Genomic DNA, 57,671 nt, shown 5'->3' on the forward strand with positions numbered 1-57,671 from the left:
TTCTTGGTACAGACTCTCATATATGTTATTCTATAGGTGAATTTGAAAATGCAGAGAAAGTTTTAAAATCAATAGATTTCCCAGATGAATTGGTCATAAATTATCATGAAGATGAAATTATAGAGTTTTTTGATATAAATTTTTAGAATCGTGGGAGTGAAAAAATTTGAGTAAAAATAAGTTTATCTATATGAATTATTATGACAATGGCTATTTTAAAAAAGGAATGGTTATATATATGCTTTTAGCACTTGTAATTTTAGCTACAATTTTTATATATTCAACCAAAATCTTATATCTTTTATGTATAGTAATAGCAGTTTTTCTTTTTAAACAAGGACGTGATTTTTTTAATAAATATGAGGGAAAAGTGTATCTTACTCTTGATAATCATTCAATATTAATAAATAATCAATGTATATTCAGTATAAAATCCCAAAAAAATCAAAAGTTTAACTATAAAATAATAGAAAAAATAGAAGTGGTAAAAAAAGTATTAAATATATATACAGATGATTCTAATTATAAAATAAGATTGAGTGCACTGAGCTTTGAAGATGAAAAAAAATTATTAAATATCATAGACGAAAAGTTGAAAAAATTTAAGGGATAACACTATACTGTTTTCAATAGTTAGCATGGTTTATAAAATTACTTGTTAAAAATAAAAAATAAAAAAATATAGATATTTATTTTTTTTGTGTTGACAATATATTTTAATGTGTATATAATAACTATTAAATCAAAATATTTAGAAAATTTAAATGATTAAAAAAGCGATGAATAGAAGCAGTAAGAACAATGAAACTTTCAGAGAGCTAAAGTATGGTGTGATTTAGTAGTTGATAGTTCTGAACTTGTCTAGGAGCTGTTTCCTAAGATTTATGTCTTAGGATAATCGGAGTAATTCCACGTTATAGGAAATATAGTCATTATAATTATTTATGTTGGCTATTACTAAGAGAGCTTTTTAGAAAGCTAAATAGAGTGGTACCGCGAGCAAAACCTCGTCTCTAATTTTACTAGAGATGGGGTTATTTTTATTCTAATGATAAAATTAATATTTATTCTTATGAATTAAATGGGGTAGGATTGCGTCGATATAAGGTATACTGGATACAAAAAACATAAAAGGGGGAAATAACATGAAATATGGAAAGTATAAAAAGTATGGAAAAATGCAAATAGAAAATCGTAAATGGCCAGACAAAGAGATATTTAAGGCTCCAATTTGGTGTAGTGTTGATTTAAGGGATGGAAATCAATCACTACCAACACCTATGAGTGTAGATGAAAAAGTCAGAATGTTCAAAATGCTTTTAGATACAGGATTTAAGGAAATAGAAGTGGGATTTCCATCAGCATCAAATACAGAGTACACATTCTTAAGAAAATTAATAGATGAGAATATGATTCCAGATGATGTAACTATACAAGTTCTTACACAATCCAGAGCTCATCTTATAGAAAAAACATTTGAATCAATAAGAGGGTGTAAGAAAGCAATTATACATTTATATAATTCTACATCAGTTCTTCAAAGAGAAGTAGTCTTTAATATGAGTAAGCAAGAAATAATAGATATAGCAGTTGAAGGGGCAAAATTGTTCAATGAAGAGATAAAAAAATATCCAGAGACAGAGTTTACTTTTGAATATTCACCAGAAAGTTTTACAGGAACAGAAATGGATTATGCACTTGAAATATGTGAGGCAGTGATAGATATCTGGAAGCCAACTCCACAAAAGAAAGTGATAATAAATCTTCCATCAACAGTGGAAATGGCAACACCAAATGTATATGCAGACCAAATAGAATGGTTTTGTGAAAATGTAAGTTGTAGAGATTCTATCATATTAAGTTTGCATACTCATAATGATAGAGGGACTTGTACAGCAGCAAGTGAACTTGGATTATTAGCTGGGGCAGATAGACTTGAGGGTACCTTATTTGGAAATGGTGAAAGAACTGGGAATATGGATATAGTGAATGTCGGACTTAATCTTTATACACAAGGAATAGACCCAGAGTTAGATTTTAGCAATATTGATAAGATAAGAGAAATATATGAGGGATGTACAAAACTTGTAGTCCATGATAGACATCCATATGCAGGGAATCTTGTACATTGTGCTTTTTCTGGTTCTCATCAAGATGCTATTAGAAAAGGCATGATAGCAATGAAAAACAGAGCTAATGATTACTGGGAAGTTCCATATTTACCAATAGACCCTCATGATATAGGAAGAGAATACAAAGAGATTATTAGAATAAATAGCCAATCCGGAAAAGGAGGAGCTATTTATATAATGGAAACAGATTATGGATTTATGATACCTAAGAATATGCATTCTGATTTTGGAAATGTAGTAAAAATGGAATCTGATAGAATAGGGGAAGAGCTTAGCAGTGAAGCAATATTTAACTTATTTAAGAAGGAATATATTGATGTTGAGAGTCCTTATAAAGTTAAAAAATATAAAATAAAATCAATGGATGAACTAAACTATGAAAATGATGATTCTAATGATACTAATATGATTGAGATGACCGCAAGAGTAACTTACATGGGAAATGAACAAAGAATTGTTGGTATAGGAAATGGACCTGTAGATTCATTTAATAATGCATTAAAAGAATGTGGCATGAAAGATTACAAATTCAGATACTATTGGGAGCATGCATTAGAAGAAGGCTCACATTCAAGAGGTGTCGCTTATGTAGGGATAGAACACAATGATAAAGTCTATTTTGGTGTAAGTATATCAGAAAATATAAATACAGCAGCTATTAATGCACTTATGAACGCGATAAATAAAAGTTATATTGAGGAGGAAGTAAAAGATGGGGATGACTATGACACAGAAAATCTTAGCAAAACATGCTAATTTAAATGAGGTTAAGAAAGGGCAGCTAATTGAAGCAGATTTAGATATAGTTTTAGGAAATGATATAACATCACCAGTAGCCATTAGAGAGTTCGAAAAATTAGGTATTGAAGATGTTTATGATAAGACTAAAGTAGTAATGGTCTTAGACCACTTTGCACCTAACAAAGATATAAAAAGTGCAGAGCAATGTAAGTTTACAAGAAGTTTCGCGAAGTCAAAAGGCGTTATAAATTTCTTTGATGTAGGAGAGATGGGAATAGAACATGTTCTTCTTCCTGAAAAAGGGATAGTAACAGCTGGAGATGTAATTATAGGTGCAGATTCCCATACTTGCACATATGGAGCCTTAGGAGCATTTTCCACTGGAGTAGGCTCAACTGACATGGGAGCAGGTATGGCTACAGGAAAATGTTGGTTTAAGGTACCTGGAGCAATAAAATTTATATTGAAGAATAAACCAAATAAATGGATAAGTGGTAAAGATGTAATACTTCATATAATAGGTAAGATAGGAGTTGATGGTGCACTTTATAAGTCAATGGAGTTTTGCGGAGATGGAGTAAAGTATTTATCTATGGATGATAGATTTACTATTTGTAATATGGCAATAGAAGCAGGTGCTAAAAATGGAATTTTTTCAGTAGATGATAAAACTATGGAATATATAAATTCACATAAGTGTACAACAATAACGAAAGATGTAAGTGTATATGAAGCAGATGAAGATGCTGTTTATGATGAAGTATATGAAATTGATTTAGCTGAATTAAGAGAGACAGTAGCTTTTCCTCATCTTCCTGAAAACACTAAAACAGTAGATGAGATTGATAAAGATATAAAGATAGACCAAGTTGTAATCGGTTCTTGTACAAATGGAAGAATATCAGACCTTGAAGTAGCGGCTGAAATCATGAAAGGTAAAAAAGTAGCAGATGGAGTCAGAGTAATGATATTCCCTGGAACTCAACAAGTATATCTTGAAGCTATAGAAAGAGGTTATATCACTACATTTATAGAGGCAGGAGCAGCAGTTTCCACTCCAACTTGTGGACCTTGTTTAGGAGGTCACATGGGAATACTTGCATCAGGAGAAAAATCAATTTCAACAACAAATAGGAACTTTGTAGGAAGAATGGGGCATGTTGATTCAGAAGTATATCTTTCAAGCCCAGCTGTAGCAGCAGCATCAGCTATAACTGGTAAAATATCAAAACCATCAGAGATAATTTAAAGGAGGTAAAGTTTATGATTGCTAATGGAAGTGTTTTTAAATTCGGAGATAATATAGATACAGATGTAATAATACCAGCTAGATATTTAAATATAGCTGATTATAAAGAATTAGCTATGCATTGTATGGAGGATATTGATGATAAATTTGTTTCTAAGGTAAAAAAAGGAGACATTATAGTTGCCACTAAAAACTTTGGTTGTGGTTCATCAAGAGAACATGCTCCAATTGTAATAAAAGAAAGTGGAGTATCCTGTGTAATTGCTTCTACTTTTGCTAGAATATTCTTTAGAAACTCTATAAATATAGGGCTTCCTATACTTGAATGTGAAGAGGCTGCTAACAATATAGAAGAAGGAGATAATATAGAAGTAGATTTTTCTACAGGTGTCATAAAAAATATAACAAAAGGAAAAGAGTATAAGGCAGAACCATTTCCTGAGTTTATGCAAAATATTATACTAAATGAAGGCTTAATCAATTCAATAAAAGTAAACAGGGGGTAGTGGGTTATGAATTATAATATAGCAGTCATAAAAGGTGATGGTGTTGGACCAGAAATAATAGAAGAAGGTATAAAGGTTCTAAATAAAATTTGCTTTAAATTTAACCATAGATTCGATTGTGAATATGTATTAGCTGGAGGATGTGCTATAGATGAAACTGGAGAGGCCTTACCAAATAAAACTGTTGAAGTTTGTCGAAAAAGTGAGGCTGTATTACTTGGTGCTGTTGGAGGTCCAAAGTGGGATAAATGTAAGGGTGATATAAGACCAGAAGCAGGTCTTTTAAAGTTAAGAGAGTCATTGGGATTATTTGCTAACTTAAGACCAGCTACAATGTATGAAAGTATAAAAGAAGCTTCACCACTTAGAGCAGATATAGTTGAGAAAGGCATTGATTTTATTGTTGTGAGAGAGTTAACAGGGGGCATTTATTTTGGAGAACGTGGAAGAAAAATTATTGATGGCATTGAAAATGCTTATGATGTAGAGACATATAACGAGAATGAAATAAGAAGAATTGGAAAAAGAGCTTTTGAAATAGCTAGAGATAGAAAAGGAAAACTTATAAGTGTGGATAAGGCAAATGTGCTTGAGAGTTCAAGACTATGGAGAAGTATAATGGAAGAACTAGCTAAAGAGTTTGAGGATGTAGAGTTATCTCATATGTATGTTGATAATGCTGCGATGCAAGTTGTAAGAGACCCTAGTCAGTTTGACGTAATAGTAACTAATAATATATTTGGAGATATAATATCTGATGAAGCATCCATGATTACAGGTTCTATAGGTATGTTACCATCAGCATCACTTAGAGAAGATAGTTTTGGTATGTATGAGCCAATACATGGAAGTGCACCTGATATAGCAGGAAAAAATATTGTAAACCCAATTGCAACTATTCTATCTGTAAGCATGATGCTAAGACATAGTTTTAATTTAGAAGAGGAAGCTAAGTGTATTGAAGATGCTGTGCAAAGTGTACTTAATAAAGGCTATAGAACTAGTGATATTTATAATGGTATGGGAACTGTTGTAGGAACTAAGGAAATGGGCGAATTAATAGTAAATGAAATTTAGAATTATAATTTAATTTATATAATACAGATTGAATGTATGATTTGGGAAATTAGTAAAAAATCTGTTTTAATATAGTTTATTTTTAGAGCACAATATGGTTTTGAGTAATTTTAATTACATAAAACCATATTGTGTTTTTTTAGAAAGTAATACATAAGATTAAAGTCATCATATCGAAATAGTCTATTTTTAGTATTAGAAGTTTGCAGGTATTTAATTAATATTATATAATATATTTTAGAATTATTTAATATTAAGCAACTATCAATGTAGGTTAGGAGATGGATTTTTTGGCAAAGTATAAGGTTTTAAAGAAGCAAAATAGTAGCAAATCTTGTTTAGTTTGTGGAACACAAAATGAACTAGGACTTAAAGCAGATTTTTATGAACTTGAAAATGGAGAACTTGTATCAATTTGTAATACAAAAGATTGGCATCAGAGTTATCCAGGAAGAGTACATGGAGGTATGTCTGCTGCAATATTGGATGAGACTATTGGAAGAGCTGTAAGTATAAATGATGACCAAATTTGGGGAGTGACAGTATCTTTAGAATTGAAATATAAAAAGCCAGTGCCAACGGATGCGACTATAAAAGTTGTTGGAAGAATAACTAAAGAAAATAGGAAATTGTTTGAAGGTACAGGTGAAATCATTCTACCAAATGGAGATGTAGCAGTGACAGCAACTGGAAAATATATGAAAATGCCTATTGGTCAAATTTCAGAAGGTGACTTTTCTGATGAAGAATGGTTTTTTGAAGAATCAAAAGAAAATGTAGAATATATTGAACTTTAATTAAAAAAAGTTTATATCTAAAAAACATAAAATTAAAAAATTCTATAAAAAATATAAAATAAAAATAAATTAGCTATACTAAAAAGATTTCTCTTAATAGCATTAAATTTACATATCAAAAAAATTAATTTACATAGCTAAAAAGTCTATTTTTTTTGAGAGTATATTTCAGAATATTCAGACTTGTGATGATGTGCAAAATGAATGATTTCATAAAATATATAATAAAAATTATATATAAAAAATAAATTTTATGTTGACATAGTTAATTCAGCTTGATATTATAGTTATTAAAAATAAGGACAGTAAAAACGCTATCCATATTACAAACTAAAAAAGGGGGGAATTATAATGAGTAAGAAATTATTTATTCCTGGTCCTATTGATGTTAAAGAAGAAGTCTTGCAAAAGATGGCTACACCAATGATAGGACATAGAGGAAAAGATGCATCTGTACTCCAAAAGAGTATAAGTGAAAAAATGCAAAAACTATTCTATACAAACAACACGATACTTTTATCCACGTCATCCGGAACTGGTTTAATGGAAGGCTCCATTCGTTCCTGTACATCCAAAAAGGCAGCAGTATTTTCCTGTGGATCCTTTGGTGATAGATGGTACAAAATGGCAGTGGCTAATAATGTCCCAGCGGATATATTTAAAGTTGAATTAGGAGAGGCAACAACACCAGAAATGGTTGATAAGGTGCTTTCTACTGGAGAATACGATTTAATAACTGTAACTCACAATGAAACTTCAACTGGAATAAGAAACCCAATAGAAGAAATTGGAGAAGTTGTTAAAAAGTATAAAGATGTGGTCTACTGTGTAGACACTGTAAGTTCAGCCGGTGGAATAAAAGTCGAGGTTGATAAGATTGGAATAGATATTTGTATAACATCAGTACAAAAAGCACTGGGATTACCACCAGGAATGTCTATTTGCACATTTTCTCAAAAAGCAATCGATAGAGCTAAGCAAGTACCTTTTAGAGGAGTATATCTTGATTTGTTAGCAATGTATGAATACTTAATCAAGAAAAACTACCAATACCCTTCAACACCATCTCTTTCTCACATGTTCGCTTTAGATTTCCAATTAGATAATATATTAGATGAAGGCTTAGATAACAGGTTTAACAGACATGAAGACATGGCAAACTTAGTTAGAAACTGGGCTAAAAAACACTTCCAAATTTTTACCAATGAAAATCACTTATCCAATACACTTACTGTTATAGAAAATACTCAAGGTATTAGTGTATCAAATTTAAATTCAAAATTACAAGAACGAGGATTCCAGATAGCAAATGGCTATGGCGATTTAAAAGAAAAAACTTTTAGAATTTCACATATGGGTGACTATACTGTCGAAGATGTACAAGAATTACTAGATAATATTGATGATATATTAGGTTTTAATAAATAATATTATAAAATTATGTATTTTTAATAGAAATTTATAATATATAGTAGAATATATTTTATAAAAATTACATATTAAATTTTTAACAAAGAATAGGGAAATTTGATATGACTTTAATAAAAAAATATTTTGAAAATTATATAAACAGAAAGTTAAACTAAATAAAGTGTTTTATGGATAAAAATACTTTAAAAAATAAAAATTGGGAAAATTAAGTGAATAAAAATTGGAGGAGTTTGTTATGTATAATATATTAATTACTGATGGAATAGAGAAAGAAGCAGCGAGAAAATTGAGAGAGTTAAATTTTAATGTGATAGAGCAGTTTTATGAAAAAGATGTTTTAGGAGATAAACTTAAAGATGTTGATGTACTTGTAGTACGTTCAGCTACTAAAGTTACTAAGGATGTAATAGATAAAGCATTAGAGGGCAAAAAATTGAAGTTAATAGTAAGAGGTGGAGTAGGATTAGATAACATAGATGTTAAATATGCAGAAGCTAATGGCATAAAAGTTATGAATACTCCAAATGCAAGTAGTATATCTGTTGCAGAGCTTACAATAGGTCAATTATTTGTACTTGCAAGATTCATAAATACTGCAAATGTAACTATGAGAGATGGAAAATGGGAGAAGAAAAAATATAAAGGTACAGAAATTAATGGAAAGACACTTGGACTTATCGGTTTTGGAAGAATTGCAAAAGAAGTTGCAAAGAGAGCCGAACTATTAGGTATGGATGTCATATATACTGACATAATGGGTGAAGCACAAGGCTTTAACAAATATAGATTCTGTGATATGGAAGAAGTTTTAGAAAAGGCAGATTTCTTATCTTTACACATACCATTTGATAAGAATAAGGGGGCAGTAATAACTGAAAAAGAAATAAACAAGATGAAAGATGGTGCTTATTTAATAAACTGTGCAAGAGGCGGTTTAGTTGATGAGAAAGATTTACTAAAAGCATTAGATGAAGGTAAATTATCAGCAGCTGCTATAGATGTTTATGAACAAGAACCTACATTAAATCTAGACTTAGTAAATCATCCAAGAGTTTCTCCTACACCTCATATTGGGGCATCTACAGTAGAAGCTCAAGAAAGAATAGGAGAAGAAATAGTAAATGTGATTCAAGATTTCTTTCTTGACTTTAATAATCTAATAGAGGTAGCATTATAAAATATTTATATAATTAGGGGGAAATGAGTAATGGCAACTATTAAACCATTTAAGGCGATTAGACCAAATAAATATATAGTAGATAAAGTAGCAGCACTTCCTTACGATGTTATGAACAGTAAAGAAGCTAGAAAAATTGCAGAAGGGAATCCATATTCATTTTTGCATATAGATAAATCAGAAATTGATTTAGATGAAGATATAGATTTATATGATGAAAAAGTTTATTTAAAAGCGCGAGAAAATTTAGATGAATTTCGACAACAAGAAATTCTAGTAAAAGATGATAAAGAGTGTATATATATATATAAACAAATCATGGATGGTAGAGCTCAAGTTGGTATAGTAGCATGCATATCAGTTGATGAAAGCTTAAATGGAACAATAAAAAAACATGAATACACTCGACCAGAAAAGGAAATTGATAGAACTAAGCATATAAAATACTGTGATGCTAATACGGGAACTATACTTGTAACTTATAAACATCAAAGATTGATAGATGATATAATCAATGATTTTATGGATAATAATGACCCTTTATACGATTTTGTAACAGATGACAAGATAGAGCATACAGTATGGAAGATTGAGAATGATGATATAATATGTAATTTAGTAGATGAATTTGGGAAATTAGATTATCTATATATTGCAGATGGTCATCATAGGACAGCTTCAGCAGAAAATGTAGCAAAAGAAATGAGAGCTAAAAATCCAAACTATACTGGAAAAGAAGAATTTAATTATTTTATAGCTATGATTGCACCAGATGAGAACCTAATGGTTTTGGATTATAATAGAGTTATCAAAGACTTAAATGGTTTAAGTGAGGAAGAATTTATAAATAAAATAAAAGAAAATTTTGAGCTAGAAGAAATAGAAGGAAAAGAAAAATATAAACCTGACAAAAAAGGAACTTTCGGGATGTATCTAGGCAATAAATGGTACAAAATGGAGGCTAATAAGAATTTATTAGAAATAGAAGACCCTGTTGATTCATTAGATATTTCTATATTACAAGACTATGTTATTGATGCTATTTTAGGAATCGAGAATCCTAGAGTAGATAAAAGAATTGACTTTATTGGTGGTATAAGAGGTCTTGAAGAATTAGAAAAAAGAGTTAATGAAGATATGAAGATAGCTTTTGCAATGTATCCAACTAGTATTGAGGATTTGATAAGAGTAGCAGATGCAGGCAAGATAATGCCAGCAAAATCAACATGGTTTGAACCTAAAGTAAGATGTGGGCTATTTCTACATGAAATAAATGAATAATTAAACAAGGGCTAAAAAGTGAGATTTACACTTTTTAGCCCTTGTTTTTGTTCAAAGTTATATATGATATATAAACACTAGAAGATAATATTTTTAATAATAGTTACCTTTTTTTAGAAAATGGATAATTTTAATATATAGATAGTAGTATTCTATGTTATAATTTAGAATGAAAATTTATGTTTTATAATAATAAATTATATTTTCACACTTATAAAAATGAAAAAATAAAAGGACATTATAATGTTATGCTAGAATTATTATCCGATAATACATATTATTTTTTTTGTATGAAATTAAGGGGATAGTAATTAATTAGAAAAGGAATGAATAATAATGAATATATTACATTATCAGTTTTGATAAATTAAAAATAGAGTTAGAGTTCTTAATATTTATTAAGAGTAAAGTATGAACCAAGGTTTTATAAATAAATCTGAAAGTATGTTGTTTAATTCTAATATAGGAAGAAATAAAATATTTATTAAAAAATCTTAAAAATAGGAATGAATGCAAATGTTTGCAAAATGAATAAAGAATACTCGGTTTTAGTTAAATATTTTTTCTATTTTAAGATAATTTCCTACTGAAGAATTAAATAACATAATTATATAATGAGGATGTGAGTATGATTAACAGACTAAAGCCAAGAATATTAGGTATTAGTATCTTGTTTATTATTATAATTATTTTAACGGGTGGTGCTATTTTTAAGTTCAAGTTTAAATTAGATAATAAGTTAAAGGAAACCACACATACATATTTGTCCGAGTTTACAGAACATAATATAATTAATCTCAAGACAAAACTTAGTGGTCAATTTGACATGCTTGAATCTATTGCTAATTTTATTGGAAATTTGAACAATATAAATGATGAAATGGTAATTGATTTAATGGATTCTAGTGTAAATCGAAGTTCTTTAACTAGTATGACTGTTTCTAGATTGGATGGAAAAAGTTATTCTAATGATGGAATCATCAGTAATATTCAAGATAGAGATTACTTTAAAAAAGCTAAGAATGGGGAAAGGAATATATCAGAGCCTTTAAAATCTAGTATCGATAAAAAAGAAATAATAGTTTTATCAGCACCCATTTATAAAAGTGGGAAAATAGTGGGTGTTTTAAGTGGAATTTATGATTCAACAAAGTTAAATGAATTATTAGGATTATCAGCATTTGATGAAAAGGCAGATGTTTTTGTTGCAAAAAAAAATGGAGATATAATTGCTCAAAGTACAAATAGTAAAATGATATCCTGTATATTTAAACTTTTCAACAAAGATAATTGTAATGAAGTAGATTGTATAAAAACCATAAAAGAAAATATGAAAAATGATAAATCGGGATATTCTAATTATAATTTAGATAATGAGAAATTTATGCTAAATTATCGACCACTTGGGATTAATGATTGGTATGTTTTTTCTGTTGTACCAAATGAAATAGTGTCTATTCAGTCAGAAAATATATCTTATGATGTATATATATTCGCATTGGAAATACTACTAGTTATATTGATTTTCATAGTATACATAGCCTACATTATAAATAATAATACTAGGGTCATTATAAACGAAAAAGAAAAGTTTAAAGCACTTACAGATAATATACTAGGAGGTGTTAAAAACTGTCTGAAAGATGAATATATGACTATGTCATATGTAAGTCAAGGGTTTCTAGAACTTACAGGTTACTCTGATGAAGATTTAAATAGAATATTTAAAAATAAATTTAAAGATATGATTTACAAAGAAGATATAGACAAGTTTAATCGTACTATCCTAAATCAGTTAGAAAAACAAGATAAAATTGAAGTTGAATATAGAATTGTAAAAAAAGATGGAAGTATAATTTGGATTTTAGAGAGAAGTAAATCTATAAAGGATAACAAAGGAAATGAGTGTATTCAGGGAGTTTTAACTGATATAACAGAACTTAAAAAGACACAAGAAGAGCTAAATTCAAAACGATTTGAAATAGAAGCTATTAATAATAATATTGTTGGTGGTATAGTTATAACTGAGATAAATGATGATTTTGACAGTATATATTTAAATGAAGGATATTTAAATATGATTGGATATACACGTAAACAACTGAAAGACGAACTAAATAATAAATTAATAAAACTGATTTTTAAAGATGATAGAAGAGGACTTATTGATAGTATTAATGAACAACTCAAAATAAGTGATACATTTGCGAGTGAACAAAGAATAGAGAAAAGGGATGGAACTATTATATGGATTTTATTAAAAGGTAGAAAAATAGTTTATGAAGATGGGAAATCTGTATTATGTAGTGTTATTGTAGATATTACTTCTGCTAAACTATTAGAACAACAGCTTAAAAAAAGTGAAGAACGTCATGAGATTATTATAAAACAGACTCAAAATATCATAGTAGAATGGGATATAGAAAAAGACCAAATGAATATTTCACCAAACTGGTATAATAAGTTTGGCTATGACCCTATAACCGAAAATGCAACAAAAAATCTAATTAAATCAGTAGATATATATCAGGATGATATGGATAAATTTATTTCATTAATTAAACTTACTTCAGAAGGTAGTGAATATGAAGAGTGTGAAATTAGACTTAGAATTAGGGATACTACTTATGCCTGGTTTAGCATAAAGGCAACAACACTTTTTGATGATAATGGAATGCCTTATAAGGTTGTAGGGAGTTTGACTGATATTGATGAGGTAAAGCGAGAAGCTGAAAAATTGAAAGAAAGGGCAGAAAAAGACCCTTTGACAGACTTATATAATAAAAAAGCATCTCAATCGCTTATAGAAGAGTACATAACATTAGATAAAAAAAGAAAAGGTGCTTTAATGATTATTGATATTGATGATTTTAAAGGAATAAATGACAATTTAGGGCATTTATATGGGGATGCTGTGTTAAGTGAAATTGCAAGTGATTTAATTAATTTATTTAGGGCATCTGATATAGTAGGAAGAATTGGTGGAGACGAGTTTATTGTTTTTATGAAAGACGTTTCTGAAATAAGAGATATTATAAATAAAGCTGAAGAATTGGTTAAAGCCTTTGAAAGGTCTTTTGTAGGGGCAGGAAACAATTATAAGATATCCTTAAGTGTAGGGATTGCTAGATTTCCACAAGATGGTCTGGACTATATGCAGTTATTTAGACGTGCAGACATAGCTCTTTATTCAGCTAAAGGAAAAGGTAAAAATTGTTATACATTATATGATAAAAGAATTGATAAAGCACAATATATAACTAATACAAGAAATACGTATGAAAATGTCAATATAGATAGGACTTTTAAAGAACATATAACAAACTATATATTTGATATACTATATGAATCAAACGATATAGAAATGGCAGTAAACTTAATTCTAGATATTGTAGGTAGGCATTTTAATGTAAGTCGTGTCTATATATTTGAAAACTCAGATGATAATTTAGCTTGTAAGAATACATTTGAATGGTGCAATGAGGGGATAAGTTCAGAAATTGATAACCTTAAAAATATTTATTATGATGATTTAGGCAATTATCTTTTAAACTTTAATGCAGATGGATTATTTTATTGTAATGATATTGATAGTTTGGGTAGTGATGAGAAAAAAATACTTAAGCCACAAGATATACGTTCAATATTACAATGCAAAATTTTGGAGGGTGATGAATTTAGAGGTTTTGTAGGTTTTGATGAATGTTCATATAATCGTATGTGGACTAGTGATGAAGTAAATACACTAACCTTTATATCTAAAACACTTAGTATGTTTTTATTAAAAATGCGTATACAAAACAAGCTAGAAGAGTCTTTAAAGATTCAAAAGTCTGTAATGGACAATATGGATATATGGGCGTATGTTGTTGATAGAAATACTTATGAATTGTTATTTATAAATAAAAAAATGCTTGAGTCAGCACCAAATACTCATATAGGGGATTTATGTTATAAGGCAATCTTAAACAATCAAAACAAACCTTGTAAAAAATGTCCTATGAGGCATTTAAAAGATAGCAGTGATACTTGTAAATCATTTATGCGTAATAAAAAATTTGATATAAATGCAAATATAACTACAACTACTCTGAAATGGTTTGATGGCAAAGATGCATGCTTAATATTTGGGAATGAAGTAAGTAGTTTTGAGCCTGAAGAAAATGTTTAAAATATAGTATTATGAATTTACTTAAAATCACAATTTAAATTTATTAGACTTAAAATGTCTATATAAATTATTTAAGTTGTGGTTTTAAGTATTTTTTGTGATATAATTAAGCGTTAAGAACAAAATAAAAAGATACTTTTGTATGAAAAATATTTGTTAAATATATATTGAGCAGGTGATAATATGGAAAATAAGTTTTTACCAATAAGTAAACAAGACATGATAGATAGAGGATGGGAAGAATTAGATTTTGTTCTAGTTACAGGAGACGCATATGTAGACCATCATAGTTTTGGGACAGCAATAATATCTAGGGTTTTAGAGAATGCTGGATATAAGGTTGGAATAATAGCACAACCAGATTGGAAGACTACAGACGACTTTATGAGGTTAGGAAAGCCTAGACTTGGGTTCTTAGTTAATGCAGGAAATATGGATTCAATGGTTAACCATTATTCTGTTAGTAAAAAACACAGAGATAAAGATATGTATTCTCCAGGTGGAAAAATGGGTTATAGACCAGATAGAGCGACTATAGTTTATTGCAATAAAATAAGAGAAGCATATAGCGATGTTGCAATAATCATAGGTGGTATTGAGGCCAGTTTAAGAAGATTTGCACACTATGATTATTGGAGTGATAAGGTTAGAAAATCTATGTTAATAGATAGTGGTGCTGATTTATTAGTTTATGGTATGAGTGAAAAGCAGATTGTAGAGGTGGCCAATGCACTTAATGATGGATATGACCCAAAATATATTAGACATATTGATGGGACATGTTATGTTGCAGACACTTTGGATGAAATATATGATAAATATATATTAATTCCATCATATAAAGAAATATGTGAAGACAAAATGAAATATGTAGAGGCTTTTAAAATTCAATATGATGAGCAAGACCCATTTAGAGGAAATGTAATTGTTCAACCTCAAGGAAGTAAGTATTTAGTACAGAATAAGCCAGAAAAGCCTCTTAGCAGAGAAGAGTTAGATGAAGTATATGGTTTACCATATCAAAAAACATACCATCCTGTATATGAAAAATTTGGTGGTATACCAGCGATAGAAGAAGTTAAATTTAGTATAGTAAGCTCAAGAGGATGTTTTGGAAGTTGTTCATTTTGTGCAATAACATTTCATCAAGGGAGAGCAGTTCAAAGTAGAAGTGAAAAATCAATTATTGATGAAGCAATAGGAATAACAAATTTAGATGATTTTAAAGGATATATACATGATGTTGGGGGGCCAACAGCTAATTTTAGAAGGCCAGCATGTAATAAACAAATTACTAAAGGTGCTTGTAAAAATAGACAATGTCTATCACCATCACCATGTAAAAATTTAGATGCAGACCATAGTGAGTATCTACATTTACTTAGAGCAGTAAGAAAATTACCTAAAATAAAAAAAGTATTTGTGCGTTCTGGTATCAGATATGATTATGTAATGGCAGATAAAAACAATAAGTTCCTTAGAGAATTGATAGAGCATCATGTAAGTGGTCAATTGAAGGTAGCACCAGAGCATATATCAGAAGAAGTTTTAAAATATATGCAAAAACCAGCAGGAAAAACTTATGATAAGTTTAGACAGAAGTTTTTTGCTATAAATGAAGAATTGGGTAAAAAGCAATATTTAATACCATACTTAATGTCTAGCCATCCTGGTTCAACATTAAATAGTGCTATAGAGTTAGCTGAGTATTTAAGGGATACTCATTATCAACCAGAGCAGGTTCAAGACTTTTATCCTACGCCTGGAACTCTATCTACGACAATGTTTTATACAGGTATAGACCCACTTACAATGCAGCCAGTTTATGTACCTAAAGCAAAACGTGACAAGGCAATGCAAAGGGCTTTATTACAGTATAGAGCACCTAGAAATTATGAATTAGTATATTCTGCATTAGTAGAAGCTGGGAGAGAAGACTTAATTGGTTTTGGGCATAGATGTTTGATAAAGCCAAGAGATGAGAAGCCTTATTTTAATAGAAATAATTCTAAGAAAAATACATCTAAAGGTGTAAATAAAAATAAAAGAGCCAATACAAATAACAAAACTAATAAGAATCAACAAAAAAGTTCAACTAAGAAAAAGAAAAGATATTAGAAGATAATATAAATAAAAAGATTTAAATAAGAAGGATAATTCGATAAATTAACAGAAATTAATATAAATAAATATAATTATTTTATAAGATGTTAGCTTTGGGAGGAAAAGATGAAAAAGTATATTTCTATAATATTATTAGTAGTATTCGGTGTGACTTTTTTGGTAGGATGTTCATCAGAGCAAAGTAAATCTCCAAAAAAAGAGTTATCAGTTGTTAAAGAAGTAAAAGTAGCTGTTCCAGATGGATTACCAGCAGTAGCAATAGCTAAACTTGCAAATGAAAATCCAGAAATTAAAGAGGGATATGAAACAGAGTATAGTATTGAGAAGACACCAGAGGCAATCTCTACGAGAGTGATGAAAAAAGATGTAGATATAGCTATAGTTCCATCAAATATGGCTGCAATAGCATATAATAAAACTTCATCATATAATATCGTTGGTACTGTAGGAATGGGTTCACTTTATTTAGTATCAACAGAAAATATAAAAGACTATTCTGATTTGCTTGGTAAAGAAGTTGGATGTACAGGTAAAGGGCTTACTCCAGATATAACTATGAAGAGTATTTTATTGCAAAAGGGTATAAGTTCTTCAGATATAAAGTTCAATTATGTGAATTCAGCAAGTGAATTAGTACCATTATTGGCTACTGGTAAAATTACAACAGGTATTGTTCCAGAACCTGCACTTAGTGCTTTGATGTCTAAAAATCCAGATATAAAAATCATAAAAAGTTTAAATGACTCATGGAAGGAAATGAGTATCTCAAAAGGGGGCTATCCACAATCTACATTAATTGTAAAATCTGAGTTCTTAAGAGATAATAAAGATTTTGTTGATTCTTTTGTAGGTCAATTATCAAATAGTATAGATTGGGCAAATAAAAATCCTGAAGAATTAGGTGCATATTCTGAAAAAATAAAAATATCTACTGAATCAAAGATAATAGGAAAAGCTCTTGAAAGAGCTAATTTAAAATATATTCCAGTTAAAGATATGCTTGAAGACTACAAAAACTACTATGATAAATTGGCTGATTTTGATGATAAGACATTAGGAGGCAAAGTACCTGATGAAGCAATATACTCTGTTGAAAAATAAAAAAAATAAAGAACAATTTATAGATAAATTAGAGGTAACACTTTCTTGTGTTATCCTCTTATTTTTATGGCAAATTATTGCTTTGAAAATTGATAATGATATCTTTTTGCCAACAGTAGTTCAAGTATTTAATAGTATTAAAGAAATCATACTTAATTCTAATTTCTATATAGACATACTTTATTCTATGGGAAGATGTTTTTTTAGTTTTTTATTTGCTATGGTTTTTGCTATTATATTGTCAATAATGTCCTATTTAAGTAGATTTTTTAGAAACTTATTAAAACCAATTAATGCTTTAGCACGTTCAATACCAACTATGATATTGGTAGTACTTGCACTTATTTGGTTTGAAAAAGATAGCACGCCTTTTATAGTTGGATTTGCTATAGTTTTTCCTATATTATATGATAACGTTTTAGGTGCTATATTTAATATAGATAAGAATCTATTAGAAATGGCAAGTGTATATAAAATAAGATTTATAGATAAGGTACTAAAAATTTATTTGCCAGCTATAAAATTTCAAATTATATCTATACTAGTGTCAACATTTTCTTTGAGCTTGAAAGTTGCTATAGCAGGAGAGGTCTATAGTCAACCTACATATGGTATTGGAACTATGATACAGACTGAAAAAATTAATTTTAATACATCTGGAATATTTGCATGGATAATTATCGTTCTATTAATTTCTGCCATTTTACAAATAACTCAAAAGTTTTTAGCAAGGAGAGCTTTTTTATGGAAAAGATAAAGTTGAGTATTGAAAATATAAATAAAAGGTATGACAATCGTATTATATTTGAAAATTTTAATATTGATTTTTATGTTAATGAGGTTAACTGTATTCTTGGAAAATCTGGCTGTGGAAAAACTACACTTTTGAACATAATAAGTGGAATTATTAAAAATGATACTGACAATCTAAGTATCAAAGAAGAATTGAATAGAGTAGAAAATAAATTAGAAGCTAGTTATATATTTCAAGATGATAGACTTATAGACTGGTTAACAGTAGAAGAAAATATAAAGATAGTCGTAAATAGATACTATAATAAGGTTCAACTAAATAAAATTTGTGATGAGTATTTAGAATTAGTTGGAATTAGCGAATATAAAAAGTTCTATCCACAAATGCTTAGTGGTGGTCTTAGACAAAGAGTAAACATTGCCAGAGCGTTTATATACCCATCAAAAAATATTATAATGGATGAACCTTTTAAATCTATTGATGTAAAGAATACACAAATTATAATGGATAATTTTAAAAAGATACTAAAAAAAGAAAAGAGAACTGTATTATTTGTAACTCATAATATAGAGGAAGCATTATTTTTAGCAGATAGAATATTCATTTTAGGAGATTCTCCAATTAGAATAAAAAAAATATTAAAAAATTCTAATGAATTGGAAAAAAATGAAGTCTTGAAGTTGATATAGAGTTATAATAATATTGTCATTTTAAAATATACTTATTTAAAATCTATAAGGCTGCGTTAAAATAGTACAGAATATTCGAAAAGATGTGTAATGTTCGTATTTTATAAAAGGGAAGTGAATGTATGGTTAAGACTAATGCTATGAGAATATTAGATTCAAATAAGATTGATTATAAAGTAATGTCTTATGAAGTGAAAAGTGAACATGTAGATGGTGTTGAGGTAGCACATGATATAGGAAGAGATGTAAATGAAGTGTATAAGACTCTAGTAACTCAAGGAGTTAGTAAGAATATATATGTATATGTAATACCAGTACATGAAAATTTGGACCTAAAAAAGGCCGCAAAGGTAGCTAAAGAGAAAAGTGTGGAGATGATTCATGTAAAAGATATAAATAAGTTTACAGGATACATTAGAGGAGGATGTTCTCCTATAGGTATGAAAAAGCTTTATAGAACTTTTGTAAATGAAAGTGCAAAAAATCTGGAGACGATTATTGTGAGTGCAGGAAAAATAGGCTATCAAATAGAGCTGTCACCATTTGATTTACAAAAGCTTATACAGGTAGAATTTGTAGATGTAATAAAAAAATAAGCATTACATATAAAATATAGAGATTATGTGCTTAATAATAGGATATATATTGTTTATAACATTAATAATAACTCTTAAATAAATATTCAGTTGCTTATATGTAATTATACAAAAATATTGAGAAATTTTAAGAATAATGGTAAAGTGTAAGTGTAATCACGAATATTTTTTATAAAGTAATGGAGGGATGTTCGATTGAGGAAAATAAAATCTGAACAAATTGTTGAACATGTAAAAAAACTTTGTATAGAAGCAAGTCTATATTTAGGAGAAGATGTTCTAAGTTGTATAAAAGAAAGAGCTAAAAGTGAAAAGAGTGAAGTTGGAAAAAATATATTAAATATATTAGTTGAAAATGCTGAAATAGCAAAAGAAAAAAATATACCAATATGCCAAGATACTGGTATGGCTGTATTTTTTGTTGAATTAGGACAAGATGTTGTAATTGAAGGAGATACACTTACTGATGCTATAAATGAGGGAGTAAGACAGGGGTATGAAGAAGGATACTTAAGAAAGTCTGTTGTAAGTCCTATTAGCAGAGTGAATACAAAAGATAATACACCAGCTATTATCCATTATGAGATGGTAAAGGGTGATAAGGTTAAAATAGAGTTTGCAGCTAAGGGATTTGGAAGTGAAAATATGAGCAAGATGAAAATGTTAAAACCTTCAGATGGTTTAGAAGGTATTAAAAAATTCATAATAGATACAGTTTCAGAAGCTGGACCTAACCCATGTCCTCCTATGGTAATTGGAGTTGGTATAGGAGGAACTGTGGATAAATGTGCTCAAATAGCTAAAAAGGCACTTTTTAGAGAACTCGGAGAATTTAATAAAGATGAAAATATAGCTAAACTTGAGAGTGAATTATTAGCATCTATTAATAAGCTTGGTATAGGGCCTCAAGGATTGGGTGGAACTACAACAGCTTTAGGCTTAAATATAGAGACTTTTCCTACACATATAGCAGGTCTTCCTGTTGTTGTAAATATAAACTGCCATGCATCAAGACATAAGAAGGTAGTAATTTAGGAGGAAAATAAAATGATAAAAATAACTACACCTGTAAGTGAAATTGATATAGCTAAATTAAATTGTGGAGATACTATTAGTTTGAGTGGTATACTTTATACAGCAAGAGATGCTGCTCATAAAAGGCTGATAGATTGTATAAATAAAGGTGAGGAATTGCCTTTTGATGTATATGGTCAAGGAATATATTATGTAGGACCGACTCCTACAAAGCCAGGAGAAGTTATAGGAGCTGCTGGTCCAACAACTAGCTATAGAATGGATGACTTGACTATACCTCTTTTAGAAAGAGGTCTTAGACTTATGATAGGTAAAGGAAAAAGAAGTGATGAAGTCATAGAAGGGATGCAAAAATATGGAGCAGTTTACCTTGCTGCAATAGGTGGAGCTGGGGCATATATTTCAAATTCAATAAAATCATGTGAAATTATTGCATATGAAGATTTAGGAGCAGAAGCTATGAGAAAGATTGTAGTAGAAGACCTTAAGCTTACAGTAGCTATAGATAGTTATGGAAATAATATATATGAGCAAGGTCGAGCACTTTATGAATGCAAATAAAGTTTATAAATTTATATGAATATCAAGATTAAAAAATAGTTGTATATAATTTAAGGAGGAAAATTGATGTCTAAGGATTATGCAAAATTGGCATTAGAAATGCATGAAATCAATAAAGGAAAAATAAGTGTAGAGAGCAAGGTGGAAATTAAAAATAAGGATGATTTATCAACAGCATATACGCCAGGAGTTGCAGAGCCTTGTTTAAAAATACATGAAAATAAAGAAGATGTTTATAGATATACTTCTAAAGGAAATCTAGTAGCAGTAGTTAGTGATGGAAGTGCTGTACTAGGATTGGGTGATATTGGAGCAGAAGCATCTATACCTGTTATGGAAGGTAAGGCTATATTATTTAAACAATTTGCAAATGTAGATGCCTTTCCTATATGTCTAAAGACTAATGATGTAGATGAGATAGTTAAATCTATTGAATTGATGGAACCAGTATTTGGAGGAATAAATTTGGAAGACATATCTTCTCCAAGGTGCTTTGAGATAGAAGAAAGACTAAAAAAATCTTTAGGTATACCTGTATTTCATGATGACCAACATGGAACAGCAATAATTGTTGCAGCGGCTATAATAAATTCAATAAAATTAATTGAAAATAAAAAAATAGAAGATTTAGAGATAGTAATAAATGGAGCAGGAGCTGCTGGTATAGCTATAGCAAAGATACTACTTAATATGAATGTTAAAAATATAATATTATGTGATAGAAGTGGTGCATTAGAGGCTAGTATAGAAAATCTAAATTATGTTCAGAAAGAAATGTTAGAAGTAACCAATATAAGAAATGAAAAAGGTTCTTTAAAAGACATTATAAAAGGAAAAGATGTATTTATAGGTGTTTCAGGTCCAGGAGCTCTTACAAAGGAAATGGTTGAAAGTATGTCTGAAAAGCCAATAATACTAGCAATGGCAAACCCTACTCCAGAGATAATGCCAGAAGACGCAAAACTAGGGGGAGCATTCATAATGGGAACAGGTCGTTCAGATTTCCCTAATCAAGTTAATAATGTCTTGGCTTTCCCTGGAATATTTAGAGGAGCACTTGATGTTAAGGCTAAAGAGATTAATGAAGAGATGAAGATAGCTGCTGCATATGCAATCGCCAATACTATAAGCGATGAAGAGATATGCCCTGAATATATATTACCAGATGTATTTAATAAAAATGTTGTAAAAAATGTTGCTGAAGCAGTTAAAGAAGCAGCAATAAAAACTAAAGTAAATAGAATATAAATTTTTATATGCTCATATATCCTTATTTTATCGGATATAGGGGCATTTTTATTATAGGCTTATACTGATATATCCTTACCTTTACATACATATCTTTATGATTAAACGTGTTAGAAAATGTAGGCATGCTGATTTTTATTGTTGTGTCTATGTGGGAATGATATAATGTTAATATTATAAATTAATAAATTTAAATTTATGGAGGTGCAAGAGATAATGGAATATAAAGTTAATGACCAAGAACTTAATGCCTCAATGTTTATACCATTCGTCAATAGGATATGGCCAGGAGATTATGATATGGATGAAACACAGACTGCATTATCAAAAACTTTGAATATAACTGCTTATAATGATAAAGTGCTTGTAGGATGTCTGCGAATTCTTTCAGATGGTTATTATTTTGGAACAATTACAGAATTGCTTGTTCTTCCAGAGTATCAGAAACAAGGCATTGGTAGCAAGCTTTTTCAGCTTGCCAAAGAGAATACCCCAACTATGCTATATTTTGGTGCACAGCCAGGAGTAGAAGAGTTCTATGAAAAAAATGGATGTCAAAAGAGTCTACAATCCTACATAATAAAAAAGAAAGATAGTTATTAAAATTCCAGCTTTCAATCACCTTAAAAGTACAATATTTTAGTGGAATTATTTCATTTTTTATTATTAATATGACATAAACATGTCATATTAGTATTGATATAATTTGAATATGGTTAAGAGCCAAAGAAAAGTACAAGGAGTGATTTAAAATGGAAGAAATTAAATTTTGCCAATGTTGTGCAATGCCAATGGGACAAACTGATGAATTATATGGGACAAATAAAGATGGAAGTAAAAGTACTGATTATTGTAGTTATTGTTTCAAAGATGGTGAATTTACAGCTGATGTAAGCATGGAAGAGATGATAGAGATTTGTGTACCTCATATGATTCAAACTAATAAGGATATGACTGAAGATGAAGCAAGAACAATGATGAACAAGTTCTTTCCGACATTAAAGCGTTGGAAGTAAATTTATACAAAATTAATAATAAATATATTGATTCTGCATACATTAGTAGGTTTATTTATAATGTATTAGGTAAGTTTACAAGGAATTATATGCAGAAGAATATGATATTAATAACAAGTGGTATGCTTCATAGCATACCACTATTTGTTGGTTTAGAGTTGTATGTTTAAATCTACATTATTCTCAAATTTCAAAGTATAAAATATATTTTTTCTACTCTATTTCTCTAGCTATGTCTTTTTCTACCTCAAGATTTATTTGATTAAGAGTCTTTAGCCAATTATCCAGAAATTCTAGTGAAGATAAGTTTCCTTAATAACATTAACAGATAAGGAGTTATCAAATTTTCTGATAATCTTAATGTACTTTATTAGAGAATTATCTTTTTTTATTTTTAACTGAATTAAATCCATGTGTATTTCTCCTAAATAGTTAAACTTAAAAAATCGAAGTAAATAGAAAATATTTTTCATTTTTACTTCGATTTTTTATTGTGCAAATTTTATTGAGTTCAATACTTTTTTACAAAAATAATGTAGTTACAATCAGTATATAGTAGTATAAGAATTTAAATCTAAATATTCTACTTTAAATAAGTTCCTTCTTCATCTTGATAGATTAATCCTTTTTTCATAAGTACTCCAAGAGCTCTTTTAAAATTCTTTTTACTTGAATTAAATAATATAGAAATATCTTTAGGGTCAGATTTATCATTAAATCTCATATATCCATCAGAACCTTCTAAATAACTTAAGATTTTATTTTCTAAAGTATCAAGTTCATCTTTTCTATTTCCTCTAGGAGAAAGACCTAGTTTTCCATCTTCATATACCTTTATAACGTGTAAATTTTCAAGAACATCGCCAGTTTTTAATTCAGTAAAGTATTCATTATGAAGTATTACACCAGCATATTTATTATCGACACATATCATGGCAGAATTATTAGTTTGGAATCCATATACAATTCCAGTTACAACATCTCCAACATTGTAAGTATGGTCTGTTGATAAATACGAATCTATATCTGTAGTGGCAGCAATTCTTTTACTTTTATCTAAATATATATAAAATAAATATTTTTCATCTCTAAATAATGGATAAGTTTTAGCTTTAAAAGGAACTAATATGTCCTTAGAAAGTCCCATATCTATGAAAGTTCCAATATCTGTATTGTCAACTACTTTCAAGTGTGCTACATCTCCAACCTTAGCTAAAGGAGGAATTAAAGTGGCAGCAGTTCTATCATCAGAATCTTTAAATATGAAAACATCTACCTCATCACCTATATTTATTTCATTTTTTCCAATTAGTCTATTATGAAGAAGTATATCGTCTTTTGTATTATTAGTCTGTCCATCCAAAAAATATCCAAATTCAGTTTTTCTTTTTACCGTAAGTTTATTAAAATCACCTATGTTTATCAAATCAAAATCATCCTCTCATTTTATATTTATAATTTAGCCATAATATACTTATATAGTAGTTTTTCACAGTATATGTATTAGTATTAGTGAAATTTGTAATAAATAATGTAGTTATCTATGTATTTTGCAATTCTCTAGCTTCTTATATAGTATAAACTTCAATTTCTTTTTTGTCTTTAGATTTTACTAAAATTTTTACAAAATAAGTTAAAAACTATTGAAATAAAATTTCTTTTAAAGTATAATTGGTATATACCAAAATTGGTATATACCATATCGAAAAGTGGTGACTATATGAAAATAGTAGATAAATCTAGTAACATACCATTGCATACTCAATTAAGTTCAATAATAAGAAATATGATAGAAACTGGCGAACTTAAAGAAGGCGATGCAATAATGCCAGAAAGAGAACTTTGCAACATACAAAATGTAAGTCGTATGACAGTAAATAAAACGATTGTTGGATTAGTTACAGAAGGACTTCTTTATAGAGTACAAGGTAAAGGAACATTTGTTGCAAAGCAAAAAAAGAAATATCAGTTTTCAAACGTAAAAGGTTTTACTGATGTTATGAAAGAAAAGGGAGTAAATATAAAGACTGATATATTATCCTTTGAAATGGAACTACCTGATGATTTAGTTAAAAGAAAACTTGGAATAAGTGATAATACAACAAATATATATAAGATTGTTAGACTTAGATATACTGATGGAGAGCCATTTGGATTGGAAATAGTATATCTATCAGAAGAAATGTGTAAGGGTCTTACAAAAGGGATATTAGATAATTCTTCATTATATAGAGTGTTAAATGAAAAATATGGTTATAAGATACAAAAAGCTGAGCAAGTAATGGAACCAATAATACTTTCTGATGAAGAAAGTAAACTTTTGGAGACAGAAGAAGGTGCTTTGGCTCTTAAACTTCATAGAAATTCTTATAATAGAGAAGGTAATCCTATAGAATATACCATATCAATATTTAGAACAGATAAATATCAATATGAAATAGTATTGAGTGAGTAGGTGAATAATATGAAATGTTTAATTAATGGAAAGATAATATTAAAAAATCAAATCTTGGAAAATAAAGTACTCGTATTTGATGAAAAAATAATTGATATAGCAGATAGTGTACCAAATAATTGTGAAGTTATAGATGTTGATGGAAAGTATATATCTCCAGGGCTTATTGATATTCATATACATGGAAATATGGGTAAAGATACGATGGATTCTACTGATGAATCTATTGAGATAATTTCAAAATCAATAATGAGACATGGAGTAACTTCTTTTCTTCCAACTACAATGACTATGGATAAAGAACATGTTTATGATGCGCTTGAAGTTATAAAAAAAGCCCAAAATAGAAAACTTGAAGGAGCACAGGTATTAGGTGCACACCTAGAAGGGCCTTTTATAAATGAAAATTATAAAGGAGCACAAAACGAAAAATTTATAATAAATTCAAAATATGAATTTATCAAAGAATATAAAGATGTTATAAAAGTTATAACTTATGCTCCAGAGAAGGACATTGATTTTGATTTTACTAGAGAAATAAAAAGATGTACAGATATAGTATTATCTATTGGTCATAGTAATGCAAATTATGAGCAAGCTAAAGAAGCTATAAACTTAGGCGTAACAAATGTAACTCATATGTTTAATGCAATGACTGGTTTAAATCATAGAGACCCAGGTGTTGTTGGTGCAGCACTTACAACTAATGTATATAGTGAATTAATAGCAGATACAATCCATATAAATAAAGATTTATTTCAATTTATATTGAATAATAAAGAGAAAGAAAGACTTATTTTGATAACAGACTCTATAGAAGCTGGTGGGCTTGAAGATGGAGATTATGCCCTTGGAGGTCAGAAAGTAATTGTTAAGGGGAATGAAGCTAGACTTGAAAATGGAGCATTAGCTGGAAGTGTATTATCTTTAAATAAAATGGTATTTAACTTCTTAGATAATACAAATCTTAAAGTGAATGAAGCTATTAATTTAGCATCTTTAAATCCTGCAACATCTTTAGGTATAAATGGCAAAAAAGGAAGTCTAGAAATAGGTAAGGATGCAGATATAGCTATATTTGATGAGAATTTAGATTGCAAGATGACTCTTTGTTTGGGAGAAGTAGTATATAAAAATATATAATATAAAAACAAACTTCAAAGAATGTAAAAGTAACGTAAAAAATAGTAAATTGAATTTATATCAATTAAAGTATTAGCTAAAATTTAGGAGGAACAAGATGAGAGTATTAGTATGTAAAGATTATGATGGAATGAGTAAAAAAGCAGCTGAGATGATAGCAGCTCAAATAGTTTTAAAACCAAATTCAATATTAGGACTAGCTACAGGAAGTACACCAGTAGGTATGTATAGAGATTTAGTAAAAAAATATAACGATAACATAGTAGATTTTTCAGACGTAATAAGCTTTAATTTAGATGAATATTATAAGTTACCAGTATCTAATGACCAAAGCTATGATTATTTTATGAAAGAGAATCTATTTAATCATGTAAATATAAAGTTAGAGAATACTCATCTACCAAATGGAATGTCTGATGATATTGAAGAAGAATGTATAAATTATGAAGCTTCTATAGATGCAGCTGGTGGTATAGATGTACAAGTACTTGGAATAGGCCGTAATGCTCACATAGGTTTTAACGAGCCTGACAATAAATTTGCAAAAAGAACTCATGTAGTTGAACTTACAGAATCTACAATAGAAGCTAATGCAAGATTCTTTGAATCAAGAGAAGATGTCCCTAAAAAAGCTGTAAGTATGGGAATTGGTTCAATATTAAAATCTAAAAAAATATTACTTTTAGCTTCAGGAGAAGAAAAAGCTGATGCAGTATACAAAACTGTTTATGGAGATATAACTCCAGAAGTTCCTGGTTCTATACTTCAACTTCACAAAGATACTATAGTTATAGTAGATGAAGCAGCAGCAAGTAAACTGAATCCAAAAGATTATAAATTAGTATAAGAATATAATTAGATTTAAGTAAAAAATAGCTATCTTTAAATAATAAAGTTTATTTAAAGATAGCTATTTTTATTTAAGTTATTTAGTTATTACTTTTTACGAAAACTCGTTATCAAAAAGTATCCAAATAATATATTGAAAATTATTATATTAAGTGGTATTCGGTCAAGCATGATAAAATTACCTATAATTGGAATTTTGCCAACTGGAAACATAAATATTAATACAGGCATTAATGTTAGTAAAAAAGATGGAAGACAGAGAAGGATTAATCTTGGAATATCAAGATACCAACTGCCATTTTTTTTATACTCCTTAATAAATAATTCAGTTCCTAACAATAAACCAATGCTACCAGAGGAGATTAAATTAATAAAAATAAACTTTTTAAAGTCTTGCATAAAACCAGTGCCAAATTTACAATAGAAGTCAAAATTCAATTTAACAGCTAAAAAATACATACTTAATAGAATAATTAAAAATAAAAGATATCTAAGAGCTTTTTTCATTTTAAATTCTCCCTTCATAAATACTTTACCTGGTTTTATTTTGTTGAAATATAATTTTGTCGATGAGTTTAAGAAATCCATAAAATTAATTGAGAAAGGAATAAGTATGATATATGAATAAATTTTTTTTATGCTTGAAGTAAACTGTATTACTTAATATAACTATAATATTAATTATTTGAATATTCAACAAAAAGTCTGAGAAATATCAGTTTTGCTAGAAAATGAATAAATATAGTTAGAAGTTGGATTATTATTTTGTAACAATTTGTACTGAGTCTGGTAAATTCTATAATAATTTGTTTTTGCCTTAAAATTGCCTTAAAATCTAAACAATTTTAAAACTAATGTAGCATAAAAAGCTGATATAATTTAAATATAGTAAAAAATATTATTTATCTTACAGATTGGGATTTTATTGTTTAATCAATGTATTTATACTATTTAATTTAAATTAAGAGTTTATTAAGGAGTGAGTGTATGAATAAGTTAATTTATATAGCAGATGACGAAGATAATATAAGAAATTTGGTAAAGACATTCTTAAAAAATGAAGGCCATGATGTTATGGATTTTAAAACAGGTGATGAACTTTTAGAGCAATTTAATAAAAAAGAGTGTGACTTAGTAATCCTAGATATAATGATGCCTGGTTTAAGTGGTTTTGATGTATGTACAAAACTTCGTGAGAAGAGTACTGTTCCAATAATCATGCTTACTGCAAGAGATACAGATATAGATTATATTACAGGGATAACTTTGGGTAGTGATGATTATTTTACAAAGCCATTTAGCCCAATGTCTTTAGTAATGAGAGTAAAGTCGATATTTAGAAGGATAGAATTTGAAAAGAAACAAATTTATGATAAGTATGGTGATTCTGTAGATATGGAATTGAAATTTGGTGATATAACAATAAATAAAAAAAATAAAATCGTTACAAATAAAAGTGACAATATAGACTTAACACCAAATGAATACAACTTATTAACCTATTTGTTTGAAAATAGAGACAGGGCAGTTTCTAGAGATGAATTATTAAATAAAATATGGGGATATGATATTGAAGTTGAGACAAGAGCTGCTGATGATACAGTAAAGAGACTACGTAAAAAAATTTTATATACAAATATTTTGATAGAAACTGTCTGGGGTTTTGGGTTTAGATTAAAGGAGAAAAATTCAGATGGAAAATAAAAATGATAAAAAGAGAACAACTAAGATTAAATCCATACTTAAATTAAAATTTTCAAAGAAAAATATAAGTATAAAAACTAGGATTTTGTTGAGTATATTGTGTTTAATAATTGTAGTTTTTATGATAATATTAGTATCTTTTAATGTATTGCTTGATACATACATAAAAACTACTGCAAATGAAGAGCTAACAAAATCTACAGAAATAGTAGAACATATGGATAGTAATTTTAGACCTATCAAGCCTCCTCAAGATGATGGAAAGCTTCCGCCAAAAGCATTATCTAATTTTATGAGAAATGTACAAGATAAAGTTAGGATGGCAGAAACACAATCAGATGCTGATGCTATGGTGATTGATTCGAAGTATAACTTGATATTTCCAACAAGAGAGGATGATTTTTTAAAGAATATTGATGAGATGGAATCGATTAAAAAGTGTATCCAAAATGAAAAACTAGACTTAAACTCAGATGAAAACACACGTATCTCTACTGGAAGTAAGGATTACTATATTTCGACTGTAAAAATAACTAGTATATATGGAGAACAAGATAAGTATTTGATTCTTTTTATAGATATATCAAAAACTTTAAATCTAGTTCAAAAGATAAACATTGTATTGATATTTGTAATGTGTTTTGCTGGGATATTAGCAATATTTACAGCTGTAGTTTTATCTGAGAAAATTGCTAAACCTATAAAAGAGTTGTGTGGTTTTGCAAAAAAAATGGGTCATGGGGATTTTAAAAGAACTTACTTTGACTTTTCAGATAAGGAATTAGTAGAACTTTCAAATATTATGAATAAGAGTGCTGAATATCTTGATAAGTATGATAATGAACAAAAAATATTTTTTCAAAATGCTTCTCATGAACTTAGGACTCCACTTATGTCCATTAAAGGTTATGCAGAAGCCATAAAGTATAATGTAATAGATAGCAAACATGCAAGTGATATAATACTTGAAGAAAGTGATAGATTGAGTGATATGGTCGAAGATTTGTTATATATATCTAAAATTGATAATATAACTAGAGATTATGACCTTGTAGAATGTGATTTAAGGGAAGTACTTTCAAACTGTGGTTCTAGACAAAATGTAAGAGCGACAAATAAAGGTATAAAATTTATTTATGAGTTTGATGAAGAAATGGTTCTATTTGAATGTGATGAAAAAAATGTATCCAAAGCATTTATGAATCTTATAGAAAATGCTTTAAGGTATGCTAAGAGTGAAATTAAAATCGTATGTAAATATAATCAAAAAAATATAGTTGTTGTAGTTGAAGATGATGGGATTGGTATTAATAAAGACGATTTACCTCATATTTTTGAACGATTTTATAAGGGGGTTGGGGGAAATCATGGAATTGGATTATCAATAGTTAAATCTATTGTAAATAAACATGGTGGACGTATATATGCTGAAAATGGTAAAAAAGGAGCTAAGTTTACTATAGTATTTAAGTTATAAAGATAATATTGATATATATTAAAGAAAATATGTCAATATTTGAAGTTGTTTTTTACATATATCTATTGTATACTGTTGAAAAAAGAACAATATTAAGCTGACATATATTATAATGGTTGACAATTAAGGTAGATGCTTAAATATATATGCAGAAAGGAAAAATAAAATCTGAAGTGTATTTAGTTTAAGTAAGCTTCTTATTTTATAAAAAATATGTATGAAAGAACAACTGCTTTTTGATATTACAAATTTAGTAACAGTTATCTTTGAAGCTTTTGTTGTCCATATGTTTTTATCAGATTTTTTAGGTCAGAAAGAAGGATATACAAGAGTTGTAAGATATGCTAGATTGGGTTTTATAATATGTTTAGGAGCCTGTAATTTAATAACTTTAAATCCTGTAATCACAACACCTTTAATTTTCATCCTTATTTTTTCATCATCATTTTTATATGAAGGAAATATAAAGACACGATTGTTTGCTACTGTTTTATTAAATGTATTCTTTATATTATCAGAAATTGTGGTAACAAGTATTTTTGTTTTATTTATAAAAGAAGGCTTCGAAATAATGTTTGAAAACAATACTATAAGAGTACTAGCCACAATTTTATCTAAGATAGTTTTTTTATTTATATGCAAAATTGTTTGTTTATTTAAAAAAGATGTACATTCAGATATGCCAATAAAATATTGGATTACTCTACTTGCAATACCTTTATTAAGCTTATTTCTGACTGTTTCTATATTTGATACAAATAAGTTTTTTAGTTCTGAAAGTTTAAAGTTTCTAAACTTAATATCAAGTGTTGGCATTTTATATATTAATTTTATTGTGTTTTATCTATTTAAATCTATTATAGATAAAACTAAATTATCTATGAACTATGAAATACTTGAGCAAGAAATAATTCATAAGGAAGAATTAAGGCTTAGTAATGAACGTTATAAAATTATTGTTGAACAGACTGATTCTGTTGTCTTTGAATGGAATGCTAAAGAAAATAAATCATTTGTATCTCAAGCATGGAATGAAAAATTTGGATACAGTAATAAATGTGACAATCTTTTAAAAGAGATTATGGATAAAGAATTAGTTCATCATGAAGATTATAGGGGATTTGAAGAGTTTCTTAAGTGTATTAAAGAAAATAACAAACATAATCAAATAATCTATCGTTTAAAAAAATCTGATGGCGAATACCTTTGGTGTAGGACATCAGTAACCAAGATTTTTAATGATGAAAATGAACTTTTGAAGGTTGTAGGTGTAATTGTAGATGTAGATAGCGATATAAAAAAATACGAAGAGTTGAAAACTAGAGCAGAAAGTGACTCATTGACAAATATATACAATAAAGGAACCTTTGAAAAATTAGTAGAAGAAGTTATATCTACAAATAAAAGTAATAAAAAAGATGCATTATTCATTATTGATTTGGACGATTTTAAGGAAATAAATGATAATTTTGGGCATCCATTTGGTGATTTTGTATTAAAAACTTTTGCTGAGAAGATACAAGATAGTTTTGGGAATGAAGATTTAGTTGGAAGAATTGGTGGGGATGAATTTGTAGTATATATGCAAGATTATCAATCAGAAGTAAATTTGCATAAAAAAGCTAAAGAATTAAATAGAGTACTTTATGAGAACTACAATGATTTAAGTTTTAGCTTTGAGGCTTCTGTTAGTATAGGTATTGCAAGACATCCTCAAAATGGAAATTCATTTTTAGAATTGTTTAAAAATGCAGATAGAGCTCTTTATAATGTGAAGGCTTCTGGAAAAAATTCTTACTGTTTATTTGAAGAAGAATTATACATACAGTGAATTTAGAAGATATAGTTTGAGTATATAGTTAAATTATTGAAAAATTTGACTCATGTAGTGAATTTGTAAGTATTTGTTAAAGGCTATGACTATAAAAAACATAGCCTTATTTTCATGTATAATTAAGTATTATGTATTTTAAAACAATTCTATTTATTAAAACCAAATTGGCAATAAGTTTTATGGTTTAAAAATATGTAGGATTCATAAATGGTATTATAAGTTCTGTGGCTTCTCCATCTGCATCAAGTCCCCAGTATCCACTATAAATACCATCACCCATACCACTTGTTAGCATAATTAATCTATAAGGTGTTTGTGGTAATTGCCAAATCAAAAAATTGCCATATTTATTCTGTACATTTGGATACATTTCATAGCTTTTTTTAAAAAGTGCTGAAAAATAATCGTTATATTTATTTTTATCTGGATTTTCATTTTGCCATTTTATTATAAAATCTTTGTATTTTTCTGCAACCTTTGCATCTGAAAAGCAAGCTAATCCTGTATCTACACCAAAGAAAGTCCATGCTCCTGATTGTCCAAAGTCGTCGATTTTCTTTCCTTTTGGCATAGCAATTTCATATTTAATGGGTTGTTTGTCACTAATAATTAATCTAGTTGCTACAATTCTAAGTCCAACAATTTCAGAATGACAGATAGAAATTTCTACAGGATAACTTCCAGATGGTATTTTTCTTTCTAAATAAGTTTCATATTCACTACCTAAGTATGCAAGAGGGTCTGCAAGGACAACTTCTCCACTTGGAAAATCTGTCTCTCCCACAATTAAGGGTTCGAGTTTGTCACTTTTCTGAAACAAGCTTTGAAAGAATTCTACTGGATAATTTTCCTGATTTAAAAATTTTAGGTTCTTTTCAAATGCTATTTGTGCAGGATGTTTAACTAGTTCTCTAATTTCTTTTCTTGTGTTTGTGTCAATAAAATATTTTCCACTTTTATCAGAGCAAAATTCTAGGTCTGTTCCTATAGGCATATAAAAAATATTTAAAGTAGTTGGTTCAATATTAATAAGAGTATTAAAATCTATAATTGTCATGTTTTTAGGATTGTCAATATACTCTTGTGTATCTGTATCTCCAAAAGCAATCCATCCATTTCCAAATTTACTGTCTTCTCTAAAAAGCCACTTCAATTTTGATGTACCATTGAGAATTGATTTGCTGACAATACAACCTCCTGCTCCAGTTATATACTGCTTCATTCCTGATTTTTCATCTTTCGCTTCCTTTTTATTAGACAATTTCATATAAATTCTCCTTACTTTTTATAGTTTTAAAATAGTATAATTTATTATTTGTGGATAATAAAAACAGTTAATCTAGCCATTTACTAGCATCTTTCTAACTCAAAATAATGTAATACAGATTACCAAACCTATAGCGCTGATAGCCAAAAAAATCAATCCAACTCCAACTGATTTTTTTCTAGATTCAATTTCTTTGCAATCTTCTTTAGACATATTTATAATAGGGTATTTTCGTCTACCTATTAAGTATATTATTAAACCACTCGAATTATTACCATTCATAGCAAATAATCCCCACAATTTAGGATGTTTTAATCCACGAGCTTTTGCATCAATCACAGTCATATGATAAATTTGATATACAACACCAACTGAACCCACAAGAGCTACAGCAAAACATATCAAAATAAGCATATTTTTATTCGCTTCCATAATGAGTACACCTCCTAAAATTTTCTTATAATTTGGTAGAACAATGCTGATGAACTTATTATTGCTATACAAAATACACTAGCCATAAAGTAGTAGTTGTCTGGTATAAATCTATTAAATAACACAAATAAAATAAGTAATATAATGTTGATAATAATTGCAGTTATTAACTTTTTATTACTATGAACTACATTTGTACTTTCTTCTAAATGTTCAATCATTTTATTATCTCCTTTCAATAATTCATCTAAGCTAATGGAATACAAATCACTTAGTTTGATAACGCTTATAATATCTGGATAAGATTTCTCATTTTCCCAATTTGAAATTGTTTGTCGTGATACATTAATTTTTTCTGCAACTTTTTCCTGTGTCAATCCAGAATTTATACGAGCATTTTTCAGTTTCTTTCCAATTTCCATGTAGCTATCGCTCCTTTCATAATTATTTTGTCATATTGAGAGGGTAAAATCTATCAAATATCTTTTACAATGGTGATTTAAGTGTGTCAAAATGTTTTTACATGCCTATATATGTGTTGAAACAGGTCTTATTTCTTGAGTTAATTTCAATCATTTTTATAGAAATATAAATCTGAAGTATTTCATCAGCATAATCTAGTGTAATACCTGTAATTTCTTTTATTTTATTAATTCTATAAAACAGAGTATTTCTATGGATATTTAAAACTTCAGCTGCTTTGCTTGGCGAATTATTAAAGTAGATATATTGCTTTAAGGTCTCTAGCAAATTAGAACCATTTTTTTTATCTTCTTCAATTAGTTTGGTTACAGCAGGATGATTGAGGTCATATAAATCATAGTTGGCACTAAGTAGCTCGTAGAGGATATATGGTATGCTTTTCCCAAATGGAGAAAAGTTTATGTTATATTTTTGAGCAATTTCACTAGCTTTTTTGGCTTGAATATAATACTTCCAACTGTCAGATAGCTTTGAAAATCTCGGGCTTATTCCAGCATAAAGTGAATTTAGTTTTAAGTAATTAATAAATTCTTTATTTTCATGCTCAATTAAATTATGAATTAAAGAATCATTAATGAAAACAACTAAAGCAGACTTATATACTACACAATTATTAGATGGTATAAATGCACTTAAAGACTGCATAATAAAAGGAACTTTACTGTCAAAGTAATTATTATCTTTGTTCACTATTACCATTATGTTTAATGAATTTGACTTAGTCCAATTTAAATAATGAAATCTTCTGCTTATAGTATCATCATCTAGATATTTTTTTTCTAACAAATCAGAAAGTATATAATTAGGAATAAGTTTTTTATCTATATTAAACAGATTATTTTTTTGTAGTTCTAGAGATAAAGCTTTATTAAGTGATTCTAATAATTTGAAGTGAAATTCATTAAATGGAATTTTCCATTCACAGATAGCTATATGAGCTATTTCAATTTCTTCTACACATACGGATGAGATTAATGTACCAAGCCAGTTGTCTGGTTTATTTTCTTCTTTAATAGATTTATTATAATGTATTTTTTTATGTATATTTTGATATTTTATGTAATTTATAGTTTCTTCGTCTAAATATTTGTCTCCATTAGAATCTTCAGTAAGTTGTAATATATCACTAACATCGTAAGAAGAAGCCAAGACTTTGAAGGTAGAGTCACGAATTATCATAGGATAGCCAAATTCTTCACGTGCTATATCAATTAAATATTGTATGCCTTTATTCTCAGAAACTACATCAAAAAACCTTTGAGAGCATAAACTAAGATGTATTTCTTGATTCATAATATTTAACAATTCACTAAAAAGGTCATACTTTTCTTTTTTTGATTTTATGATACAAATATTTGAGTTTAAATTGTATCTTTCTAAATCAATGTTAACTTCATTTTGTATAAATATACCTAAAAAATTTATATTGTTCAAATCCACAGTAATATCTGATATATTTCCTAAATATAAACATCTAGTAGTAAATTCAGTTTGATTATTCTTATAAATATTCAAGCTAGTAATGTCTATATATTCATCTGTAAATGGCTTTAATACTGAGATATATTGAGATATATCCTTCATTAAATCTGCTAATTTCATGCTAAACCCCCTCTAGTTATACTTTATTGTACTATAGCACAATCAATATAGTATATTTTACATCAAAGTTTAGGTTATAACACATAGTTTAGGTAAATTAATTTATATATAATTAGTTATATAAATTAAGAAAATATCAAAGTAAGAAATTTTTAATTAAATAAGAATTAGATTTTTAATAAATAAAAATAAAGGGAGTGTGGAGTATGGCAGTAACTAAAATTACGAATGTTAAAATATTTGATGGAGAAAAACTTTCAGAACAAAAGAGTGTTGTAATAAAAGATGGTGTTATATCATCAAAAACAATAGCTGATATTACTATAGATGGAGAAGGATGCACTTTACTTCCAGGATTTATTGATTCTCATATACATTTGGATAGTTTAAAAAACTTGGAGGACGCAACTGATTGGGGTATAACTACTATGCTTGATATGGCAACTAATAGTAAAGATGTAGTAGAATCTTTAAGAAATTTAGACGGATTAACTGATATTCGTAGTGTATATGAACCTGTTGCACCAGAATCTCACCCTCATCTCATGGGAATGGGGTTTAAAGATAGTAAAATACATACTATTGAAGATGCTGAAAATTTTGCTAAGAAACAAATTAAACAAGGAGCAGATTTTGTAAAAATCATAATAGAAGACCCTAAAACATCTAAAACGGCTTTTGATTTTGAGACAATAAAAAGAGTAGTTGAGATATCTCATGAACATGGGAAAAAAGTATTTGCTCATGCACCTACAACTATAGCTTATGAATATGCAGAAAAAGCAAATGTTGATGTAATAAATCATATTCCTTTTATAGGTAAATTATCTGAGGATGTAGCCAAAAGGATAAAAGAGAAAAATCTTATATCAATTCCAACTATAGTTATGATGGAAAGTATAGTATCAAATATAAAGAAAGCTACAGGAAGAGAAGATGTTAGGTTAGAAACAGCAATAGAAAATACAGCTACATTGAAAAAAGCTGGAGTGATGATATTAGCTGGAACTGATGCAAACAATGATAAAAATTCTGTTAGTATAGTGAAACATGGAGAATCTCTTCATCGTGAATTTGAATTATTAGTTAAAGCAGGTCTTAATACAATTGAAGTACTTGAGAGTGCAACAAGTTTACCAGCAAAATTATTAGGTCTTAATGACCGTGGAGTAATAAGAGAGGGGAAAAGAGCTGATTTAGTAATGGTTGAAGGTGACCCAATTAAAAATATAGTAGCAACTAGAAATATAAAAGGTGTATGGATAAAGGGTAATAAAGTAAGATAATGAATTGAGTATTGCTAAAAATAAAAGAAGTTTATGTTAAAGGAGATTGAGAATATGTTATTAAGTAGACCAGGAAAGAACTCTATAGAAGATATAGTGGATAAAAATAGTGTAAAAGAGCTTATAGAATTTGAAAGGTTTTGTAGAGATAATGCGTTATGGGATGAAATGAAAAAATGCTTTGCAAAGGAATCTACTGTTTCAATATCTTGGTATCAAGGTAGTGGAGAGGGGTTCGTAGAAGAGTCAAGTAATATGAAATCTTATGCGCCACATAAAATCTGTGATACATTAGTTTGGGTAAATAAAGATAAGGCAGTATCAATTACAATGGGAGCTATCCATATTAGAAATGAAATAGATGGAAATTTAGTGGAACTTCAGTCAGATGTCAAGTTTCTGTATAAGACTCAAAAGATAGACGATATATGGTATATAATATCTATGGATGCTATATATGAAAAAGATATAATTTTACCTGTTTATCAGGATGGGGATGTCAAAATTTCTAAGGAAGATATAAAGGATTATAGACCTTCATATGCAAGTCTTTCTTACATGCTTAGTACAGATGGATATAAAATAAATCAAGAACTACCTGGAATAGATAGACCAGAGATGGTTGACAGTCTTTATAAAGATGCAGATAAATGGCTATTAGATAACTCTAGAAATTAGTTTGAATATAAATAAAGATGTAGGTGATTTTATATAAAATTACTTACATCTTTTTAAATAAATTTTTGAATGCTTTAGATAATAGTATTATAAAGAGTTTATTTAATTTGCTATTCTTATTATTAATCTTTACATTCACTTTTGTATTCTTTAGTATCTCCTTTTACATTTTAACTTCTGCTGATATTTGAGTTAGATATTCATTAGAATCTCTTACACTTATATCATATAGGAGATATTCTTCATAAACAAAGTCTCCCATATATAAATTATTCTGATTGAAAAATTCTAAGAGTTTTTCATAAGTTTTATTAATAGTTTCATAACTTCCTTTATGATAAGCAGTTACATAAAGCCCTTTTGGTTTGATTGATGTAGGATATTTCTTATAGTCTTTATTAACTTTTGTAAATAAATATGAATACGACTCAAAATCTCTATTCATTATATCTTCGCCTTTAATGATTGAACCAATCATACCATCATCACCTAAATCATAGCTATCCATAAAGTTAATACATTCATATAAAAAGTTTTCATCATCATCTCCAAGAAATGGTTCCTTATAAGTAAGAGGCGTTTTGACTAAATACTCTTCCTCATGTTCTTCTAAAGTAATCGTATTTGCATCTATGTTACATGCTTTTTTAGTAAATGAAATGGTAGACTCCATTAAAGCCTTAATATTATTCAATTTTTCAATTTCATTATTAATATCAATAGTTTTCTTTTCTAAAAGTTCAATTAGCAAATTGGGAGTACGTTTATCTATATAAGTTTTAATTTCTTTTAAAGGCATTTTAATTTCCTTAAGTGAAGAAATTATACCAAAAATACTGAGTTGATGGTATGAGTAGTATCTATACCCATTTTCCTTCTTTAACTCTGGAGAGAAAAGACCTATATCATCATAATGAAAAAGCGTCTTTTTGTTGACTCCACAAATCTTTGCAAATTCTCCAGTTGTGAAATAATTTTTCGAAATTTGACTCATAATTAAAATTCCTCCTTGACTATCCTGTTACAGTATAGTTTATCATAATATTCTATAAAGGAGTGTGATTGTATGAAAAAATTAATTCGTTTTTTAAAACCATATAGAGTTTTAATTGTTACAGTGCTGATGTTTACATTTTTACAAACTCTTGGAACTTTATATATACCAACACTTACAGCGAGTATAGTAAATAATGGTGTAGTAAAAGGGGATGTAGATTATATTGTAAAGACAGGTATAATTATGTTGATAGCAGCAGGTATAACAGCTTTATCAGCTGTTTTAGTTTGTAAAGTATCATCAAATCTCTCATCTGGATTTTGTAGAGATATTAGAGAAGCAGTATTTGTAAAATCGCAAGATTTATCAATAAATGATTTTAATAAGATAGGTACAGCTTCAATGATTACTAGGAGTACTAGTGATATTACTTTAATAGGTCAATCCTTGTTTATGTTTATTCAATTGGTATTACCAGCACCAATTATAACTGTTTCTGGTCTATTCTTAGCATATTCTATAGATAAAGTAATGACAATTATTATTGTTACAGTAATGTTTCTATTCATGTTATCTGCATTTTTGGTTGGTAAGAAGGTTATCCGATTGTTTAAAATGATGCAAATAAAGATGGATAATATGAATAGAGTATTACGTGAAGTAGTAACAGGAGTAAGAGTTATAAGAGCTTTTGATAGAAGTCGTTTTGAAAAAAAGAGATTTGATAGAACTGCAATAGATTATTCTGAAACGGCAATTTCAATAAATAAAATATTTGCAGTACTTATGCCTGTTGTAATGTTAATAATGAACTTAGGTATAGTGAGTATAATTTGGTTTGGTGGTATGAGAGTAAGTAATGGAAATATGGAGATAGGTCATATAATGGCACTAGTTGAGTATTGTATCTTAATATTATTTTATTTAATTATGGGAGTAATGGTATTTATGTACATACCCAGAGCAGGAGCTTGTGCAGATAGAGTAAATCAAATCTTAGATATAGAACCTGAAATTGTAGATGGAAATGAATATAAAGATATTACTTCAGAAAGAGGACATTTAGTATTTAAAAACGTAACATTTTCATATTCAGATTCAGAGGAACCAGTTTTGAACAATATAACATTTGAGGCAAAATCTGGAGAAGTAACTGCAATTATAGGAAGCACTGGTTCTGGTAAATCCACTATTGCAAATATAATACCACGTTTTTTTGAAATTCAATCTGGAGAAATATCTATAAATGGTCAAGATATTAAGAATATGCCCCAAAAAGAGCTTAGAGACAAGATTGGATTTGTACCACAAAAAGCCTTTTTATTTAGTGGGACAATAGAAGAAAATATAAGATATGGAAAAGAAGATGCAAGTATTGAAGAAGTAAAGCATGCTGCAAATATAGCCCAAGCTGATGAGTTCATTTCTGATATGGAAGATAAGTATGATTCGTTCGTAGCACAAGGAGGAAATAACTTATCTGGTGGTCAGAAACAGAGAATATCTATTGCAAGAGCATTAGTTAGAAAACCAGAAGTATATGTTTTTGATGATAGTTTTTCTGCGTTAGATTTCAAGACAGATAAAAGGCTTAGAAAAGCATTGAAGAATGAAATTAAAGATTCATCAGCTATAATTATAGCACAGCGTATAAGTACAATTATGGATGCTAATCAGATTATAGTTTTGAATGATGGAGAAATTGTGGGTATAGGAAAACATAAAGAGTTACTTGAAAATTGTGAAGTTTATAAGCAAATCGCAGATTCACAGCTTAGTAAAGAAGAACTTGCATAGAGTGAAGAATCAATCTGTGTATTTGGAGGTGTAATATGAGTGAAAAAATAACAGAAAAACAAGATGTAGATGTACTTAGTTTTGAGGATGGTATGTCAGCAGAAAAAGCTAAAAATGCAAAAAAGACTACTAAAAGATTATTGAAATATATGAAAAAACAAAAATTTAAGTTATTAATGATTTTTATTTCAGTACTAATAAGTTCAGCTCTTACAGTTTTAGCACCAATGGTTATGGGAAAAGCTATTGACCAATTATTTAATGGGATTAAAACTGCAGTCCAAACAGGTACAAAATTCAGTGTGAATTTTAGTACTATGGGAGGCATAATATCAATACTTCTGGGGTTGTATTTAATTAGTGCAGTATTTATATATATACAACAATATATTATGTCAGGTGTTGCACAAAGTTTAGTTCTTAATATGAGAAAAGATTTAAGTGATAAATTAAATAAACTTCCGCTTAAATACTATGATTCTCACAAAAAAGGGGAAACACTTAGTATAGTTACAAATGATTTAGAGAAGGTAGCAGATAGTTTACAAGAAGGGTTAATGCAACTTATTACAGCAGTGGTCACAGTGATTGGTTCTATTGTAATGATGATAAGCATAAGTATACCACTTACAATAGTATCAGCTGTAACATTGCTTGTTTCTTTAGGTATTACTGTTATAATTGCAAGAAAATCACAAAATAGATTTTCAGAAAATCAAAAAGCATTGGGGGAATTAAATAGCAATATAGAAGAGATGTTTACTGGTCAAATAGTGGTCAAGGCATTTAGCAAAGAAAAAGATACTATAAAAAACTTCAAAGAACTAAATCAAAATCTTTATAATGCTAGTAGAAAAGCTCAATTCTCATCATATGCTATATCTCCAATTATTAGATTTATAAATCAAATTGGGTATGTTATTATAGCAGTTGTGGGAGGTGTATTTGCATCAACTGGAGCAATGACTCTTGGTAGTATACAGGCGTTTATACAATATGTAAATCAAGCATCAGAGCCTACTACAGAGATATCTTATATCGTAAATATGCTTCAAGCTGCAATTGCATCTGCAGAGAGAGTTTTTAAAGTTATGGATGAAGTTGAAGAAATAAAGGACAAAGAAGATTCAAAAGTTATCAACATGCCTAAAGGGAAAGTAGAATTTGAACATGTTAAATTTGGATATAGTGATGATTCTATTCTTATGAAAGACATTAATATTAAATTGAACGCAGGAGATAAGATTGCAATTGTCGGACCTACAGGAGCTGGGAAGACAACTCTTGTAAATTTACTTATGAGGTTTTATGAGATACAAGGTGGAAGAATTACTATTGATGGAGTTAATATAAAAGACTTAAAACGTGGAGAACTTAGAACTATGTTTGGAATGGTTCTACAAGATACATGGTTATTTAATGGTAGTATAAAAGAAAATATCGCTTATAGTAAGTCAGACGCTACAATGGATGAGATTGTAAGTGCAGCAAAATCAGCAAGAGTAGACCACTTTATAAGAACTTTACCTCAAGGTTATGATACTGTATTGACTGAGGATGCTTCTAATCTATCTCAAGGTCAAAAACAGCTCTTAACAATTGCCAGGGCAATACTTTCAGACCCATCAGTGTTAATTCTTGATGAGGCAACTTCTAGTGTAGACACTAGAACAGAGGTTGAGATTCAAAAGGCAATGAATAACTTGATGAAGGGAAGAACTAGCTTCGTTATTGCACATAGATTATCTACTATTCGTGATGCTGATTTAATATTGGTAATGAAAGAAGGCACTATTATTGAACAAGGAAATCACAAAGAACTTATTGAAAATAAAGGATTTTATGAAGAACTTTATAATAGCCAATTTTCAAGTGAATACGATGAAGAAGTTGTGTAATTAAAATAATCAATATGATAAGAAATAGATAGACTTACTTTAAATAAGTCTATCTATTTTTCATTTGAAACAACTAAATCAATAAATAATTGCATAAGGGGACTAATCCACTTATTTTTATGATGACCACATACTGCTACAATGTTTCTATCATCTAACTCTGTATCTATTGCACATAGTTCTCCTGTCTTCAAATCATCTTCTACTGCAAATGTAGGAAGGTATGACACTCCCATATCATTTTTTACTAAATTTTTAATAGTAGGTATACTCCAAAGTTCAATCGTATGGTCTAGAGTAATATTTTTTTCATTCAAATATGATTCAAACATTTGTCTAAAAATACATGCTGGCTCATCTATTATGAAAGGTATATCTAATTCTTGGTTTGGAGTAATAAAATCAGGAAATTGTTTTTTTACTTTTGGGGATGCGACTAGTGTCAAAGGTGATTCTCCAACAGTATAGGTAGAAATAGAATTTCCTAGGCCTCCAATATCTTTATAAAATATTCCTAAATCAATGTTTCCTGCAAGCAAAGAATTTCTAATATCATAGCAATTCATTGAGCGAAGAAATAGCCTTGCATTTGGTGCCATTTCATGAAAACGTTTTAAAATAGGAGGTATTTTATAACAAATAAGAGTTTCTCCCATTGCGATATGTAAATCACCACGTAGCTCAGACAAGTCAGTACCAAAATTCTTCATTTTATCAACAGAACATAGAACATCATCCACATAAGGTATTAGATTTTTGCCAGCTTTAGTTAAAACCATTTTTCTTCCTATCTTTTCAAATAAGTGTGTAGATAACTCTTGTTCTAATTGTTGTACTTGGAATGTTATTGTTGATTGTGTGTAATTGAGTTTATTTGCTGCTTTAGAAAAACTACCTTCTTCTATTATAGTTTTAAAAGTTTGTAGGTATTTAAAATACATGTTCATCCTCATTTCATTCAATATAATTGAAGTATAGATTTAAATATTTCGATTTTTTTTATTGTTTAATTTATAGTATTATAATATAAAAGGAGAGTGATTACAAGTGTTGAGTGAAGTTTTATTATCTTTTTTACCATATGCATTTGTTACAGGTTTTACACCAGGACCTAATAATATTCTTGCATTAAACACAATTAGCAATAATGGATGGAAAAAAGGAAAGTCAGTGGTTATAGGAATTAGTATGGGATTTATATGTATTATGTTTATATGTGCTCTTGGATGCCTTGAATTATCAAAGTTTATACCAATGATTACTGGTATTATGAAGTACATAGGAGCACTTTATATTATTTGGTTAGCAATACAAGTAGCTAAGAGCAAACCAAACAATGATAGTGATGTGAAGAAAGAATCCTTTTGGACTGGATTTATTTTGCAGTTTGTTAATGTGAAAATTATAATATTTGCCATTACTGTATATACAGGGTATGTAATACCTGTGTCACAGTCAGTTGAATATTTATTATCAGCAGCAGTTTGTAGTAGTCTTGTTGGCATATCTGGTACTTTGACATGGGCTCTAGCAGGAGGTATTTTACAAAAATATATAAACAAGCATTATAAAGTAATCAATATTATTATGGCACTAGTACTTGTTTGGAGCGCAGTAAAACTAATTTTAACATAATTAAGCATATATATTTTTAATTATATAAATTTAATTATTTAGTATTATAAATTTAGAAGATGGAACTATAGATTATATAATTTTGAATAATAAACTTGATTTTTTATTTAAAATATTTAATTTATCTATAAGTGACATCTTCTTTTTTGCTTTCTAAAACAACTATTTATTGACTATATAGAATCTAATACCATATAAAATTTAATTTCCAGATAAAAATGTAATTTATTATTAAAACTTAGATAAATAAATTCATAGATATCTCATCAGCTTAATCTTGTTTGCCACATATATGCCATAAAGATGCACTTATTTTACGGAGATTTAACAAAGTCAAGTGAAGTATACTCTAAATATAAAATAAATCAAACATAGTTAAATGAATTGAGAGGTGATAATAATGAATAAGAAGTTAAACTATAGGTTTGAGATGAAACACAAAATAACTGAAGCTGATGTCCTAGCTTTAAAATCAAGACTTTATCCAATAATGAAAAAAGATAGAAATGCATCAAAAGATGGAAAGTATCTTATCAGAAGTTTATACTTTGACACTCCTGAAGATAAAGCACTTTTAGATAAGTTAAATGGAGTTGCAATGAGAGAAAAGTTTAGAATAAGATTTTATAACAATGACCCTTCTTATATAAAATTGGAGAAGAAAATAAAACATTATAATATGACGTCAAAACTATCAGCTAATTTAACTAAAAAAGAAGTAGAGAAGATATTAAAAAATGACATTGAGTTTTTAAAAGAATCGACAAACTGCTTATTAAGAGAGTTTTATTTAAAAGTAAAATGTGAAAGATTGGAGGCAAAAAGTATAGTTGATTATGATAGAGAAGCTTTTGTCTATCCACTTGGAAATGTAAGAGTTACAATCGATAGTGATATTAAGACTTCTGTAAATTCAGTCGATTTATTCAATAAAGAATTGCCAACAGTATCAGTTATTGATGAAAATATGACTGTGTTAGAAGTTAAATATGATGAGTTTATACCAGATTTTATAAAAGATTTGGTTCAGATTAATAAAACTACTTCTACAGCAGTTTCAAAGTATGCATCGAGTAGATTGTATATATAGGATTGAAATTTAAATCTTATATAAAGAGTATCTAAATAAAATAAAAAAATTAAAAAACAGGAAGGATGATTTTAGTTATGACGTTTAACGATATTTTTAAATCAAGTTTTATAGAAAATGTATCAGGTTTTTCATTTGTAGATAGTGCTTTAGCTCTAGGTTCAGCATTTTTAGTAGGTTTGTTTATATATATGATTTACAAAAAAACCTATATGGGGATTATGTATTCTCGACCATTTAATGTGTCACTTGTAGCACTTACAATGCTTACAACTTTCGTAATATTAGCAGTTACATCAAATGTAGTTTTATCTCTAGGTATGGTTGGTGCTTTATCTATAGTAAGATTTAGAACAGCAATTAAAGACCCAATGGATTTGGTATTTCTATTTTGGTCATTAGGCTCAGGTATAGTTTTAGGTGCAGGTTTGATTCCACTAGCTGTTATGGGTTCAATAATCATGGGATTGATTCTAATATTCTTTTCAAACAAAACAATATCTGAAACACCATATATATTGATGGTAAATTGTAATAATGAGAATTCAGAGGACATTGCAACTGATAAAATTAAAAAAGTATTTTCTAAATATCAAATAAAATCAAAAAGTGTTACACCAGAAAAAGGTATAGAGTTGGTATTTGAAGTAAGAATGAAAGATGGAGAAACAAGTCTTATAAATGACTTAAGCCAAGTAGATGGAGTTACTAATGCAGTTCTTGTAAGTTATAATGGTGATTATGTAGCATAGAGAGGAGTAATCTTTTATGAAAGATAAAAAATTTACCCTTCTTATCTCAATTATGGTTATATTTTTATGTGCAGTAGTTGGAGTTTACAGTACATATGGTAATAAAAATGTTGACTTATATAGCAATGTATATATTGAAAAATATTTTGACAGAGATGAGGTTATGGAAGTTAATATAGAAATAGATGAAAGTGACTTGGAAGACATGAATGAAAATGCGATAAAAGAAGAATTTAAAGTTGCAAAAGTAACTGTAAATGGAGACACATATGGAAACGTTGGTATAAGAACTAAAGGAAATTCAAGTCTTACATCCGTAGCAAATAGTGATAGTGATAGATATAGCTATAAGATTAATTTCGATAAATATAATACTAGTCAAAGTATGGAAGGTCTTACTCAATTAAACCTTAATAACTGTTATTCTGACCCATCTTATATGAGAGAATTTTTAACTTATAGTGTCTGTGAGGAGATGGGATTAGCTACTCCAGAATTTGCATATGCCAAAGTTTCTATAAATGGTGAATATCATGGATTATATTTGGCAGTAGAAGGGTTAAAAGAATCTTATCTTGAAAATAATTTTGGAGATGTAACTGGAGACTTATACAAATCAGATGAAGGGGCCTCATTACAATATGAGGGTGATGACCCAGATAGTTACTCAAATCTAATCATTGAAAGTGATAAGAAAACGGCTGATTGGTCTAAAGTTACAAAACTATTAAAATCTTTAGACACAGGTGAAGATATTGAAAAATATCTTGATGTAGATTCTGTCCTCAAAAATATAGCAATAAGTACAGCTTTATTAAATCTTGATAGTTATCAAGGTAGTTTCGCTCATAATTACTATTTATATGAACAAGATGGAGTGTTTTCTATGTTGCCATGGGACTTTAATATGTCATTTGGCGGATTTAGTGGTTTTGGTGGAGGTAGTCAATCTATAGCTATTGATGAACCTACAACAGGTAATTTGGAAGATAGACCTTTAATATCTGCATTATTAAAAAATGATACATATAAAGCTAAGTACCATGAATATCTAGAAGAAATAGTAACCAAGTACTTGGATTCAGATTATCTAGAAAATATGACAACAAAATTACATGACTTGATAGCATCATATGTAAAGGAAGACCCAACAGCATTTTATACTTATGAAGAATTTGAAAAAAATATAACATCTTCAATTGAAGATTCTAGTGATAATAAGGGATTTGGTGATAAAGAATCTAATAATAATGATTCTAACAATGAAAATAAGAGTTTTGAAAATGAAAGTAATGAAAAAGAAGTTAATGCTGAATTAACATTAAGCGAAGTCAAAACTAATATGGATAATGATGCTCAAAATAATACTACAGACAATAGTGAAAATGAGAATAATATAAATACTAATAAAAGTGGAGACGATACTAATGAAAAGTCAGGAGGGGCAATGGGTAAAGGTGGAAAATCAATACCAGGAGTTTTAGAAGTCGCAGAAAATATGAGTAAAACTATAAAAGCTCAATTGGGTGGAGAATCTTCCTCAACTAAGGAAACTTCTGATGATAATAGTTCAAGTGAAAGTAAAGACACAGAAAATTCTGATGATAAGATGAGTGGTATGCCAGAGCCACCTGAAGGCATGGATGGAAAAACACCACCAGGAATTGGAAATATGGATAAGGGTGATATGAATGGTAAAAATGGAGATATGAATATAGATAGAAGTCAAGGGAATCCAAAGGAAGCTGGGGGTTTTGGTAATAAAGGAGGCGGCTCTATGAATAAAACAACAACATACTCTAAATTAATTTTAGGTGGAGCTTCAATGATAATCATGTCAGTTATGCTAGTAGGTGTATCAAAGATAAACCGAAGAAGATTTATAAAGTCAAAATAGGTTAAGATACAAATAATATTGATACTGTTAAGTAAATATCTACTTAACAGTATTTTTTTTATTTTAATATCTTTGTTTTTAATAAAAAGTATTTTCTTATAAGTGTTAGATTATTAATTATTGTAATTTTGTACACCTATAATTTTACAATGATATAGTAAAATTTAATTCTATTAAAAAAGTACATAGAAAAAAACGATTAGACAAAGTATGAAAAGTATAATACGATTGTTTTGGGGTAAATGGAAAATAAACTTATATTTTGTAGAAATATCCATAAAAATGAATGTTTTAAATTCAATTTATATTAAAGTAAAGAGTGATGTGTAAGTTGAAAAATTATAAAACTAAATCATGGTATATAAATAAAGTTTAAATTCATGTAAATAAAAATATCATCAAGTATGGAGGGATTTTAATGTATTGGAAAAGAGCATTAAGTTTATTAACATTAGGGTTAGTTATTTGTGGATTAACAATAGGCTGTTCAACAAAAGAAGAGCCTAAAAAAGAAGAAAAGAAGACTATTACAGTAGCTACAGGAGCAAAGTATTATCCTTTTAATTTTAGAGAAGATGGGAAAATGCAAGGTTTTGAAATTGATATATGGAATGAAATTGGTAAAAGATTAGATTCTGAAATTAAGTATGAAGTAAATAATGGAGATACAGGTGGATTACTTGGAATGGTGGATAGTGGTAAGGCAGATACAGCAGCTCAACAAATAAGTATAACGCCAGAAAGAGAAGAAGTGTATGATTTTACAGTACCATATGCTTATAATCCTCTAATGATAACTATTAGACCAGAGGATAAAGACAAGATAAAAAGTCTTGAAGATTTGAAAGGAAAAAAAGTCGAAGTTGGAGCAAATTCATCTGAAAGAGCGATAATGGAGGAAAAAAACAAAGATAATTCAATGGAATTAGTATTCAATGATGGAGCTGATTCATATGAAGGTCTTGAACTTGGCAGATCTGACGCAAGGATAATTTCTGTTTCTGCAACAGCTGCTAGAAATAAAAAAGCTGGTTCAAATTTTATCTCTGTTGGAGAACCTATTTATGAAGAAATAAATGCGTATCCATTTAGAAAAGATGAAGAATCAAAGGCTTTAAAAGCTAAGGTTGATGATACAATAACGGCTATGAGAAAAGATGGAACTCTTACTGAAATCTCTAAAAAATGGTTTGGAGAAGATATAACGATTGAGAGATAGGTGAATTTTATGAGTTTAGATGTATCATTCATGCTTAACATTTTACCAGAAATATTTATAGCATCTAAAGAAACAATAATAATGGCTTTAATATCACTAGTACTATCTTTAGTAATAGCAACTATAATGGCATTAATAAGCTATAACAAAGTTAAAATATTAAATGAAATTGTTAAAGTTTATACCTCAATTTTTAGAGGAACACCACTGCTAGTTCAGTTGTATGCATTGTATTTTGGATTACCAAGAGCTATTCCAGCTCTTGTAGATATGTCTCCATTTACTGCAATGATAATTGCTTTATCAATAAATATGTCTGCGTATATGTCAGAGACTATAAGAGGGGCAATTTCTTCTGTAGATAAGGGGCAATATGAAGCAGGAGCTTCCATTGGACTTACAAATGTGCAAATATTCAGAAGAATAGTCATGCCACAGGCTATAAGAGTGGCTATTCCTGCATTATCTAATCACTTTGTAGATTTAATTAAAGGTTCCTCATTAGCTTTTACTATAGGGGTAATAGAAATAATGGCGGCAGCAAATTATAATGGTGGTAGTAAATATAAATATCTAGAAGCGTTCTTAGTTGCAGGGTTTGTATATTGGTTTATCTTATTTATATTTGGACTTGTTCAAAAGAAAATAGAAGCAAAACTAAATTCTGCATATTAATAGTATTACATAATAAAATAGAAACCATTTAAATACAATTTCCTATTATATTTAAGTGGTTTCTATTTTATTATTCTATTTATGAACAATAAAATAATAAAGAATTTTAAAATATAGGACTAAATTTGAGAAGTGCTGAAACTAGAAAATCCATAATAAAAAATAATTAAAAATTGTAACTAAATTGTAATAAAGTGGTAGTTATTTAGCATAAAATGATGTATCATAGAAGTGTATTATAAAATTAATAAAGTAAGATTTTTTAAAAGAGAACTGCTGGCTTTTGATATTTAAAGTGAGTAGTTAAATTATGTTTAGGAGGGGTAGATTTTGTTACAAAAAGTATTATGGAAATTTTTAAAGCTAGTAGCGGGTTTATTTATATGTTCAATTGGTATAGTATTGACGATAAATTGTAACCTTGGTTTATCTCCTTGGGATGTGTTTCATCAAGGTCTTTCAAATCATATAGGAATAACTATAGGGACTGCCTCTATAATTGTAGGCTCTATAGTAGTTATAGCTGATGTTGTTCTTGGTGAGAATGTAGGATGGGGAACTGTTTTTAATATGCTATTAATTGGATTCTTTATGGATTTGCTTTTGTATAGTAAGTTAATTCCAGAGGCTGATAGTTTATTTGTAGGAATAATTATGTTGATATTAGGATTGATTCTTTTGGCTATTGGAATGGTATTTTATATGGGAAGTGGTTTAGGAAGTGGACCTAGAGATGGTCTGATGGTTGCACTTCAAAAGAAAACTGGAAAATCACTTAACTTAATAAGAGGGACTATAGAAGTTGGAGCATTAATAGTAGGATTTTTCTTAGGAGGAAAAGTTGGTATAGGAACTATAATAAGTGCATTTGGATTGGGTTATTTTACACAGATAGTATTTAGTTTATTTAAATTAGATTGTAGTAAGATTAAGCATCGATTTATAGTAGATGATATAAAGTTTATTAAGTTATATATGAGTGGGGATAAAAAAACGGCTGCTCAAAATATAGCTAAGTAATTTAATGATAAATTTAAGCAAAGGTTAAATGTTGTAACTTGAAGAAATTTTTAAATATATAATTTTAAACATTAAAAGAATGCTAAGCTAATAGGATTGCTAGGAAACTATAAAATATAGATTTCTAGCAATTTTTTATTTGTTTAACACTTTTTTATGTTTTAGAAGTATTATTATGTATTTAATGAATTAATTAATTTATAATTAGAGATACTAAACTTTATAAATATTAATATGAACACCTTTGATTGTGTATTTTCCAAAGCCTTTAAAATGCTTGTATTTATTCTAAGTAAAAAAATAAAAAAATGTCAAAAAAACTCTTGTATTATATCCGAATTTTATATATAATTACCTATGTTGTTTAGAAATTTTAAACTCAATGTTTAGTAAACAAAATGTTTAGTAAAATAAAACAGAAACTAGGAGGTGCAACATGGATATAGGTGAAAAGATAAAAAGATTAAGAACAGAAAAACAACTGACCCAGGAAGAGTTAGCTAATAGATGCGAATTGTCAAAGGGATTTATTTCTCAATTAGAAAATAACTTAACATCACCATCCATAGCTACCCTTATAGATATACTTGAAATACTAGGTACAAATTTAAGGGAATTTTTTAATGAAATAGATGACGAAAGAATTAGTTTTACAAAAGAGGATATGTTTGAAACAGAGGATGAAGATTTAAAATATAAACTGAAGTGGCTAATTCCAAACTCACAAAAAAATGAAATGGAGCCAATAATAATAACATTGTATCCAGGAGGACAATATAAAGAAGAAAAGCCACATGAAGGCGAAGAATTTGGATATGTATTAGCAGGTTCGATATATGTTCATATAGGCGAAAAGAAAAATAAAGTAAAAAAAGGAGAAAGCTTTTACTTTAGACCAAGAGCAAATCACTATATATCAAACGAGGGTAAAACGACAGCAAAAGTGATTTGGGTAAGTACGCCACCATCATTTTAGAATAGAGGTGTTTAATAATTGGTAGAAAACATAATAGAATTAAGAGATATATCTAAACATTATGAAGAACTTACGGTTTTAGATAATTTCAATTTAGATATAAAGAAAAATGAATTTTTAACTTTACTTGGACCAAGTGGATGTGGAAAAACTACTACATTAAAAATAATAGCAGGTTTTGAGTATGCTGATGATGGTAAAGTTTTATTTGAAGGTAAAGAGATAAATAATTTGCCACCATATGAAAGACAAGTAAATACAGTGTTTCAAAAATATGCTTTATTTCCACATATGGATGTATATGAAAATGTAGCTTTTGGACTAAAAATTAAAAAGACTCCAAAAGATGTAATAGATGCTAAAGTGAAAGAGGTTTTAAAACTTGTTGCACTAGAAGGTTTTGAAAGACGACAAGTTGACTCATTAAGTGGAGGACAACAACAGAGAATTGCAATAGCAAGAGCTCTAGTTAATGAACCAAAAGTATTGTTACTAGATGAGCCACTTGGAGCACTTGATTTAAAGCTTAGACAAGAAATGCAAATAGAATTAAAAAGAATTCAAAAAAAATTAGGAATAACATTTGTGTTTGTAACTCATGACCAGGAAGAGGCTCTTACTATGTCAGATACTATTGTCGTAATGTATAAGGGTAAGATACAACAAATGGGAACACCACAAGACATATATAATGAACCTAAAAACTCATTTGTAGCTAAGTTTATAGGTGAAAGTAACATATTTGATGGAATTATGATAGAAGATTATAAAGTTAATTTCTGTAATAGGGATTTTGAATGTGTTGATAAAGGATTTGAAAAAAACGAAAATATAGAAGTGGTAATAAGACCAGAAGATATAAAAATGGTAAAGCCAGAAGAAGGAATGTTAAAGGGGAAAGTTACATCTACTGTGTTTAAAGGAGTGCATTATGAGATAGAATTAAATGAGAATGGAAGATTGTGGATACTTCACAATACTAAAAATGCTGAGGTTGGAACAGAACTAGGCATGGACATATATCCAGAAGACATTCATATAATGAGAAAAGAGAGTAACTAAGATGAAGAGAAAATCTTTCTTAGCATATCCATATGTAGTTTGGAGTGCGATATTTGTAATAATTCCTTTAATACTAGTAGTATTTTTCAGTTTTACAAAAGAGTCAGGTGGAGGTTATGCATTTACACTTGAAAATTATAAAGAAGTAATCGACCCTATATATATTAAAGTATTTGCTCGTTCTATTCTTTTAGCAGGAGGAGCTACATTAATATGCCTTGTAGTTGGTTATCCAGTGGCATATATAATTTCAAAAGCTCATGTGAGTAGAAGAGGTTCATTAATATTATTATTTATTCTTCCTATGTGGATGAATTTTCTTTTAAGAACTTATGCATGGGTTGCTATATTAGGAAAAAATGGACTTTTAAATACATTTTTAGGATGGTTTGGAATACAGCCATTAGCAATTTTGTATACTAATTTTGCTATACTTTTAGGTATGGTATATAACTTTTTACCATTTATGGTTCTTCCAATATACACTGCACTATCAAAGATGGATAATGATTTGATAAATGCTGCTCATGACTTAGGTGCAAATAATATGACAGTATTTAGAAAAATTATATTTCCTTTGAGTTTACCAGGTGTAATGTCTGGAATAACTATGGTATTTATGCCAGCAGTTACTACCTTTGCAATTTCAAGACTGTTAGGTGGAGGTAAAATAATGCTAGTTGGAGATTTGATTGAACAACAATTTACAGTTGTTGGAGATTGGAACTTTGGCTCAGCAATATCGATATTTATGATGATAGTAATATTAATATCGATGTCTATAATGTCAAAATTTGGAGATGAGTCTGACAAAGAAGGCGGTGGGTTACTATTTTAAAATTAAAGAAAATAACTTCTAATATATATTTAGCATTAGTATTCTTATTTTTATATGCACCCATATTTGCTTTAGTACTATTTTCTTTCAATGATTCAAAATCGATGGCAAGATGGAATGGATTTACATGGAAGTGGTATGGTCAATTACTTCAAAATGAGAGTATAATGAGTGCTTTATATTATACTATTGTAATAGCTATATTAGCATCTGTAATATCTACAATAGTAGGAACTATAAGTGCCATAGGAATACATAAGATGAGAGGTAAGAGCAAAAAATTAATACTAAATGTAAACTATCTTCCTATTTTAAATACAGAGATAGTTACAGCAGTAGCCCTTATGAGTCTGTTTGTGTTTATAAAAATGGAATTTGGATTTACAACAATGCTATTGGCACATATAATGTTTTGTTTGCCATATGTTATACTTTCAGTTTTACCAAAAATGAAGCAATTACCTGATAATATAGAAGATGCAGCTATGGACTTAGGAGCGACTCCTATATATGCTCTTAGAAAGGTAATTTTACCACAAATAAAGCCAGGTATAGTTTCTGGATTTTTAATTGCATTTACTATGTCAATAGATGACTTTATAATAAGTTTCTTTAATGCTGGAAATGGTGTAAGCAATCTTTCTATAGAAATCTATGGAATGGCTAGAAGAGGTATAAAACCTGAAATAAATGCATTATCGACAATAATGTTTGCAGTCGTTTTAGGATTACTTTTATTAGCTAATAAAAAAGAATCTATAGTAAGGGGGACTAAATAATGATTAAGTTTAAAAAAGTAATATCCCTTGTATCTATAGGTATTATGACAGTTACTTTATTTACAGGATGTAATAAAGCAACTGATTCTACAAAAGTTTTAAACGTATATAATGTTGGAGATTATATAGATGAATCTCTTATAGATAAGTTTGAAGAAGAAACTGGAATAGATGTTCAATATTCAACTTATGATACTAACGAAATGATGTATCAAAAAGTAAAGAGTGGCAGTACACACTACGATTTAGTCTTTCCTTCAGATTATATGGTAGAAAAAATGAAAAATGAAGGTCTTTTGGAAAAACTAGATTTTAAAAACATACCTAATATGAAGTATTTAGATAAGAGTTTTTTAAATCCTATATATGATGAAACTAATGAATATAGTGTTGCATACATGTGGGGAACTCTTGGAATATTGTACAATAAAAAAGAAGTTAAAGACCCTATAGATAGTTGGAATATACTTTGGAATCCAAAGTATAAGGGAAATATAATGATGTTTGACTCTGTTAGAGATACTATAGGTATAACTCTTAAGAAATTAGGATACAGTATGAATAGTGTAAATCCAAAAGAAATAAATGAAGCGAAAAATCTTTTAATGAAACAAAAGGATTTAGTATTGGCCTATGTAAATGATGAAGGTAAGGATAGATTGCTTGGTGGAGAAGTAGCAATGGGTATGTTGTATTCTGGAGATGCAGTTACATTGATGGACCAAAATCCTGACCTTGATTATGCAATACCTAAAGAAGGTACTAATAAATGGGTAGATGCTATGTGTGTACCTACAATAGCACAAAACAAAAAAGAAGCTGAGTTATTTATAAACTTTTTACTAGACCCAGAAAATGCAAAAATAAATGCTGAGTATATCGGATATTCAACACCTAATACAGGAGCTCTAAAATTATTAGACCCAGAAATAACTAATAATCCTGTTGCATATCCATCTAAAGAAGTACTTAGTAAATGTGAGACTTTTGAAGATATTGGTGAGAACATAAAACTATATGATAAGGCTTGGATAGAATTAAAATCAAAGTAGAGTCTTGTTGATTTAATTATATTTACTTAATAAAACTGTTCTTATTTAGAAATTAATTTTCTAATTATTGAACAGTTTTATTTTTTGCCAATACTATATACTTGTTTTGAATTTTTTATAATAATAATCACAAAAACAAGCAAATTCATGACTTTAATGTCAAGTATTTGCTTGTTTTTTTATTAAATTATATTGATATACAACTTAATTAATATTTTAATAGGTAAAAAGTTTATTTGTATAATGACTTTAATAATAATTAGAAAAAATGGGCAACTTAATAGAATAATTGGAGGTGTAAATTTATAAAAATGAATAGGATAAATAAAAAAATAGATTTATTAATATTGAGTTTGCTAGTTTTTATGTTTTTAATTGTTGGAATAGTAATATTATCTATTAGAACAGAAAACAAATTGAATGTATTTATAATGCTTGCAGTAATTTTTTTCATAATAATGTTAACTTATTTATCAAACTCAGTAGTAGGATTGATAACAAGTTCAATAATTATATTTATGTATACATCCTATATCTTATATAACAGTATTACTCACAATATAGATGTTGAGTTTTTATCATATATGTGGATAATAGCAATACCAATCTCTTCAATTATAATGGGAAATTTAAATAAAAATATAAATGAATTACAACATATAAACACAAAGTTATCTGAACAGTATAAAGAGTTAGTGACTATTGATAGTGAAACTGGACTTAGAAATCTAAAGATTTTTTATAATGATGTAAATATGGAGATAAGTAAATCTATTAGACATAATACTAATTTTTCTCTTATGATAGTAAAATTGCCGTATTACGGAAATCTACAGACGATATTTGGTGAAAATAAGACTAATAAAATAGTAAAACATATCAGTTCAAGTATTATAGAATGTACAAGAAATGAGGATATAATTTATAGTTTACAGAAAGACATGATAGGTATATTAATGCCAAGTACATCTTTAGAAGGTTCAAAAGTTGTTAAAGACAGAATAAATAAAAAGATAAGAGAACTAAATTTAGACTTAAACAATAAAGGACAATATGTAAATATAGATGTAAAAATTGCATTTTTAGAG

General features: G+C 28.4%; 52 protein-coding genes and 1 other annotated feature (2 of these 53 cut by a window edge). Of the genes, 44 read left to right on the forward strand and 8 right to left on the reverse strand.

From position 1 onward, the window contains the following. From Q3287_RS08020 to Q3287_RS08120, 21 genes are all read left to right on the forward strand, one after another. A protein-coding gene (locus Q3287_RS08020) for a phosphatase (protein WP_407963828.1) crosses the window boundary here: on the forward strand, nt 1-146 show its final stretch. 574 nt of this gene lie to the left of the window's left edge; only the last 146 of its 720 coding nucleotides appear in the window; its start codon lies off the left edge, out of view; its stop codon occupies nt 144-146. A 20-nt stretch (nt 147-166) separates the two neighbouring features. Next, entirely contained in the window at nt 167-613 is a 447-nt protein-coding gene (locus Q3287_RS08025) for a hypothetical protein (protein ID WP_407963829.1), read from the forward strand. Nucleotides 614-770: 157 nt separating this feature from the next. Next, nucleotides 771-1,018: a binding site (T-box leader), on the forward strand. Nucleotides 1,019-1,145: 127 nt separating this feature from the next. Next, complete coding sequence (leuA, locus tag Q3287_RS08030) at nt 1,146-2,888, forward strand: 2-isopropylmalate synthase (protein WP_407963830.1); 1,743 nt, start codon at nt 1,146-1,148, stop codon at nt 2,886-2,888. Further along, the gene (leuC, locus tag Q3287_RS08035; RefSeq protein ID WP_054276154.1) at nt 2,845-4,122 is read left to right on the forward strand and encodes a 3-isopropylmalate dehydratase large subunit; all 1,278 of its coding nucleotides are present in this window, start codon (nt 2,845-2,847) and stop codon (nt 4,120-4,122) included. Before leuA ends, leuC begins: the two co-directional genes overlap by 44 nt. A gap of 14 nt (nt 4,123-4,136) precedes the next feature. Then, nucleotides 4,137-4,628, forward strand: a complete 492-nt coding sequence (leuD, locus tag Q3287_RS08040) for a 3-isopropylmalate dehydratase small subunit (RefSeq protein WP_054269535.1) — start codon at nt 4,137-4,139, stop codon at nt 4,626-4,628. Nucleotides 4,629-4,634: 6 nt separating this feature from the next. Continuing rightward, the gene (gene leuB, locus Q3287_RS08045) at nt 4,635-5,705 is read left to right on the forward strand and encodes a 3-isopropylmalate dehydrogenase (protein WP_054269536.1); all 1,071 of its coding nucleotides are present in this window, start codon (nt 4,635-4,637) and stop codon (nt 5,703-5,705) included. A 281-nt stretch (nt 5,706-5,986) separates the two neighbouring features. After that, entirely contained in the window at nt 5,987-6,502 is a 516-nt protein-coding gene (locus tag Q3287_RS08050; protein ID WP_054269537.1) for a PaaI family thioesterase, read from the forward strand. 351 nt (nt 6,503-6,853) lie between these two features. Further along, nucleotides 6,854-7,930, forward strand: a complete 1,077-nt coding sequence (locus Q3287_RS08055; RefSeq protein ID WP_021383755.1) for an alanine--glyoxylate aminotransferase family protein — start codon at nt 6,854-6,856, stop codon at nt 7,928-7,930. Nucleotides 7,931-8,168: 238 nt separating this feature from the next. Further along, nucleotides 8,169-9,110 (forward strand): D-2-hydroxyacid dehydrogenase, encoded by a 942-nt coding sequence (locus Q3287_RS08060; RefSeq protein WP_054269538.1) that lies wholly within the window; start codon nt 8,169-8,171, stop codon nt 9,108-9,110. Between the two features lie 30 nt (nt 9,111-9,140). Further along, entirely contained in the window at nt 9,141-10,391 is a 1,251-nt protein-coding gene (locus tag Q3287_RS08065; RefSeq protein ID WP_054269539.1) for a DUF1015 domain-containing protein, read from the forward strand. A 628-nt stretch (nt 10,392-11,019) separates the two neighbouring features. Beyond that, a complete protein-coding gene (locus Q3287_RS08070; RefSeq protein WP_407963831.1) occupies nt 11,020-14,562 on the forward strand; it encodes a diguanylate cyclase domain-containing protein in 3,543 nt (1,180 codons plus the stop codon). 183 nt (nt 14,563-14,745) lie between these two features. Continuing rightward, nucleotides 14,746-16,680, forward strand: a complete 1,935-nt coding sequence (locus Q3287_RS08075) for a YgiQ family radical SAM protein (protein WP_407963832.1) — start codon at nt 14,746-14,748, stop codon at nt 16,678-16,680. Between the two features lie 111 nt (nt 16,681-16,791). Further along, nucleotides 16,792-17,787, forward strand: coding sequence for an ABC transporter substrate-binding protein (locus Q3287_RS08080; protein ID WP_054276158.1), 996 nt, complete (start codon nt 16,792-16,794; stop codon nt 17,785-17,787). Further along, the gene (locus Q3287_RS08085) at nt 17,759-18,544 is read left to right on the forward strand and encodes an ABC transporter permease (protein WP_407963833.1); all 786 of its coding nucleotides are present in this window, start codon (nt 17,759-17,761) and stop codon (nt 18,542-18,544) included. The genes Q3287_RS08080 and Q3287_RS08085 overlap by 29 nt, the downstream gene beginning before the upstream one ends. Then, entirely contained in the window at nt 18,532-19,230 is a 699-nt protein-coding gene (locus Q3287_RS08090; RefSeq protein WP_054269544.1) for an ABC transporter ATP-binding protein, read from the forward strand. The genes Q3287_RS08085 and Q3287_RS08090 overlap by 13 nt, the downstream gene beginning before the upstream one ends. 122 nt (nt 19,231-19,352) lie before the next feature. Further along, the gene (gene ybaK, locus Q3287_RS08095; RefSeq protein WP_054269545.1) at nt 19,353-19,826 is read left to right on the forward strand and encodes a Cys-tRNA(Pro) deacylase; all 474 of its coding nucleotides are present in this window, start codon (nt 19,353-19,355) and stop codon (nt 19,824-19,826) included. Nucleotides 19,827-20,021: 195 nt separating this feature from the next. Then, on the forward strand, nt 20,022-20,861 hold the full coding sequence (locus Q3287_RS08100; protein ID WP_054269546.1) for a fumarate hydratase: 840 nt from the start codon (nt 20,022-20,024) through the stop codon (nt 20,859-20,861). Between the two features lie 12 nt (nt 20,862-20,873). Next, on the forward strand, nt 20,874-21,422 hold the full coding sequence (locus Q3287_RS08105; protein ID WP_407963834.1) for a Fe-S-containing hydro-lyase: 549 nt from the start codon (nt 20,874-20,876) through the stop codon (nt 21,420-21,422). 66 nt (nt 21,423-21,488) lie between these two features. Then, complete coding sequence (locus tag Q3287_RS08110) at nt 21,489-22,670, forward strand: NADP-dependent malic enzyme (protein WP_407963835.1); 1,182 nt, start codon at nt 21,489-21,491, stop codon at nt 22,668-22,670. Nucleotides 22,671-22,886: 216 nt separating this feature from the next. Further along, nucleotides 22,887-23,273: a GNAT family N-acetyltransferase gene (locus Q3287_RS08115; protein ID WP_054269549.1), complete on the forward strand. Its 387-nt coding sequence runs from the start codon at nt 22,887-22,889 to the stop codon at nt 23,271-23,273. A 149-nt stretch (nt 23,274-23,422) separates the two neighbouring features. Next, a complete protein-coding gene (locus Q3287_RS08120) occupies nt 23,423-23,686 on the forward strand; it encodes a zinc ribbon domain-containing protein (protein ID WP_054276162.1) in 264 nt (87 codons plus the stop codon). Nucleotides 23,687-24,269: 583 nt separating this feature from the next. On the opposite strand, the gene Q3287_RS08125 is transcribed toward Q3287_RS08120, so the two are convergent. After that, on the reverse strand, nt 24,270-25,112 hold the full coding sequence (locus Q3287_RS08125) for a S1 RNA-binding domain-containing protein (RefSeq protein WP_054269551.1): 843 nt from the start codon (nt 25,110-25,112) through the stop codon (nt 24,270-24,272). A gap of 294 nt (nt 25,113-25,406) precedes the next feature. On the opposite strand from Q3287_RS08125, the gene Q3287_RS08130 reads away from it, so the two are divergent. From Q3287_RS08130 to nagB, 3 genes are all read left to right on the forward strand, one after another. Next, nucleotides 25,407-26,141 (forward strand): GntR family transcriptional regulator, encoded by a 735-nt coding sequence (locus tag Q3287_RS08130; RefSeq protein WP_054269552.1) that lies wholly within the window; start codon nt 25,407-25,409, stop codon nt 26,139-26,141. A 9-nt stretch (nt 26,142-26,150) separates the two neighbouring features. Further along, a complete protein-coding gene (nagA, locus tag Q3287_RS08135; protein ID WP_407963836.1) occupies nt 26,151-27,284 on the forward strand; it encodes an N-acetylglucosamine-6-phosphate deacetylase in 1,134 nt (377 codons plus the stop codon). A gap of 97 nt (nt 27,285-27,381) precedes the next feature. Continuing rightward, nucleotides 27,382-28,131, forward strand: coding sequence for a glucosamine-6-phosphate deaminase (gene nagB / locus Q3287_RS08140; protein WP_407963837.1), 750 nt, complete (start codon nt 27,382-27,384; stop codon nt 28,129-28,131). A gap of 89 nt (nt 28,132-28,220) precedes the next feature. Here the strand turns inward: nagB and Q3287_RS08145 are convergent, their stop codons facing one another. Beyond that, a complete protein-coding gene (locus tag Q3287_RS08145; protein WP_407963838.1) occupies nt 28,221-28,640 on the reverse strand; it encodes a hypothetical protein in 420 nt (139 codons plus the stop codon). Nucleotides 28,641-29,120: 480 nt separating this feature from the next. On the opposite strand from Q3287_RS08145, the gene Q3287_RS08150 reads away from it, so the two are divergent. The 3 genes from Q3287_RS08150 to Q3287_RS08160 all read left to right on the forward strand — a co-directional run bounded on the left by Q3287_RS08150 (nt 29,121) and on the right by Q3287_RS08160 (nt 33,145). Then, nucleotides 29,121-29,837, forward strand: a complete 717-nt coding sequence (locus Q3287_RS08150; RefSeq protein ID WP_219674230.1) for a response regulator transcription factor — start codon at nt 29,121-29,123, stop codon at nt 29,835-29,837. Beyond that, a complete protein-coding gene (locus Q3287_RS08155) occupies nt 29,827-31,314 on the forward strand; it encodes a HAMP domain-containing sensor histidine kinase (RefSeq protein WP_054269557.1) in 1,488 nt (495 codons plus the stop codon). The genes Q3287_RS08150 and Q3287_RS08155 overlap by 11 nt, the downstream gene beginning before the upstream one ends. Before the next feature lie 217 nt (nt 31,315-31,531). Further along, nucleotides 31,532-33,145 (forward strand): diguanylate cyclase, encoded by a 1,614-nt coding sequence (locus Q3287_RS08160; RefSeq protein WP_407963839.1) that lies wholly within the window; start codon nt 31,532-31,534, stop codon nt 33,143-33,145. A gap of 187 nt (nt 33,146-33,332) precedes the next feature. Here the strand turns inward: Q3287_RS08160 and Q3287_RS08165 are convergent, their stop codons facing one another. The 4 genes from Q3287_RS08165 to Q3287_RS08180 form a co-directional block, all read right to left on the reverse strand. After that, nucleotides 33,333-34,415 carry a DUF2185 domain-containing protein gene (locus Q3287_RS08165; RefSeq protein WP_407963840.1) on the reverse strand — a complete coding sequence of 361 codons (1,083 nt, stop codon included), beginning with the start codon at nt 34,413-34,415 and terminating at the stop codon, nt 33,333-33,335. Between the two features lie 99 nt (nt 34,416-34,514). Continuing rightward, complete coding sequence (locus Q3287_RS08170; RefSeq protein ID WP_054276167.1) at nt 34,515-34,847, reverse strand: hypothetical protein; 333 nt, start codon at nt 34,845-34,847, stop codon at nt 34,515-34,517. 14 nt (nt 34,848-34,861) lie between these two features. Then, the gene (locus Q3287_RS08175) at nt 34,862-35,269 is read right to left on the reverse strand and encodes a helix-turn-helix domain-containing protein (protein ID WP_054276168.1); all 408 of its coding nucleotides are present in this window, start codon (nt 35,267-35,269) and stop codon (nt 34,862-34,864) included. A 97-nt stretch (nt 35,270-35,366) separates the two neighbouring features. Then, on the reverse strand, nt 35,367-36,932 hold the full coding sequence (locus Q3287_RS08180; protein WP_407963841.1) for a PucR family transcriptional regulator: 1,566 nt from the start codon (nt 36,930-36,932) through the stop codon (nt 35,367-35,369). Nucleotides 36,933-37,138: 206 nt separating this feature from the next. Here Q3287_RS08180 and Q3287_RS08185 point away from each other — a divergent pair, with 206 nt between their 5' ends. After that, nucleotides 37,139-38,218 (forward strand): amidohydrolase family protein, encoded by a 1,080-nt coding sequence (locus Q3287_RS08185; RefSeq protein WP_054276170.1) that lies wholly within the window; start codon nt 37,139-37,141, stop codon nt 38,216-38,218. 54 nt (nt 38,219-38,272) lie between these two features. Then, nucleotides 38,273-38,896, forward strand: a complete 624-nt coding sequence (locus Q3287_RS08190; RefSeq protein ID WP_407963842.1) for a hypothetical protein — start codon at nt 38,273-38,275, stop codon at nt 38,894-38,896. 163 nt (nt 38,897-39,059) lie between these two features. On the opposite strand, the gene Q3287_RS08195 is transcribed toward Q3287_RS08190, so the two are convergent. Further along, on the reverse strand, nt 39,060-39,890 hold the full coding sequence (locus tag Q3287_RS08195; protein WP_407963843.1) for a MerR family transcriptional regulator: 831 nt from the start codon (nt 39,888-39,890) through the stop codon (nt 39,060-39,062). 72 nt (nt 39,891-39,962) lie between these two features. Here Q3287_RS08195 and Q3287_RS08200 point away from each other — a divergent pair, with 72 nt between their 5' ends. Both Q3287_RS08200 and Q3287_RS08205 read left to right on the forward strand, forming a co-directional pair. Beyond that, nucleotides 39,963-41,690 (forward strand): ABC transporter ATP-binding protein, encoded by a 1,728-nt coding sequence (locus tag Q3287_RS08200; RefSeq protein ID WP_407963844.1) that lies wholly within the window; start codon nt 39,963-39,965, stop codon nt 41,688-41,690. A 35-nt stretch (nt 41,691-41,725) separates the two neighbouring features. Next, nucleotides 41,726-43,588, forward strand: coding sequence for an ABC transporter ATP-binding protein (locus Q3287_RS08205; RefSeq protein WP_407963845.1), 1,863 nt, complete (start codon nt 41,726-41,728; stop codon nt 43,586-43,588). Nucleotides 43,589-43,641: 53 nt separating this feature from the next. Here the strand turns inward: Q3287_RS08205 and Q3287_RS08210 are convergent, their stop codons facing one another. Then, the gene (locus tag Q3287_RS08210) at nt 43,642-44,529 is read right to left on the reverse strand and encodes a LysR family transcriptional regulator (RefSeq protein WP_407963846.1); all 888 of its coding nucleotides are present in this window, start codon (nt 44,527-44,529) and stop codon (nt 43,642-43,644) included. A 106-nt stretch (nt 44,530-44,635) separates the two neighbouring features. On the opposite strand from Q3287_RS08210, the gene Q3287_RS08215 reads away from it, so the two are divergent. The 13 genes from Q3287_RS08215 to Q3287_RS08275 all read left to right on the forward strand — a co-directional run. Beyond that, nucleotides 44,636-45,223 carry a LysE family transporter gene (locus Q3287_RS08215; RefSeq protein WP_054269567.1) on the forward strand — a complete coding sequence of 196 codons (588 nt, stop codon included), beginning with the start codon at nt 44,636-44,638 and terminating at the stop codon, nt 45,221-45,223. 400 nt (nt 45,224-45,623) lie between these two features. Then, nucleotides 45,624-46,313, forward strand: a complete 690-nt coding sequence (locus Q3287_RS08220) for a polyphosphate polymerase domain-containing protein (protein WP_054269568.1) — start codon at nt 45,624-45,626, stop codon at nt 46,311-46,313. A 77-nt stretch (nt 46,314-46,390) separates the two neighbouring features. Continuing rightward, nucleotides 46,391-47,065 carry a DUF4956 domain-containing protein gene (locus Q3287_RS08225; RefSeq protein WP_407812130.1) on the forward strand — a complete coding sequence of 225 codons (675 nt, stop codon included), beginning with the start codon at nt 46,391-46,393 and terminating at the stop codon, nt 47,063-47,065. Between the two features lie 16 nt (nt 47,066-47,081). Then, a complete protein-coding gene (locus tag Q3287_RS08230; protein WP_407963847.1) occupies nt 47,082-48,962 on the forward strand; it encodes a CotH kinase family protein in 1,881 nt (626 codons plus the stop codon). Between the two features lie 418 nt (nt 48,963-49,380). Next, nucleotides 49,381-50,181, forward strand: coding sequence for a transporter substrate-binding domain-containing protein (locus Q3287_RS08235; protein ID WP_054269571.1), 801 nt, complete (start codon nt 49,381-49,383; stop codon nt 50,179-50,181). A gap of 9 nt (nt 50,182-50,190) precedes the next feature. Beyond that, nucleotides 50,191-50,856: an amino acid ABC transporter permease gene (locus tag Q3287_RS08240; RefSeq protein ID WP_407963848.1), complete on the forward strand. Its 666-nt coding sequence runs from the start codon at nt 50,191-50,193 to the stop codon at nt 50,854-50,856. Between the two features lie 330 nt (nt 50,857-51,186). Further along, entirely contained in the window at nt 51,187-51,876 is a 690-nt protein-coding gene (locus Q3287_RS08245; RefSeq protein WP_054269573.1) for a YitT family protein, read from the forward strand. Nucleotides 51,877-52,312: 436 nt separating this feature from the next. Continuing rightward, a complete protein-coding gene (locus tag Q3287_RS08250; protein ID WP_021383760.1) occupies nt 52,313-52,852 on the forward strand; it encodes a helix-turn-helix domain-containing protein in 540 nt (179 codons plus the stop codon). 18 nt (nt 52,853-52,870) lie between these two features. After that, nucleotides 52,871-53,914, forward strand: coding sequence for a spermidine/putrescine ABC transporter ATP-binding protein (gene potA, locus Q3287_RS08255; protein WP_054269574.1), 1,044 nt, complete (start codon nt 52,871-52,873; stop codon nt 53,912-53,914). A gap of 1 nt (nt 53,915) precedes the next feature. Next, a complete protein-coding gene (locus Q3287_RS08260; protein ID WP_021383784.1) occupies nt 53,916-54,752 on the forward strand; it encodes an ABC transporter permease in 837 nt (278 codons plus the stop codon). Between the two features lie 104 nt (nt 54,753-54,856). Then, nucleotides 54,857-55,531: an ABC transporter permease gene (locus Q3287_RS08265; RefSeq protein ID WP_407963849.1), complete on the forward strand. Its 675-nt coding sequence runs from the start codon at nt 54,857-54,859 to the stop codon at nt 55,529-55,531. Further along, a complete protein-coding gene (locus Q3287_RS08270; protein ID WP_407963850.1) occupies nt 55,531-56,583 on the forward strand; it encodes a PotD/PotF family extracellular solute-binding protein in 1,053 nt (350 codons plus the stop codon). Before Q3287_RS08265 ends, Q3287_RS08270 begins: the two co-directional genes overlap by 1 nt. 311 nt (nt 56,584-56,894) lie before the next feature. Further along, nucleotides 56,895-57,671 carry the 5' portion of a diguanylate cyclase domain-containing protein gene (locus tag Q3287_RS08275; protein WP_407963851.1) on the forward strand. 72 nt of this gene lie beyond the right edge of the window, so only the first 777 of its 849 coding nucleotides appear in the window; the start codon lies at nt 56,895-56,897; its stop codon lies beyond the right edge, outside the window.

This window comes from Clostridioides sp. GD02404, from assembly GCF_045898275.1.
Taxonomy (GTDB): domain Bacteria; phylum Bacillota; class Clostridia; order Peptostreptococcales; family Peptostreptococcaceae; genus Clostridioides; species Clostridioides difficile_A.

Coding starts and splice junctions, on each gene's coding strand:
- leuA (WP_407963830.1), top strand. CDS start 1,146: ATGAAATATGGAAAGTATAAAAAGTATGGAAAAATGCAAATAGAAAAT.
- leuC (WP_054276154.1), top strand. CDS start 2,845: ATGGGGATGACTATGACACAGAAAATCTTAGCAAAACATGCTAATTTA.
- leuD (WP_054269535.1), top strand. CDS start 4,137: ATGATTGCTAATGGAAGTGTTTTTAAATTCGGAGATAATATAGATACA.
- leuB (WP_054269536.1), top strand. CDS start 4,635: ATGAATTATAATATAGCAGTCATAAAAGGTGATGGTGTTGGACCAGAA.
- Q3287_RS08050 (WP_054269537.1), top strand. CDS start 5,987: ATGGATTTTTTGGCAAAGTATAAGGTTTTAAAGAAGCAAAATAGTAGC.
- Q3287_RS08055 (WP_021383755.1), top strand. CDS start 6,854: ATGAGTAAGAAATTATTTATTCCTGGTCCTATTGATGTTAAAGAAGAA.
- Q3287_RS08060 (WP_054269538.1), top strand. CDS start 8,169: ATGTATAATATATTAATTACTGATGGAATAGAGAAAGAAGCAGCGAGA.
- Q3287_RS08065 (WP_054269539.1), top strand. CDS start 9,141: ATGGCAACTATTAAACCATTTAAGGCGATTAGACCAAATAAATATATA.
- Q3287_RS08070 (WP_407963831.1), top strand. CDS start 11,020: ATGATTAACAGACTAAAGCCAAGAATATTAGGTATTAGTATCTTGTTT.
- Q3287_RS08075 (WP_407963832.1), top strand. CDS start 14,746: ATGGAAAATAAGTTTTTACCAATAAGTAAACAAGACATGATAGATAGA.
- Q3287_RS08080 (WP_054276158.1), top strand. CDS start 16,792: ATGAAAAAGTATATTTCTATAATATTATTAGTAGTATTCGGTGTGACT.
- Q3287_RS08085 (WP_407963833.1), top strand. CDS start 17,759: ATGAAGCAATATACTCTGTTGAAAAATAAAAAAAATAAAGAACAATTT.
- Q3287_RS08090 (WP_054269544.1), top strand. CDS start 18,532: ATGGAAAAGATAAAGTTGAGTATTGAAAATATAAATAAAAGGTATGAC.
- ybaK (WP_054269545.1), top strand. CDS start 19,353: ATGGTTAAGACTAATGCTATGAGAATATTAGATTCAAATAAGATTGAT.
- Q3287_RS08105 (WP_407963834.1), top strand. CDS start 20,874: ATGATAAAAATAACTACACCTGTAAGTGAAATTGATATAGCTAAATTA.
- Q3287_RS08110 (WP_407963835.1), top strand. CDS start 21,489: ATGTCTAAGGATTATGCAAAATTGGCATTAGAAATGCATGAAATCAAT.
- Q3287_RS08115 (WP_054269549.1), top strand. CDS start 22,887: ATGGAATATAAAGTTAATGACCAAGAACTTAATGCCTCAATGTTTATA.
- Q3287_RS08120 (WP_054276162.1), top strand. CDS start 23,423: ATGGAAGAAATTAAATTTTGCCAATGTTGTGCAATGCCAATGGGACAA.
- Q3287_RS08130 (WP_054269552.1), top strand. CDS start 25,407: ATGAAAATAGTAGATAAATCTAGTAACATACCATTGCATACTCAATTA.
- nagA (WP_407963836.1), top strand. CDS start 26,151: ATGAAATGTTTAATTAATGGAAAGATAATATTAAAAAATCAAATCTTG.
- nagB (WP_407963837.1), top strand. CDS start 27,382: ATGAGAGTATTAGTATGTAAAGATTATGATGGAATGAGTAAAAAAGCA.
- Q3287_RS08145 (WP_407963838.1), bottom strand. CDS start 28,640: ATGAAAAAAGCTCTTAGATATCTTTTATTTTTAATTATTCTATTAAGT.
- Q3287_RS08150 (WP_219674230.1), top strand. CDS start 29,121: ATGAATAAGTTAATTTATATAGCAGATGACGAAGATAATATAAGAAAT.
- Q3287_RS08155 (WP_054269557.1), top strand. CDS start 29,827: ATGGAAAATAAAAATGATAAAAAGAGAACAACTAAGATTAAATCCATA.
- Q3287_RS08160 (WP_407963839.1), top strand. CDS start 31,532: ATGAAAGAACAACTGCTTTTTGATATTACAAATTTAGTAACAGTTATC.
- Q3287_RS08165 (WP_407963840.1), bottom strand. CDS start 34,415: ATGAAATTGTCTAATAAAAAGGAAGCGAAAGATGAAAAATCAGGAATG.
- Q3287_RS08170 (WP_054276167.1), bottom strand. CDS start 34,847: ATGGAAGCGAATAAAAATATGCTTATTTTGATATGTTTTGCTGTAGCT.
- Q3287_RS08175 (WP_054276168.1), bottom strand. CDS start 35,269: ATGGAAATTGGAAAGAAACTGAAAAATGCTCGTATAAATTCTGGATTG.
- Q3287_RS08180 (WP_407963841.1), bottom strand. CDS start 36,932: ATGAAATTAGCAGATTTAATGAAGGATATATCTCAATATATCTCAGTA.
- Q3287_RS08185 (WP_054276170.1), top strand. CDS start 37,139: ATGGCAGTAACTAAAATTACGAATGTTAAAATATTTGATGGAGAAAAA.
- Q3287_RS08190 (WP_407963842.1), top strand. CDS start 38,273: ATGTTATTAAGTAGACCAGGAAAGAACTCTATAGAAGATATAGTGGAT.
- Q3287_RS08195 (WP_407963843.1), bottom strand. CDS start 39,890: ATGAGTCAAATTTCGAAAAATTATTTCACAACTGGAGAATTTGCAAAG.
- Q3287_RS08200 (WP_407963844.1), top strand. CDS start 39,963: ATGAAAAAATTAATTCGTTTTTTAAAACCATATAGAGTTTTAATTGTT.
- Q3287_RS08205 (WP_407963845.1), top strand. CDS start 41,726: ATGAGTGAAAAAATAACAGAAAAACAAGATGTAGATGTACTTAGTTTT.
- Q3287_RS08210 (WP_407963846.1), bottom strand. CDS start 44,529: ATGTATTTTAAATACCTACAAACTTTTAAAACTATAATAGAAGAAGGT.
- Q3287_RS08220 (WP_054269568.1), top strand. CDS start 45,624: ATGAATAAGAAGTTAAACTATAGGTTTGAGATGAAACACAAAATAACT.
- Q3287_RS08225 (WP_407812130.1), top strand. CDS start 46,391: ATGACGTTTAACGATATTTTTAAATCAAGTTTTATAGAAAATGTATCA.
- Q3287_RS08230 (WP_407963847.1), top strand. CDS start 47,082: ATGAAAGATAAAAAATTTACCCTTCTTATCTCAATTATGGTTATATTT.
- Q3287_RS08235 (WP_054269571.1), top strand. CDS start 49,381: ATGTATTGGAAAAGAGCATTAAGTTTATTAACATTAGGGTTAGTTATT.
- Q3287_RS08240 (WP_407963848.1), top strand. CDS start 50,191: ATGAGTTTAGATGTATCATTCATGCTTAACATTTTACCAGAAATATTT.
- Q3287_RS08250 (WP_021383760.1), top strand. CDS start 52,313: ATGGATATAGGTGAAAAGATAAAAAGATTAAGAACAGAAAAACAACTG.
- Q3287_RS08260 (WP_021383784.1), top strand. CDS start 53,916: ATGAAGAGAAAATCTTTCTTAGCATATCCATATGTAGTTTGGAGTGCG.
- Q3287_RS08265 (WP_407963849.1), top strand. CDS start 54,857: ATGGCAAGATGGAATGGATTTACATGGAAGTGGTATGGTCAATTACTT.
- Q3287_RS08270 (WP_407963850.1), top strand. CDS start 55,531: ATGATTAAGTTTAAAAAAGTAATATCCCTTGTATCTATAGGTATTATG.